We start from the raw sequence: 57,216 nt of genomic DNA on the forward strand, positions 1-57,216 counted from the left end.
CGCGGCCACATCGACTTCGGTCGGGTGTGGTCGAGTTCCTGTCTGGCCTGACCCGGCACCCACACCCGGACCCGACGCGCCGTACCGGCCGTCGAGGTGGGGCTCACCGCCGAGCTGACCGCCGCACCCCTTTCCCGACACCCGCCATCGGCCCGTGCCCCGTGCCCGGCCGGGTGTCGGCGTACCCGCTCCCGCCTGCCTGGACAGGAGACCCCGCCATGTCCGTCCGCCCGCTGCGGACCCTCGCCGTCGCCGCCGTGCTCGCCGTCGCCGCCGGCTGCGCCACCGCCACCACCCCGGCCGTCGAGGCCGCCGGACAACCCCGCTCCGGCGGTGCCCTCACCTGGGCCGTGGAGACCGAACCGATCACCCTCAACCCCCACCAGTACGCCCAGGCCAAGGCCCGGTTGCTGGTGTGGAACAGCTTCGAGGCGCTGCTCACCTACGATGCCCGGGGCGCACTGGTGCCCTGGCTGGCGACCGGCTGGCAGGTCACGCCCGACGGGCTGCGCTACACCCTGTCGCTGCGCGCCGCAGTGACCTTCACCGACGGCACCCCGTTCGACGCCGCCGCCGTCAAGGCCAACATCGACAAGCTCCGCGAACCCGGGTACGCACCCGCCGTCGCCGCCGTGCAACTACGCCACCTCAAGGCCGTCGAGGTCGTCGACCCGCGCACCGTACGGCTCACCCTGACCGCCCCCGACGTGCTCATCCTCGACTTCCTCGCCTCCCCGCAGGGCGCCCAGGTGTCCCCGAGGTCGCTGCGGGAGGCCAGGAACCTCAAGGCCGGCGGCGTCGACGTCGTCGGCACCGGACCGTTCGTGCTGGACCGCTACGTCCCCGGCCAGGAACTGCACTACCGGCGCAACCCCGGCTACGACTGGGCGCCGCCGACCGCCACCCACACCGGGCCGGCCCACCTCGACGAGATCACCTACCGGTTCCTCAAGGAGTCCGCGGTCCGGGTCGGCGCCCTCACCTCGCAGCAGGTGCAGCTCATCGAGGGGGTGCCCGCCACCGACCAGCCACTGATCACCGGCAACCCCCGGCTACGGCTGAGCCGTCAGCTGAACTCCGGCTCCGCCTACTCCTACTACCTCAACGTCTCCCACGCCCCCTTCGACGACCTGCGGGTCCGGCAGGCGTTCCGGGAGGCCGTCGACGTCGACACCGTGCTGGCCTCGGTCTACCGGGACACCGCCACCCGGGCGTGGAGCGTGGTCAGCCCGTCCAGCCCGCTGTACGACAAGCGGCTGGAGGGCAGCTACGGCGGTGACACCGCCAGGGCCAACCGCCTGCTCGACCAGGCCGGCTGGGCGACCCGCGACGCCGACGGCTACCGCACCAGGGCCGGCCGGCGGCTCACCGTACGGCTGGTGCAGGCCGCCCCGTACGTGCGGGACCGCCGCGACGTGCTCGCCCAGGCCGTCCAGGCGGCGGTGAAACAGAGCGCCGGTATCGACCTGAAGGTCTCCCTGGTCGACCAGGGCACCGCCCAACAGGCGTTCGCGCGCAACGAGTACGAGGTCTTCGACAACTCCCGCGCCGACACCGACGCCGCCGCGGCGCTGAACCTGCTGCTGCACTCCGGTGGCGGCATCAACCGCACCCGGATCAACGACCCGCAGCTCGACCGGCTCCTGGAAGCCGGGCAGGCCACCGCCGACCCGACCCGCCGGGCCGCCGGTTACGCCGACCTGCAACAGCGGGTCGTGGCCGACCAGGCGCTCGCCCTGCCGCTCTACGCCCCGGCCGACCAGATCGCCGCCAGCACCGCCGTGGGTGGGGTGCGGTTCGAGCCCACCGCCGGTGTGCCGGCCAGCGCGTACGACCTGTGGATCGCGCGATGAGCCTGCTGCGGGCGGTGGCCCGCCGGGTGGCCACCGGCCTCGTCGTGTGGTGGGCCGCCGCCACCGCGGCCTACCTGGCGCTGCTGGCCGCGCCCGGGGACACTGTGGACAGCATCGTGGGCGACGGCGCGGACACCCCGCAGATCCGGGCCCAGATCATCGCCGAGTGGGGTCTGGACCGGCCGGCGGTCGGCCAGTACCTCGACTACCTGTGGCGGCTGGCCGGGGGCGACCTGGGCCGCTCCTACCTGCGGCAACGCCCGGTCGCCGAGGTCATCGGCGAGCAGCTCGCGCCCACCGCGACACTCGCCGTCACCGCCGCCGGCCTGGGGGTGCTGCTGGCCGTCACGGTGGCGGTCGGCACCGCCGGCCGTCGCCGGCGGTGGCCGCGCCGGGTCAGCTCCGGGGTCGAACTGCTGCTGGTCTCCACCCCATCGTTCCTGATCGGCATCGTGCTGCTCAGCGTGCTGTCCTTCCGGTACGGGCTGTTCCCCGTCGCCGGCGACCAGGGGCCGGCCGCCCTGGTGCTGCCGGCGGTCACCCTCGCCCTGCCCATCGCCGGTCTGCTCGCCCAGGTGCTGCGCGACGGCCTGGACCGGGCGTGGGACGAGCCGTTCGTGCTGACCGCCCGGGCCCGGGGGGTGCGGGAGCGGACGGTGTTGTTGCGCCACGCCCTGCGGCACGCCCTGCTGCCGGCGGTCACCCTCGCCGGCTGGCTGTTCGGCATCCTGCTCGGCGGCGCGGTCATCGTCGAGCAGGTGTTCGGTCGCCCCGGCCTCGGTCAGGTCACCCTGAACGCGGTGACCAGCAAGGACATGCCGGTCGTGCTGGCCGTGGTGACGCTCTCCGCCGCCGGCTACGTGGTGGTCAACACCGCCGCCGACCTGACCTACCTGCTCGTCGACCCGCGCCTGCGAAGGAGCTGACGATGACCGTCACCCTGGGCACCACGCCCACCGCCGTCGTGGCGGCCACCCTCGTCACCGACCCGCCCGCACCGGCCCGCCGTCGGAGGGGCCGGCCACGGCCGGGACTGCTCGCCGCCGGGACGTACCTGATCCTGCTGGTCGTCGCGGCGGTCGTGCCGGCGCTGCTGGCCCCCGGCGACCCGCTCGCCGCCGACCCGCGTGCCGCGCTCACCGCCCCGGGCGCGGCGCACTGGCTCGGCACCGACCAGCTCGGCCGCGACGTCTGGACCCGGGTGGTGCACGGCGCGGGGCACTCGTTGACCATCGGGCTCGCCGCGACCGCGATCGCGGTCACCGGCGGGGTGCTGCTCGGGCTGCTCGCCGGGCTGGCCCACCGGTTCGCCGACGAGGCGCTCAGCCGCTCCTTCGACGCGCTGTCGGCGTTCCCGCTGCTGCTGCTGGCGCTGCTGCTGATCACGGTCGCCGGCCCCGGCACGGCCAGCCTGATCGTCGCCATCGGCATCGCCACCCTCCCGCACCACGCCCGGGTGGTACGCGCACAGACCCTCCTGGTCCGCCGGGCCGGCTACGTCGAACAGGCGGTCAGCTTCGGCCTGTCCCGGCCACGTCTGGTGCTGCGGCACGTGCTGCCCAACGTGATCGGGCCGGTCCCGGTGCTCGCCGTGATCGGGCTCGGCGAGGCGATCCTGGCCGCCGCCGGGCTCAGCTTCCTCGGCCTCGGCCCGCAACCGCCGTCACCCGAGTGGGGCGCGATGCTCTCCGAGGGTCGCAACTATCTCCAGGTGGCCTGGTGGATGACGGTGCTGCCGGGTGCGGCGGTCACCGCGACGGTGGTGGCGCTGACCGTCGTCGGCCGGCACTGGCAGGCCCGCTTCGACGGGCGGCAACACTGATGGCCCCGCTGCTCGCCGTCGAGGACCTGCACGTCACCTTCGACTCCCCGACCGGTGTGGTGGAGGCGGTCCGGGGCGTCAGCTTCACCGTCGGGGCCGGTGAGTGTGTCGCCGTCGTGGGGGAGTCCGGCTCGGGTAAGAGCGTCACCGCCCGTACCCTGGTCGGCCTCGCCGGTGCCGGTGCCCGGGTCCGCGCCGCCCGGCTCGACCTCGCCGACCGGGACGTGCGGAGCTACCGACCGCGGGACTGGCGGCGGGTGCGGGGTCGGCTCGCCGGGCTGGTGACGCAGGACGCGCTGGTCGCCCTGGACCCGCTGCGCACCGTCGGCGCGGAGGTCGGCGAGGTGCTCGCCGCACACGACATCGTCGGTCGGCGGGAACGCGCCGGCCGGGTCGTCCACCTGCTCGATGAGGTGCACGTGCCGGAACCCGGACGGCGGGCCCGGCAGTACCCGCACCAGCTCTCCGGCGGGCTGCGGCAGCGTGCCCTGATCGCCTCGGCGATCGCCGGGGAACCCGCCCTGCTCATCGCCGACGAGCCGACCACCGCGCTGGACGTCACCGTGCAGGCGCAGATCCTGCGGCTGCTCGCCGAACGGCGGGCCACCGGGGCGGGGCTGTTGCTGATCAGTCACGACCTGGCGGTGGTCGCCCAGGTGGCCGACCGGGTCCTGGTGATGCGGGACGGCCGGATCGTCGAGCAGGGTCCGACCGGCCGGCTGCTGCGGGCCCCGCAGCATCCGTACACCCGGCAGTTGCTCGCGGCGGTGCCGTCGGCCTCGTCGCGGGGGCGTCGACTCGGCGAACCGGCCCAGGTCCGCGACGGCTGCGCGGTGCCGGTGCTGAGGCGTACCCCACTGCCGGCGCGGCCCGTCGTCCGCCCGGACGACGCCGTGCTCGACGCGGTCGGCCTGACCCGGCGGTACGGCCCGCACACCGTCGTGCGGGACGTCTCGTTCCGGGTGGCCCGGGGCGAGACGCTGGGGCTGGTGGGCGAATCGGGCTCCGGCAAGAGCACGATCGCCCGGCTCGTCGCCGGCCTGCTCGCCGCCGACGCCGGCACCGTCACCTTCGAGTCGGCCCGGTGGTCCGGGGTGCCGGAGCGGACCCGCCGTCCGCTGCGCCGCCGGCTGCAACTGATCTGCCAGGACCCGCTGGGCTCCTTCGACCCCCGCTACACCGTCGGCCGGGTGGTCGCCGAGAACCTCGACCCGGGGCCGGACCGGACCGACCGGGTGCTCGCCCTGCTGCACCGGGTCGGCCTCGGTCCGGACCTGCTCCACCGGCATCCCCGGTCGCTGTCCGGCGGGCAACGTCAGCGCGTCGCCATCGCCCGTGCCATCGCCCCCCGACCCAGCCTGATCATCTGCGACGAGCCGGTCTCCGCCCTCGACGTCTCGATCCAGGCCCAGGTCCTCGACCTGCTGGGCGAGCTGCGCGCCGCCGACGGCACCGCCCTGCTGTTCATCTCCCACGACCTCGGCGTGGTGCACCATCTCGCCGACCGGGTGCTGGTCCTGCACGACGGCGTGGTGGTCGAGCAGGGCCCGGTCGGCGACGTCTTCAGCTACCCCCGGCACGACCACACCCGGTCCCTGCTCGACGCGTTGCCCACGCTCGTCACTGCCGGCTGACCGTAGGAGGAAACCCATGCCCGATCCCACCCTGCACCTGGCCGTGGCCCTCGACGGTCTCGGCTGGCACCCCGCCGCCTGGCGGCTGTCCCACGCCGACCCGGCCGCGCCGCTGTTTCCCCGCTGGTGGGCCGCCCTGGTCGGGCAGGCCGAACAGGCCGCCCTGGACCTGGTCACGATCGAGGACTCGCTCGACCTCCAGTCGTCGCTGCCCGACGGGCCGGACGGCCGGGTCGACCAGGTCCGGGGCCGGCTCGACGCGCTGCTGGTCGCCGCCCGGGTCGCCCCGTTGACCCGGCACATCGGGCTGGTCCCGACCACCAGCGTCACCCACACCGAGCCGTTCCACGTCTCCACCGCGGTGGCCACCCTCGACCACGTCAGCGGCGGCCGGGCCGGGTGGCGGCCCCGGGTCTCCGCCCGCCGCAGCGAGGCCGGGCACTTCGGCCGGCGGGACCTCCCGCCGCTGGACCCGACCCGGCTGGGGGAACCGCAGACCGCACGGCTCGTCGGTGACCTGTTCGCCGAGGCCGCCGACGCCGTCGAGGTGGTCCGCCGGCTCTGGGACAGCTGGCAGGACGACGCGGAGATCCGGGACGCCCCGACCGGCCGGTTCATCGACCGGGACCGGCTGCACCACACCGACTTCACCGGCCGGTGGTTCTCGGTCAAGGGGCCGTCGATCGTGCCCCGACCACCGCAGGGGCAGCCGGTGGTCGCCGTGCTGGTCCACTCGACGGTGCCGTACGCCTTCGCCGCCCGGCACGCCGACGTCGTCTTCGTCACCCCCACCGACGCCGCACACGCCGAGGCCGTCGTCGCCGAGGTGCGGGCGACGGAGGAGACGGTCGGCCGCACCGGGCCGCCCCTGCGGATCCTCGCCGACCTGGAGGTGCTGCTCGATGACACCCCGGACCAGGCCCGGCGTCGCCGCACCCGGCTCGACGAGTGGCACGGCGCGGAGTTCCACTCGGACGCGGCGAGCTTCACCGGCAGCCCCGCGCAGCTCGTCGACCTGCTCGCCGGCTGGCGGCGGGCCGGGGTGCAGGGGTTCCGGCTGCGCCCCGCCGTGCTGCCCGACGACCTCACCACGATCACCCGGGCGGTGGTGCCCGCGCTGCGGGACCGGGGCCTGTTCCGTGCCGGCTACCCCGGCGGCACGCTGCGCGACCTGCTCGGTCTGCCCCGACCGGCCAACCGGTACGCCGTCGCGGGCCCCCGCTGATCCCAGGAGACGACCCGTGCCCAAGCAGATCATCCTCGCCGCGCACTTCCCCGGCGTGAACAACACCAGCGTGTGGAGCGACCCGGCCTCCGGCAGCCACATCGACTTCGCCTCCTTCGTCCACCTGGCCCGCACCGCCGAACGGGGCAGGTTCGACTTCTTCTTCCTGGCCGAGGGGCTGCGGCTGCGTGAACAGCGCGGCCGGATCCACGACCTGGACGTGGTGGGCCGGCCGGACACCCTCACCGTGCTGGCCGCGCTCGCCGCCGTCACCACCCACCTGGGGCTGGCCGGCACCCTGAACACCACCTTCCGGGAGCCGTACGAGCTGGCCCGGCAGTTGGCCAGCCTGGACCACCTCTGCGCTGGCCGGGCCGCCTGGAACGTGGTCACCACCTCCGACGCGTTCACCGGAGAGAACTTCCGCCGGGGCGGCTACCTCGACCGGTCGTTGCGCTACGAACGGGCCGCCGAGTTCGTCCGGGTCGCCCGGCGGTTGTGGGAGTCGTGGCCGGCGGACGCGGTCGTCGGTGACCGCGACGGCGGCCGGTACGTCCGCGCGGCCGACCCGGGGGCCTTCGCCCACCACGGCGACCAGTTCGACATCGCCGGGCACTTCACCGTGCCGCGCAGCCCGCAACTGCACCCGGTGATCATCCAGGCCGGCGACTCGCCCGACGGGCGGGAGTTCGCCGCGTCCACCGCCGACGCGATCTTCTCCCGGCACGGCACCCTGGACGAGGGTCGGGAGTTCTACCGGGACGTGAAGGCCCGGCTGGCCCGGTACGGCCGTACCCCCGACGACCTGAAGATCATTCCGGGGGTGACCTTCGTGCTCGGCGACACCGACGCCGAGGCCCAGGAACGCGCCCACCACATCCGCCGCCAGCAGGTCAGCCCGCAGACCGCGATCCTGCTGCTGGAACAGCTGTGGAACCGGGACCTGTCCGGGTACGACCCGCACGGTCCGCTGCCGGCCGAGGACCCCGACGTGGACGCCGACGCGATCAGCCGGGGCCGGGCCGGCATGTACCCGGACCCGGTCGGCACCGCCCGGCAGTGGCGGGCGCTGGCGCAGGAGAAGGGACTCGGCATCCGCGACCTGATCATCGAGGTCACCGGCCGGCAGTCCTTCATCGGCACCCCGCAGCGGGTCGCCGAGCGGATGAACCACTTCGTGCAGTCCGACGCCGCCGACGGGTTCATCCTGGTGCCGCACCTGACCCCGGGTGGGCTCGACGAGTTCGTCGACCGGGTCGTCCCGCTGCTCCAGGAGCGCGGCGTGTTCCGTACCGAGTACACGACCACCACCCTGCGCGGGCACCTCGGCCTGCGGCCGGCCCGGCCGGCCACCCGGGCCGGTGTGGCATGACCGGCCCGGACGCGTCCACCCCGGTCACCGTCTGCCGGCTGCGCTGGGACGACCCCGACGCGGTGGCCCTGCGGGCGGCGATGACCGGGGAGCTGCGCCAGCGCTACGCCGACCGCCCGCACGACCCGATCCACCTGCCCCCGGCGCGGGTGCTCATCCCGGGCTCGGTGGCCTGGACCGGGGTGGCGTACACCGTCGACGCCACCCCGGTCGGGCACGCCGCGTTGCGCTGGCACGGCCCCGACCTGGAACTGAAACGGATGTACGTGGTGCCCGCCCACCGGGGGCGGGGCATCGCCGACCAACTCCTGGACGCCGCGCGGGAGGCGGCCGGGCAGTTCGGCGCGGGCCGGATCGTGCTCCAGACCGGCGACCGGCAGCCCGACGCGGTCCGTCGCTACGTTCGGGCCGGCTACCGGCCGGTCCCGGTCTTCCCGCCGTACGACACGTTGCCCTACTCCCGCTGCTACGCCCTGGTGATCCATCCCCGCGCTCCACGGAAGGCCCCGGTCCCGGCATGAAGTTCCTGCTGGTCACCCTGATCGCCCACCTGCCCGACCCGGTCACCGGCCGACTCCGCAGCACCACCGCACGCTTCCGGGACGTCGTCGACACCGCCGTGCTCGCCGAGGAACTCGGCTTCGACGGGTACGGCGTCGGCGAGCGCCACGAGCGGCCCTTCATCTCCTCCTCGCCACCGGTGGTGCTCAGCCACATCGCGGCGCGGACCCGCACCATCCGGCTCTTCACCGCCGTCACCACGCTGAGCCTACTCGACCCGGTCCGCGCCTACGAGGACTACGCCACCCTCGACCACCTCTCCGACGGCCGGCTGGAACTGATCATCGGCAAGGGCAACGGCACCGCGCAGGCCGAACTGTTCCACGTCACCGCCGAGGACCAGTGGGACCGCAACCGGGAGGGCTACGAGCTGTTCCGCCGGCTCTGGCGGGAGGACCGGGTCACCTGGTCGGGCCGGTACCGCCCGGCGCTGACCGAAGCCGAGACCTGGCCTCGTCCGCGGCAACAACCGATCCGGGTCTGGCACGGCAGCGCCACCAGCCGGGAGTCGGTCGACCTGGCGGCCCGGCACGGCGACCCGATCTTCTCCGCCAACGTCCTCAACCCCATCGAGCCGTACGCGGAGCTCGTGCGGCACTATCGGCAGCGGTGGGCGCACTACGGCCACGACCCGGCCGACGCCCTCGTCGGCGCGGGCACGGCCGGATTCCACGTCGCCCGCACCTCGCAGGAGGCCGTCGAGACGTACCGGCCGGTCTTCGCGGCCCGGCTCGCGGCGCTCCGCCAGCGCGGCGTGGAACCGGTCTTCCCCACCCTCGCCGACGCGGTCGCCCGCAGCTCCCTGCTGGTCGGCAGCCCGCAGCAGGTCATCGACAAGGTGCTGCGCCAGCACGAGCAGCTCGGCCATGAGGTCATCCACCTCCAGGCCGACCACGACGGGCTGACCGACGAGCAGCACCGGCAGAGCCTGGAGCTGTTCCAGGCCGAGGTGGCGCCGGTGCTGCGCCGGGAAATCCCCAGCCGTCCCTTCCGCCCGCCGGCGACCGCCGCCGCGCCGCTCTGACCAGAACGGGGAACCCCATGTCACCGACCGCGCTGTCCGTGCTCGACCTGTCCCCGGTGTCCGCCGGCGGCACCGTCACCGACGCCCTGCGGCACACCGTGGACCTGGCCCGCCGGGTCGAGCAGTTCGGCTACCGCCGCTACTGGCTGGCCGAGCACCATCTGGCCGCCGGGGTGGCCAGCTCCGCCCCGACCGTGCTCATCGGGCAGGTCGCCGCAGCCACCAGCGTGCTGCGGGTCGGCTCCGGCGCGGTGCAGGTCGGCCACCGCACCGCGCTGTCGGTGGTGGAGGAGTTCGGCACCCTCGCCGCCCTCCACCCGGGCCGCATCGACCTCGGCATCGGCCGGTCAGGTCAGCGACAGGCCGAGGCCGCCCGGGAACGCGCCGCACCCACCCCGGCACCGACCGGGGCCCGGGTGGTCGACGGGCTGCTGCTCCCCGCCCCGTTCTCCTACGCCCACCTCGTCGGCGCACCCCGGTACGCCCTCGCCACCGCGCTGCTGCACCAGGCCGGTGCGCAACCGCCCGCGTTCGCCGGGCAGCTCGACGACATCCTCGCGTTGCTGCGCGGCGACTACCGGGACGCCGACGGTCTCGACGCGCACGCCGTGCCGGGGGAGGGGGCGGACCTGCAGGTGTGGCTGTTGGGCAGCAGCGGCGGGGAGAGCGCCCGGCTGGCCGGGGCGCGGGGCCTGCCCTTCGCCGCCAACTACCACGTCAGCCCCGCGACGGTGCTCGACGCGGCCGAGGCGTACCGGGCCGCGTTCCGGCCGTCGGCGGCGCTGGCCGAGCCGTACCTGGTGGTCTCCGCCGACGTGCTGGTCGCCGACACCGACGCCGAGGCGCGTCGGCTGGGCAGCCCGTACGGGTCGTGGGTGCGCAGCATCCGTGGCGGTGACGGTGCGATCCCGTACCCGAGCCCCGAGCAGGCCGTCACCCTGCCGTGGACCGACGCCGACCGGCAGCTCGTCGCCGATCGGGTGGACACCCGGTTCGTCGGCGCACCGGAGACGGTCGCGGCACGGTTGCGCACCCTGCGGGACGTCACCGGCGCCGACGAGCTGCTGATCACCACGATCACCCACGACCACGCCGACCGGGTGCGGTCCTACCAGCTGCTGGCGAAGGAGTGGGCCCAGTCCGGCGACACCGGCCGGGTCCGATAGCACGACGGCGCGTTCACCCTGGCCCGGACGGGGACCACGGATCGGGGGTGTCCGGGTCGGGATGTCACGTCGTCGCGCCGAGCAGCCCGACCCGCGGGCACAGGTGCCGTCCCGGCCCAATGCACCGGAAGTCGGAACTCCGCCATCACCGTGGCGCGCCGGGCTATATTGACGCAAGTCACTTACTGCTCTGGAGGTGCCCGACGTGAGAGTCCGTTCGATGGTGGCGGCAGCGGTCGTGGCGGGGGTCGCGGCCACCGGTGCCGGCACCGCGACGCTCGCCGGCGCCGCGCCGGCCGATCCGGCCCCGGCCGCCACGACCCTGGCCGTCGGCGACTTCGACTTCACCCGTCCGCAGGTCGTGGCCACCGGCCTGACGGTCCCCTGGGGGATGGACTTCCTGCCCGACGGCAGCGCCCTGACGGCCCTGCGCAACTCCGGCCAGGTGGTGCGGGTCCGCCCCGGGCAGGCCCCGGCGCAGGTGGCCCAGATCTCCGGCGTGACCGCGACCGGCGAGGGCGGCCTGCTCGGCCTGGCGGTCTCCCCGGGGTACGCCCAGGACGGTTACGTCTACGTCTACCTGAGCACCGCCACGGACAACCGGATCGTCCGCTTCCGGCTCACCGCGCCCCAGAACCAGGAGCCGGTCCTCACCGGTCTGGCCCGCTCCACCATCCACAACGGCGGACGGATCGCCTTCGGCCCGGACGGGATGCTCTACGCCGGGGTCGGCGACGCGGGGCAGACGGCCAACGCGCAGAACCCGCAGAGCCGCAACGGCAAGATCCTCCGGATGCGGCCGGACGGATCGGTGCCGTCGGACAACCCGACGGCCGGTTCCCTGGTCTACAGCCTCGGGCACCGCAACGTGCAGGGCCTGACCTGGGACGCCCAGGGGCGGCTCTACGCCGCCGAGTTCGGGCAGAACACCTGGGACGAGGTCAACCTCATCGTGGCCGGTGGCAACTACGGCTGGCCGACGGTCGAGGGGCGGGCCAACGATCCCCGGTTCCGGGACCCGCTGCTGGTCTGGACGACCGCGGAGGCGTCCCCGAGCGGGGCGGCGGTCGCCGGCAACCGACTCTTCGTCGCCGCGTTGCGCGGCACCCGGCTGTGGAACGTGCCGCTCACCGGCACCGGCGGGGTCGGCACCCCGACGGCCGAGTTGACCGGAGCCTACGGACGCCTGCGCACCGTGGAGTACGGGCCGGACGGCTGGCTCTGGGTCACCACCAGCAACCGGGACGGGCGGGGCACCCCGGCGGCGACCGACGACCGCATCCTGCGTTTCCCGCCGAGGGACACCACCCCACCGCCGACCACCACCCCACCGCCGACGACGGTCCCGCCGACGACGCCCCCGCCCACCACCGCCCCGCCCACCACCGGGCCACCGTCCACGCCCCCGCCGGTGTCGTGCCGGGTCATCTGGCAGCCCAACCAGTGGACCGGTGGGTTCACCGCCGAAGTGTCGATCACCAATCTGGGCTTCTCGGTGACCAGTTGGACGTTGACCTGGACCTTCGGCGCCGACCAACGGGTCACCAACGCCTGGAACGCGCAGGTGACCCAGTCCGGGGCCACCGTCACCGCCCGTAACGCCGCCTGGAACGGCAACCTGCCGCAGAGCAGCACGGTCAGCTTCGGCCTCCAGGGCACCTTCGGCGCGAGCAACCCCCGCCCCGCCGCCTTCCAGTTCAACGGGGGCGTCTGCCTGGTCCAGTGACCCGCGCCGGGGCCGCCCGGAACACCACCGGTCGGCCGCCGTGCGCCGCGCCACCGCCCACCGGGACCAGGCGATCGTGCGGTCACCGTCGACGACGGCGGACCGGCGTCGGTCGAACCGGGGCAATATGCCCGATTCGCCGACGCCGGCCCCCGTTCCGGTGGAGCCTGCGAGGGACGCCATCGCGGACGGCCGTCGCGGCACGGGGGTGATCGTGAGTCGAAGGTTCGTCGGGCTGCTGGTGCTGACCGGCCTGATGCCGATGATCGAGGCCGTCGTGCTGGTCATCCTGGGATTCCGGGCCGCCGAGGGGGTGCCACCCCAGGTCACCGCCCTCTGGCCGTACGACACCTACCACGATCTGCGGTGGCTCTACGTCTACCACCGGTCGTGGTGGGAGTTCGCGCTCTGGCTGTGTTACATACTGGTCGCCCGGGGTCTGTTCACCACCGGCCTGGTGGTGCTGGCCTGGCCGGCCGAGGTGCGCCGGCCGTCGTTGGGGTGGCTGCTGCGGCGTAACGTCGTGCTCGGTGTGCTGGTCGGCGTGTTCGTCGCGCCCTGGGCGGCGATCTCGGTGGCGGCGTCGGTGGTGGCGCTGTCCTGGGTGCTGCTGGCGTCCCTGCTGCCGATGTTCCTGCTCGCGCCGTTCCTGCAACGGGTGGCCGTGGTGGAACACTGGTGGCGCGGACTGCCGTCGATCTCCCTGGTCGGTTGGTCGCTGCTGAACTTCGTGGTGCTCACGGTGGCCGGCGCGTTGTGCTGGGTCACGCCCGGCTGGTGGACGGTGCCGGTCGCCGGCGTGGCGGGGGTGCTCAACGGGCTGCTGTGGAACCGGACGGTCCGGGCGGCGCTGCTGCCGTCGCGGGTGCGCTGGGCCCGGGTGCCGGTGACGCCGCTGGCGGCGCTGCTGGCGGTCGCCGTACCGCTGGTCATCCCACCGGTGACGGACCTGGTCCCGGGGAACGAGCAGTGGATCAGGACGGCGGTGCTGGAACGACCGCTGCCGTCCGAGGTCACCCACGCGGTGATCGTGCTCACCGGCTACGGCTCGGACTACGGGGGTGAGCAGCCGGCCGACCCCCGGGTGCAACGGTTCTCCTACCGGGGGCTCGACCCCGACGGGAGACCGCTGGCGTACCGGTCGTCGGACACCACGAAGTCGATGGCGGACAGCGTGTCGCTGCTCGCCCGACAGGTGGAGCGGCTGCACCGGCGCACCGGGCGGCGGGTGGCGCTGATCGGCGAGAGCGAGGGGGCGTTGGTGGCCCGTACGTACCTCGCCCGACGCCCCGACCCGGTGGTCGACACCCTCGTCATGTTCAGCCCGCTGATCTACGCCGGCCGGGCCTACTACCCGCCGCCGCACCACGACCGGGGCTGGGGGGTGGCCACCGGCTGGCAGCTACGGGCCATCTTCGGGCTGGCCGACGTCGGCGGCGGTCCGGACGAGCCGTTCATCCGTTCGTTGCTCGACGACGCGCCGTTCTACCGCAACCAGCTGATGTGTCCCGTGCCGGGGGTGCGGATCGTGGCCTTCCTGCCCACCGCGACGGCCACCGAGGCGCCGCCGGGCGAGTACAGCCGGATTCCGGTGTTCCAGATCCCCGGGGTGCACGGCGGGCTGCTGGACCGCAGGCTGGTCCAGGATCGGCTGATCGACTTCCTCCTGGGCAGGCCGATCGCGCAGACCCGGGCCGAGTATCCGCTGCTCCAGAGCTTCGCGGCGGCCTGGCAGGCGCCACCGTTGCCGATCGAGGCGAATCCGGCCTGGGCGGGCAACCGGCAGCCCGATCCGGCGTTCACCGGCAAGGTCTGCCTGCCGGCGGGATGACCGTCCGGCCCGGCCGCGTCACGCCGTCCGCCGACCCGGACCCCGCGTCAACCCACAGCAGGTGGACGACGACCAGCACGGCGACCAGGTCCGGGCCGCGCAGCACCTGACGGACCAGGTCGACCGGCACCATCGCGAAGGGGGTGTTGACCATCGCCCCGCCGTAGCGCATCGGTGGGCGGGTGCCGGCCCAGAAGGCGGCCGTCACGATCCCGAGCAGCAGCACCGCGTCGAGCGGGCCGGGGACCGGCCGCAGGGCGGGCAGGGTGGCCAGGTACCAGAGGGTGGCGCCGACACCCGGCACGACGAGGTGCGCCAGCCGCAGCAGGGTGTCGTTGCCGCCGAGGGATCGCCGCAGGCCCGGTGAGCGGCTGACCGCGCGGAGCCCGCCGGTGAGCCGGCCGGTCGCCAGGTACGCCAGGACCACGTGCGCGGGACCCGCGATCGACGGCAGCGCGACCGCGACGGCGTACATGGTCAGCAGGGCCCCGGCCCAGCCGAGGAGAGCGCCCCGGTGCCGCGACAACCGGCGTACCTCGGCCTGGAGGAGCACCGGGAAGCGGCCGCCGGCGCGGAACCGTCGGCCGTGTACCAGTCCGATCGCGCGCCACCGGCGGCTCTCCACCAGCGCGGCGAGCAGCGACGGGTCCAGCAGTACGGCTGCGGTGGTGGCGGCGTTGGCGAACTGCGCCCCCGTGGTCAGCGCCGCCCGGTCCACCCGGGGGAGACGCCGGTGCGCGCGGACGGTCGACGCCACCGCGACGGGCAGCAACGCCAGGCCGACGCCGGCGGTGAGCGGCACCGGCGGCAGTGGGAGGGACCATCCGACGGCGTGCCCGAGCACCACCAGCACCGCGATCGCGGCACCGGCGGCGGGCAGACCGAGGGCGAGCAGCTCCGCCCAGCGGGGTGTGCTGCGGGCGCTCTGGGCGACGACGGCCCACCCGGTCGCGGTGGCCCCGCAGGTGAGGCCGGCCAACGCCGCCCAGCCCAGGTCGGCGGGCCGGTCGTGGCCACCGGCGAAGGCGGCGGCCACCGCCAGCAGGCCCGCCCCGGCGGTGACGCCGCCGACCAGCCCGCCGAACCGGGGGAGCAGCCACGCCCGGCGGTCCACCGGAGAGCTGACCAGCCAGGTCTGGGCGGCGGGGGTGACCAGCAGTGGCCCGATCAGCCGCAGGCCCCACCAGGCGAGCCCGGCCCCCGCCGTCACGGCGGCGACGGCGATCCAGTACCGGTCGCCCGGGTCGGTAAGGGCCACCTGCGGGGCCGCCAGGTGGTCGCGGATCGCGGCGACCGCGAACCAGCCGTACAGGGCGACGAACAGGACCAGGACGTAGGCGTCGGTGAGCACTTCGCCGACCGAACCGGGATGGTGCCGGCGACGGGTCTGTCGCAGCCGGGCCCGCAGCTGCCGGGGCGCGGGTCCGACCACCGGCGGCGGGGAAATCCTGGTCGACGTCACCTCAGCCGCCGATCTCGATCCGCCGGTCGGCGACCCTGTCGATCAGATCGGTGTCGTGGGACGCCATCAGCACCGCCGTGCCGGCCGCCTTCTCCCGCAGCAGCCGCTGCGCCAGCCAGGCCCGGCCCCGGACGTCGAGGCGCTGCTCCGGTTCGTCGAGGACGAGCAACCGGCGCGGGCGGACGAAGCAGGAGGCGAGGGCGAGGCGGCGGCGCTGGCCGCTGGACAGCGTCGCCGGGAGCTGGTCGCGGGCCGGTTGGAGACCGAGTTCGGTGAGCACCTCCTCGACCGGGTCGGCGGTGCCGCCGTGGGCGTAGGCGACCAGTTCGAGGTGTTCGACGACGGACAGGTCCGGAAAGAAGTCGATGTCGTCGAGGGCGGCGGCGACCGCCGCGCGGACCCGGGGGTCGGTCTCGTCGCAGCGTCGGCCGTCGAGCAGGACCTCACCCTCGTCGGGGCGGTCCGCCCCGACGACGCAGCGCAGCAGGGTGGTCTTGCCGGAGCCGTTCGGCCCGACGACGACGGCGACCTGCCCCGCGTCGAGCTGGAAGCGCACGTCGTCGAGGACGACCAGCGCGCCGAACCGGCGGGTCAGCCCGCGTACGGCAAGTGTGCTCACAACTGCCCACTGTCGCACGCGGGCCGGTGCGGCCGTCGACCCGGCTCGGCCCGGCGGGACGGTCAGCCCTTCACGGCACCGATCAGCACACCCTTGATGAAGTGCCGCTGGATGAACGGATAGACCGCGACGATCGGGGCGACGGTGAGCACGACCACCGCCATCTTGATCGCCTCGGTAGGCGGCATGGACACCCCGGTGCTGCCGCCGGAGGTGTGCGGGGCCTGGCCGGCCAGCAGGTAGCTCTGCAACACCCGCTGGATCGGGTACATGTCGTTACGGTCGATGAACAGCAGCGCGTCGAACCAGACGTTCCAGTAGCTCACCGCGTAGAACAGCCCCACCACGGCGATGACCGCCCGGGACAGCGGCAGCACGATCTGGGCCAGGGTACGGAAGTGACTGGCCCCGTCGACCCGGGCGCTGTCCATCAGTTCCTGCGGGATGGCCTGGAAGAAGCCGCGCACCACGACCAGGTTGAAGACGCTGATCGCCGGCGGCAGGATCAGCGCCCAGATGGTGTCCTTGAGGCCCAGCCCGGTCACCACCAGGTACTTCGGCACCAACGGCGGGTAGACCAGGAACGGGACCAGGAAGTAGATCAGCAGCCAGCGGTAGCCCACCGAACGCGGCTGGGACAACCCGTACGCGGCGAGGACGGTCACGGTCAACGCCAGCGCGCTGCCGATGACGGTGACCAGCGTGCTGATCCACAACGCCCGGGTGACCGCCCCACCGGCGAAGATCGTCTCGTAGGCCGAGGTGTCGATGCCCCGGGGGATGACGACGATGCCGCCGGCCTCGGCGAGGGTCTCCCGGGAGGACAGGCTGGTCACCAGGATCACCCAGAGCGGGAAGAGCACGCTGAGCACGAGCAGGGCCAGGAAGGCGGCCTTGAACCCCTGGCCGATGCGGGTCGGTGGCTCCTCCCAGATGGGCCGGCGGTCGCGCCCGGCGCGGGCCCGCAGTGCGACGGTCTCGGTCATTTCGAGTAGATCCCCCGTTCGCCGAGCAGGTGGGCGACCCGGTTGGCGGCCAGGATCAGGCCCAGCCCGATCGCGGCCTTGAACAGGCCGGCCGCCGCGCCGTAGCCGTAGTTCCCGGTGGCGATGGAGAAGTGGTAGACGAAGGTGTCGAGCACCTCGGCGGCCTGCCGGCCCACCGCGTCGCGTTGCAGCAGGAACTGTTCGAAGCCGACCGAGAGCGCGTCACCCAGCCGCAGGATGAGCAGCAGCACGATCACCGGGCGCAGGCCGGGCAGGGTGATGTGCCACAGCCGACGCCACCGGCCGGCGCCGTCGGCCGCCGCCGCCTCGTAGAGGCTGGTGTCGATGGTGGACAGCGCGGCGAGGAAGACGATGGTTCCCCAGCCGACGTCCTTCCAGACCGCCTCGGCGGTGACCAGGATGATGAACGTGTCCGGGTTGGTCATCACGTTCCACGGCTGCATGCCGGCCTCGCGCATGGTCTGCGCGAGCAGGCCGGCGCCGCCGAGCATGGCGACGAAGAAGCTGACCACCAGCACCCAGCTGAAGAAGTGCGGCAGGTAGACGACGGTCTGCACGAAGCCGCGCCACCGGCTGGAGAGCAGGTTGTGCAGCATGATCGCCAGGAAGATCGGCAGCGGGAAGAAGAAGACCAGCTGGAAGGCGGTGATCGCCAGGGTGTTGCGGAACGCCTCCCAGAAGGCCGAGTCCTCGAAGAGCAGCTGGAACTGGCCGAAGCCGATCCAGTTGCTGCGGGCGAACGCCTGCAGGGGATTGTCCCCGAGGTAGGGGTTGTAGTCCTGGAAGGCGATGACGTTGCCGAGGATCGGCAGGTAGCTGAAGACCAGCAGGATGAGGAAGCCGGGCGTCACCATGGCCAGCAGTTGCCAGTCCCGGGCGATCCGGGTACGCAGCGGCACCCGCCGCCGACGGGCGGAACGGCGGCTGCGCCCCGCTCTGGTGGGCCCGTCGGGCCGGGTCCGGTCGGACCCGGCCGCGACGGTGGTGTCGCGAGTGGTCATCGCCCGGCCTTGGGCAGCGACTTGGCGAGCAGTTCCCGCGCTTCCTCGCCCCCGTTGGCCTTCCACTCCTGCACGATGGCGTCGGTGTCGGAGAGCGGCCGGCGACCGCGCAGCATGTCGGTGAACTTGTCCTCGGTGGGCACCTGGTTGGCCTTGTACGCGGCCGGCATCTCCAGCTTCACCCCGTCCCAGGGGTCCTTCTCCAGGTACTTCACCATGGCGTTGGAGTAGGTCAGCATGTCCTGGACGTAGTTCGGGGTCTCCGGGTACGGCCCGATGGTGGGGTTGCGGCCGCTGATGAAGAAGTACTGGTTGGCGATCTCCTTGAACGCCAGGTCGGTCTTGACCGGCCCGTTCGGGGTGCTGTTGTGGTGCTTGCCCGCCACCCCGTAGTCGCGCAGCTGCGCCTCCTGCGAGCCCAGTGGTGCGGAGCACCAGTTCATGATCCGCAGCAGTTCCTCGACCCGCTCCTTGCCCAGTCCCTTCCTGACGAAGGTGAAGGAGATCGGCTCGTCGTCCCCCCAGACCAGCGGGTCACCGCCGGTGGCGGAGAAGATCGGCACCGGCTGGATGTTCAGCTTGGGGTTGACCTTCTGGTGCTCGGCCTGGGCGCCCTGCCAGAAGCCGAGACCGTTGCGGGTGAAGACGATCGCGCCGTTCTTGGCGAACAGCTGGGCGTTGTCCGCGCCCTTGCTGGCGACGATCTCGGGGTGGACCAGACCGTCCTTGTAGATCTTGGCCATCACTTCGAGGGCCTGCCGGTACTCCGGGGTCTCGTACTTGAACTCCGGGGTCCCGTCGGCCTTCAGCCGCCAGCCCTGCTTGGAGGCCGGCACCTTGTGGTACATCTGGATCATGTCGAAGACGTTGTCGAACGCCCACACCTTCTTGGCCGGGTCGGTGACCTGCTTGGCCGCGGTGAGCAGGTCGTCGAGCGACGCCGGCACCGCCAGCCCGCGCGCGTCGAGCAGGTCCTTGCGGGTGAACAGCGCCCAGGGGAACGGCCCGTCGGTGGGGTTGGGCACGGCCACCAGCCGCTCGTTCCACAGCGAGTTGCGCCAGGCGCCGGTCGGGAACGAGGCGAGCATCGGGTACGCGTTGGCCGCGTCGCCCTTGAGGTAGTCGGTGAGGTCCTCGAAGAGCACCTTGATCGCCTCGGAGAAGCGCGGGATTTTGTCCACTTCCCATTGGGGCACGCAGAGCAGCTCCGGGACGTCCCGGGCGCCGAGCATCGCGTTGAGCTTGTCGGCGTAGGTGTTGCCGTCCTGGATGGTGAAGTTGACCGGGGTGCCCAGCTCGGCGTTCACCGCCTGCAGGTAGGCGCTCTGGGTGACCCCGGGCGGGGCCGGACCCCACGCCGGGGTCATCGCGGTGACCTGCTTGCCGCTGGTGCCCGGCCGTTCGGTGATCGCGTCGACCAGCGAGCTGGGGTACTTCGTGTAGCCGTCGGGCACCGGGCGGGTGCCGATGATGTCGGGCTTGGTGCTCTGGGCGAGGTCCTTGTGCGTCGGCAGCAGGTCGGCGTAGGCGTCCAGGTTCTGCGCGCCGCCGGAGCCGGCCGGCTTCTCGGAGCACCCGGCGAGCAGGGGGCCGCCGGCGACGGCGGCCGTGCCGAGGCCGACCAGGCCGAGGAAGTGTCGGCGCGAAGCTGTCGAGCCGGGTTGCTGGGGTGTCATCGGTCCCCCTTCGAGAAGGGCTAGGTAGTGGGTTCGCAGGTTGGGGTGGAGCTAGTTGGTCTGGATGTTAAACAAACTAATGGACGGCGGGAGATTCCGACAAGAGGCATCGACGGCCGCCGTACCGGTGCCGGTGGCGCGCCCCGCCGTCGCGGCGGCGCACGGTCGGCGCACCCGCGGCCGGAACCCCGCCAGGGGACGACGAGCGGCCCCCGCACCGGCTGCGTAGGCTGCCCAAATGAGCGCACCGTCCCGCATCCTGGTCTACGGGGTGTACGGCGCGGGCAAGTCGACCCTCGCGGCGGTGCTGGCCGACCGGCTGCGGTTGCCGTGGCATCCGGTCGACGACCTGCTGTGGCAGCCCGGCTGGGTCGAGGTGCCGGTCGCCGAGCAGCGCAGCCGGATCATTGCGGTCTGCCGGGGCGACCGGTGGATCCTCGACGGGGCGTACCACGGGTGGCGGGACGTGCCCCTGGACCGCGCCGACCTGGTCGTCGCCCTGGACTACCCCCGCTGGCGTTCCTTCGGGCGGCTGCTGCGGCGTACCCTCCGCCGGCTGGTCACGGGGGAGGAGATCTGCAACGGCAACCGCGAGTCACTGGGCAGCGTGCTGTCCCGGGACTCGGTCCTGCTGTGGCACATCAGCGCATTCGGTCGGGCCCGGCGACGGATGCGGGCCTGGCAGGCCGACCCGTCGGGGCCGCCGGTGGTGCTGTTCCGCTCCCCGACGGAGCTTTCGCGCTGGCTGGCCGCCCTGCCCCGACGGTGAGCGGCCGGGACGCCCCCGCGCCCCGGCCCGTCACTGTTTGGGCGCGGCGCCGTTGTCGACGAACCGGAACACCGTTTCCAGGGGGGCGTCGCCGAGCTCCTCCAGGATCAGCCCGCGCTGGTCGGAGTACTGGAGGTACGCGGAGTTGTTGCTGAGGGCATAGGTCCGCTGGCCCCCCTCCGAGCCGTGCACCACGATCGAGAACAGTTGCCTCGGCTCGTCCGGCGAGCAGGCGGCCGCGACGACGGTGAGCGGGTCGGAACCCGCCGACCGGACCTGCCAGCAGTCCCGGTTACCGTCGGCGTTCGGTTCGGCGGTGCGGACCAGGTAGGTGCCGGACCCCTGAGGCACGAACACGAACAGGCGACGGCCCTCGTCGCCGTCGACCTCGCCGAGGCTGCCGTCGTCGAGCAGGGACACCACGGACTCCATCGCGGCCGGCCGCAGGAGGACGTACCGGCGCCCGCCGAGCCGCAGCGGATCGGTGGGCGCCGAACTCTTCGGCGCGTCGGGCGTGGCGCTGGGTGTGGCGCTGGGCGATCCGGACGTCGGTGCCGCGGTGCTCCGGGTCGGCCCCGCGGACGGGGTCTGCGGTGACGGACCCGGCGTCGTGCCGTTCGGGCTGGCGGGCAGGGTGGTGCGCGCAGGCCCGGCGAGGTGGACCACGGTGGCGCCGGCCCCCACCGCCCCCAGCAGGGCGACACCCAGCGCGGCGGTCGCGAGGTGCCGACGCCGACGCCTGCTGTCACCGCGTCGACGGACCTCGGCCACGGCGGTGAGCCGACCGGTCTGTCGGGCGTGTCGGGCCAGCCCGTGCAGGGCCTCGTCGAGCATGTCGTCAGGCCCCATGGCTCCTCCCGGCCGTCGTCTGATGTCCGTCACCGGTCAGGTATCTGGCCAGGCCCTGACGGCCCCGGGCCAACCGGGTCTTGACGGTGTTCGGATTCGCCCGGGTCTCCGCGGCGATCTCGGCCACGCTGAGGCCGACCAGATGGTGCAACACGATGGCCCGGCGCTGCTCGGTGGGGATGTGCCGTAGCGCGTCGACCAGCACCACGTGATCGACGGAGACCGGTTCCACCTCCTGCCCGGTCGCCTCCCGCCGGTGCGCCCTGACCCGGTTCACCGCCTTGCGCCACGCGCTCACCGCCACCCGGTAGGCGACCTTGCGTACCCACGCCTCGGGGCTGTCGCACTCCCGCACGGTCGACCACCGGCTCCAGGCCCGGGCGTACGCCTCGGCCACCGCGTCCTCGGCCTCGGTACGACTGCCGAGCATCGCGTACACCTGCCCCAGCACCCGTTGTGCCGACGAGGCGTAGAAGGCGTCGAACTCCTCGGCGTCACGCATCGGTCACGCTCTCCCAGCGCCCGGTCGGCGCTGATCCCGCCCCACCCGGCCCGGGGACCGCCCTGCCCCGCGCCGGCCCGGTCGGACCGGACGGGGTCGCTCTCCCGCCCGGTCCGACCGGCCTGCCGTCAGCGGTTGGCGGGCGCCGGTCCGTTGTCGTTGAACCGGAAGCTGCTCGTCGGCGGGGCGTCACCCAGCTCCTCGAGGATGAGGCCGGAGCGTGCGGAGTCCCGCAGGAACGCCCCGGCGTTGCTGATCAGGTAGGACGGCGTGGTGCTGGTCGCGGCGACGATCTCGAACTGCTGGCGGGGATCGTCGGTCTTGCAGGTGGCAGCCCGGACCTCCAGCGGTCGGGTGTCGCCCGGATTATGCACCCGCCAGCAGAGCGGGCCGGCACTGGCCCGCGAGTACGCCTTGATGAGGTACTTCCCCCCGCCCAGCGGGGTCGGCACGAAGAGCTGTCGGCCCTGGTCGTCGTCGACCTCGGCCAGCCGACCGGAGTCGGGCAGCGACAGGCCGCTCTCGAACGCGCCGACCCGGACGATCGTGTACTGACGGTTGCCCGGGAACCCTCTCGGGGCGCTGCTCGTCTTCGGAGGCGTGGCGGACAACCCCACCGGGACGCTGTCCGTGACGCCCGTCACGTCCTGCCCCGCCACGGCCGGCGGGGCGGCGTCGGCCCCGGGCCGGGTGTCCACCGCACAGGCCGCCAGTGCTCCGGTCAGTGCCAGCAACCCGGCACCCGCGAGCCATCGTTTCATCGACATTGTCCGCTCCTCCACCTCGGGACGTGGTCGGCAGGTCCGCCGTGGCACCGGCCCGGTGCCGACGTCGTTGCCCGACTCACCTCTCAGGACGTTCGGCGCGGCCGCCAGGTTTCAGCCCCACCCCACGATCTTTTCGGCACCGCCGACATCGTCCTGGCGGCGAAACCGCGACGCCGACCGCTGCACGTACCGCTGGATCGTCGAACACGAGCGGGTGCGCGGCGGGATCGCCCTGCGCCACGACCGCGACGAACACACGCAATGGGTCGGCCACCTCGGGTTCGGTATCCGCCCGTCGGCGCGACGCCGTGGGCTGGCCAGTTGGGCCCTGGGCCGGATGCTCGACGAGGCGCGCGCGCTCGGGCGGGACCGGTTGCTGGTCGTCTGCGCAACCGGCAACGTCGCCTCGGCACGGACGATCGAGCGGTGCGGCGGAGTCTTCGAGGGCATCGGGGAGACCCGGTTCGGTCCCACCCGACGCTACCGGATCACGCTGTACGGGTAGGGCCGGCGGCCTGCGGCGCGACACGCGGTGCCGGCCGACGGGCGGTGCCCGGCCGGCGACTTTGGGATGCTGTGACGGTCCAGCAGGTGATCCATCCGACTCGAAGGGACCTTTCCGATGGCAAAGGTCATCTCCACGCTCTTCATCTCGGCCGACGGTGTGGCCGAGATCGACCCCGACTGGCACTTCCCGTACTTCGACGACAACATGGGCCGGGCCGTCAGCGAGGACTACGACACCGCCGACGTGTTGCTCATCGGCCGGGAGACCTACGACAGCTTCGCCGGGGCGTGGCCCGGCCGGGAGAGCGCCGGCGGCGACGACGCGCCCTTCGCCAAGCAGCTCGGTGACCTGCGCAAGGTGGTCGTGTCGCGGCAGTCCCGGGAGTTCCCTTGGCGCAACTCCGAGCTGCTCGACGGCGATCTCCTCGAGGTCGTCGCCGCGTTCCGGAACGACACCGGCATCGGTGGCGTCCTCATCCCCGGGTCGATCTCCGTGGTGCAGCAGCTGCTCGCCGCCGGACTGGTCGACGAGCTGCGGCTGCTGGTGCACCCGGTGGCGGCGCGGAAGGGCCGCAAGCTGTTCGACGACGGTGACGCGCCCTACCACCTGCGGGTGACGACGACGGAGGTGTTCCCGACCGGGGTGATCCGGGTGGTCTACGCGCCGGTCGAGGCGCCCGCCACGGTCGGCTACGACGAGGTCAAGGAGCAACTGCCCGCAGGAGAGTAGCCGCGCCCCGCGCGGGCCGCCTCGGCCGTCGTCCCCGCAGGTGGCACACCGCGCCACCGTCGTCGAGTGGTGCCGGTCCGGCCGGTGGTCCGCGCGGCGACGCGGTCGGCGTACCGGCTAGGGGGTTGGTCCGGGCGGTTGCCGGTCCCGCTCGGCGGCGGTGACGCCGCCCCGCGCCCGCAACCAGACGACCAGCTCGGTGGCGCCGCGCCGGACGGCCGCGTCCAGGGCGGTGCGGTGCTCCCACGGCGGTATCCAGTTGAGCCGTGCGCCCCGCTCCCACAGGTACCCGGCGCAGGACTGCCGGCCGCCGTGGCAGGCGCCCCAGAACGCCGCGTCGATCTCGTCCGCCGACGGCGGGACGACGCCGGTGCAGGCCCGCTCCACCCGGTCGAGCAGGCCGAGCGTGGCCGCGTCGGTGAGGGTGGTGCGGGCCCCCCGGACGACGAGCCGGTACGCCGCCCGCCACTGGGCGAAGGCCCGCGCGTCGGCGAGCGGCGTACCGCCGGCGATCACGCCCCCGGCCGCCTCGATGTCGGCACCGGCGTCCAGCAGCGCGTCGACGACGTCCACGTCGTCGCAGCTGGCCGCCCAGTGCAGCGGGGTCTCCCGGTGCGGTCCGGCGAACCGGGCATCGACGTCGCCGCCGGCGGCGACCAGGGTGGCCACGGTGGCCGCCCCGTGCGGAAACCGGCCCGGCCAGTCGGTGACGACGTGCAGCAGCGTGCGGGACGTCGCACCGGGGGCCCCGCCGACGTGGTCGACGAGACGCGCGGTGGCCAGCCCCGGGTGTGCGGTGAGCAGCCGCCGCAGCGTGGTGAGGTCGCCGGTGCGGATCGCCCCGGTCACCGTGACCGCCAGCGGGTCGTCGACCGCGAGTAGCAGGAGGTCACCCGTCACCTCCGCGACCCTACCCGCCGCCGGGGAGCAGCCGGTCCAACGGTCGGGGGACGTGGTCCAGATCGAGGGCGTGCACCAGTGCGGCGGCGTACCTCGCCTTACGGCCGCTGGTGGTGCCCAGGAACCGGCGTAGCTGCCGCTCGACGGACCGACCGCGCTGGGCGGGCTGGTTCTGGAAGACCCGGAATCTGGGCAGGTCGCCCTCGGTGGCGAGGACGTCCTCGACACCGGAGGGACCCAGCGCGCGGATCAGCTCGTCCTCCAGGTCGGCGACGCACACCGGGAAGCCGAGCGCCTCCATCGCGGTCCGGCTCAGGTCGACACCGAGGCCGACCTGCTCCAGGCCGCGCCGGAACCAGCCCTCCTCGGCCTCGTCGCAGAGACCCCGGACGGTCAGGCCGAGACCCGGCGGGCCGAGCAGCCGCAGGAACCGGCCGGCGCTCATCGCGCCCCCGATCGACAGCACGCAGACGCCCTCGCCGGTCAGGTCGCGGCCACGCCGCACGGCCAACGCCTCGACCGCGCTCCGGTCGCTGACCCCCTCGACGAGCACGACCGTGGCCACCCCGTCACCGGCCAGGCGGCGGGCGGTCACCGCCGCCCCTGCGGCGTCCGCGCCGCCGGCCGCCCAGGTGCCGACGGCGGCGCGGAAACGGTCCGGCTCTCGCACAGGTGGCAGTCTCGCAACCACCGTCCCGGGCCGCCACCCGGATTCGCCAGGCGGTCGCCCGCCTGGCGGCACACCCCGACCAGGCAGGCGGACCGTGGCACCGGGAAAGGCGGCGGACTGCGCCACCGGGAATGGCGGCGGACTGCGCGGCACTGGGAATGGCGGCGGGCCAGTGGTGGGCGCGGCCCCCGGCCGAGCAGTTCCCGGAGCACGGCCGGGGACCGGCGGCCCGGGTGATCACCCTGGCGGCCGGCGTTCCGAACCCGATCCGACCTGCGGTGCGGTGAACTGGAGCTGCCACCGGGAGCCGTGCCGGCTGAGCCGTACCACCGCCAGCGGGGCGACGTCCAGTCGGGGCAACGCGGCCATCGGAAGCCGCAACGCGTGCACGATCGCCACCCGGACCACCATCGGATGGGTCACGGCAGCGATCCGGACGCCCGGGGCGAGTTGATCGTCGAGCCAGCCCCCGACCCGGTCGCGCAGCGCGGCGAGGGACTCCCCGCCGTGCGGCGCGGCCTCCGGCGTCCCCCACCACTGCCGTAACGCCTCGGGCTCCCGCGCCCCCACGTCCGCCAGGCTCCGCCCGGCCCAGCCGGCATAGTCGCAGTCGGCCAGCGCGGCCTCGACCGTGGGGCGCAGCCCGATGGCGTACGCGGTCTGCACCGCCGCCGGGGACGGGCTGGTCAGGCAGACGTCCACCCTGCCCAGGGTGGCGTGGCGGCCGGGGCCGACCAGGGCGAGAGCGGCCTGCCGGCCGCCCTCGTCCAGGTCGTCGTCACCCGCGCCGAACACCGCGCGCCGCAGGGCGGCGGTGTGCGCGTGGGCGACCAGCCGCAGGCTGGTCGCGGTCACAGGTGGGCCGGTGTTCCCTGACCGATCGCCGGCTCGCCGGAGCGGTCGTCCGCGTGCCGCGCGCTCTCCGGCCGTCCGCCGCCCCGACTCATCAGGGCGCTGAACAGCAGGCCGATCGCGGCCCAGAGCACCACCTGGGTGCCGAGGGAGGCCAACCGGAAATTCCACAGCAGGGTCGCCGGGAAGTCGTCCGGAACCTCCTGGAACGACGGCAGGACCACATAGCCGACGACGGTGACCAGGAGGAATCCGCCGATGCCGGCACCGAACCGTTGCCAGACCGGCGCGTCGGCGCGGACCGACCGGTAGCCGAGGGTGCCCGCCCAGACCGCCACCAGGCCGAGCACCACCAGCGCCAGGTAGGCGACGGTGCGCTGATCGATGGTGTCGGGATCGCCGACCGCCGGGGGATTGGCCGGGTACTTCAGGAACGGCACGAGCACCGCGCCGAGCAGGGTGCCGCCGGCGAGCAGCAGCGCCGACCGGCCGTCGTCCGTGGCACGCAGGCGACGGCGCAGCAGGACGTACGCGGTCGCCAACAGACCACCCATCGCGGTCCCGAACAGCCCGGTGGCCAGGAACAGGCCGGCCCGCTGACCGTCCCGACCGACCAGTTCGTCCTCGTGGTGGTCGTCGGCCACCGGACCGGTGTGGGTGGCCGCCTCCTCGATCGCGATGGCCGCCTCGATGCGCGGTTCTCCGACGAGATAGCCGAACGCCCCCGCGAGCAGGCCGGCCACGAGACCGGCGAGCAGACCGCGGAGCAGGACGGTGGCGAACGTGGGTGGGTTGTGGGTGGTGGTCAGTGGCACGGGACACCGAGCAGGTGCCGGCCGTCGTGCATGAGTTCGTGCAGGTACATGCCGCTGCGCGAGACCGCGCCCTGGTCGAAGGCGACCAGGTAGGTGAGCAGGAGGAGTACGCCGACGACGGCCAGAGCCGTCCCCCACACGCGGGCCGACCCGACGGGGTGGACCAGCGGCTGGGCGGGAGTGGAACTCGACATGGGACACGAACCTTCCCGGGGATGACGCGTCCCCATCGCAAGGCTGCGGACGACCGAGCGTCCTGGCTCGCGGACCCGTCGATGACGGGACCGCTCACAGTGGCGCGACCGCGCCGGAATCTCACCGGCTTACCTCGCGACGCCGCAGATAGTGGCTCGACCGTAGCGGCGCGACCCCCGGCCGGTCAATCGCCGTCCCCGCCGAATGTGAGACACCCGGCGGGGACGGCACGTCATCGACCGGCGGGCACCGGTGAGATGGGGGCGGCGGCGCGACGACGCCGTCGGGCCGCCGCCCCGACGACGGTGTCGATGGTGAGGAAGGCGAGGAGGGTGAGTCCGAACAGGGGTAGCGCCCAGCCGATCGCCGCGGTCAACGGCACGCCGACGAGCAGGACCCACCACGGTAGGGCGCGGATGCCGCCCCGGGCCGGTGGGGTGCCGGCGAGGGCGCGCCGGTCGGTGCGGGTGGGGCGGCGTTGCCACCACATGCGGTAGCCCCAGACGATGACGCAGAGCAGCCCGAGAGCCAGCGCGGCGAGCAGGAGTTGGTTGATCGGGCCGAAGAGCACACCCATGTGGGCCTGGATGCCGAGGCCGCTGAGCTTGGCCAGCAGCGGCCAGTCGGCGAAGTCGCTGCGGGCGGTGACCGTGGCCGTCGCGGGGTCGACGGCGACCCGGTCCTTCGCGACCGGCCAGGTGTTGTCGACCTGGGTGACCGTCCAGGCCGAGCCCGGCTCGGCGGGCGGGGCGATCTCGACCGGGCCGGCCAGTCCGGCCGTCCGGGCGGCGGTCAGCACCCGGTCGAAGGCGGCCGACTCGACCACCCCGCCCGCCCCGGACGCACCGTGATGGCCACCGCCGTCGGTGTCGGCCGGGCCGTTCGGCGTCGCGGTGAGGGCGGTGGACAACAGCGGGGCGCGGGCGTCGAGGGAGTCGAGGCCGGCGCCGAAGTTCGCGCCGGCGTACCGGGACCAGGTCAACCCGGTCGCGGAGAGGAACAACAGGCCGACGGTGAGCCAGACCCCGAGGGTGGCGTGCCAGCCCCGGGTCCGGCGGACACCCCGGGCGGCGGACAGGTCCGGCACGAGCAGATGCCGCACGGTGGCCCGGGAGGCCCGGGAGGCCCGGCGGCGTCGCCACCACAGCACGACCCCACCCAGCGCGATGATCCACAGCCAACTCGCGGCCAGCTCCGAGTAGTGCCGGCCGACCACCCCCAGGTGCAGGTTGCGGTGCAGGTCGTCCAGCCAGGTGGTGGCCGGCGTGGAGCCGAACCAGGTGGTCAGCTGCCCCTGCACCCGTGCCGTGTACGGGTCGACGTACACGGTGTGCTGCTTCTCCCCGTACTCCGGGGCCGCGAACACCACCCTCGTGGCCTGGTCGCCCGCTCCTGGCTGCACCGAGGCGACACTGCCCTCGGGGTGGGCGTTGCGGGCCGCCCCGACCTGGTCGGCCACCGGCAGCGGCCGCTCACCCACCTCGGCCACCGTCATCCGGTCGCCGTAGAGCACCCCGTCCACCTGCGGCGCGACCGTGTACGCCAACCCGGTCAGCGCGGCGACCACCAGGAACGGCGCGACCAGCACACCCGCGTAGAAGTGCAGCCGCAACAGCAACGCGCCGAAGGGGGAGCCGCCACGGGCCGGCCGGATGGGCGGGTCGGCGGGTGGCGCGGCTTCCGGCCTCGACGTGCCGGGCAACTCAGTGACAGACATACTCATCCGATCGGAATAGTCGGGATGTACCCGATGGTCGCCCCGTGCCTGCGGACGGGTCAGCCCGCGTTCGTGGTGCCGGCGTCGCCCGGTGAGATAGTCGGAGCGGACGCCCCTACGGTTCCCGGGAATGTCCCGACGGGACGCGACGCCGCAGGACCACCGTCGCCGCCGGTGCCGGAAACCCCTGCCGGCACCGGCACCGGCGGTGCCGGTGCCGGCCGACAGCGACCGGGGTCGACACTGGACGGTCCGTCGTCGTGCCGGCGGACGACCGGCCCTCGGTGGCGCAGCGACCGGCGTCGCGCTGGCCCGCGCTCAGCGGCGCAGCGACCGGCGTCGCCACCAGAGCGCGCCCACCGCCACCGCCAGGGCGACCACCGCGCTACCGGCCACGCCCAGGACGGTGCCCCGGCCGCCGCCGTCGTCCCCGGCCGTGGCGGCGGCCGGGGAAGCCGACGCGGTGGTGGGGGCGACGGTCGGCGCGGCGCGGTCGGCGGGGTCGGCCACGGTGAACGGGTACGACCCCTGCACCGGGTGCCCGTCGGCGGACACCACCCGGTACGCGACGGTGTACGTCCCGTTGGGCAGGGTGTCCGTCACCTGGACGGTGCTCTTCGTCCCGTCGACCACCGGATCGCCGGTGGGGACGCGCCGTTTCGTCCCGTCGGTGAGCACGATGGTGGTGAAGGCCGGGTCCAGCCGGGCCAGGAACTCGAGCGTGATCTCGGTGGGCGCGCGGGACAGGGTCGCCTCCCGAGCCGGGGAGGCCGAGCTGAGGCTGTTGTGCGCCCAGGCCGGCGTTGCGGCGACGAGCAGCGCCAGTCCGGTGGCCAGCAGTGCGGCGGCGAGCCGGACGACGGCGGGCCGGCAGGTCGAGGTGATCATGACGCTCCGCGGGACCGGCTCATCCGAGCACCTGCTGGCCGATCCAGCCGTCGGATGGGCAGCCGGGCGGGACGGCGAAGACGGCGGAGCCGATCGGGGTGGTCCATTCGTTGAGCAGGTCCCGGTCGGCGAGTCGTCGTTGGATGGGCAGGAACTGGGTGGTGATGTCGGCCTGGTAGGCGGCGAAGATCAGTCCACTGTCGGCGTGCCCCTGCGGGGTGGGTGTGCCGTCGTAGTTGTAGGGACGGCGCAGGATCTTCAGCCGGTCGTCGGTGACGTGCGCCCGGGTGAGGTGGGAGAAGTCCGGGATGACGGTGAGGCCGTCGTCGCCGGTGGCGGCGAAGTCGGGTTCGTCGTGTTCGGCGGTGCCGGTGAGCGGGGCGCCGGTGTCGAGGCGACGGCCGATGGCGAGTTCCCGGTCGGTGCGGCCGAGCAGGTCCCAGGTCTCCAGATTCATGCTGATCCGGCGGACCACCAGGGTGGTGCTGTCCTTGAGCCAGGCCGGGCCGTCGGGCACCCACACGGCGGTGTCCAGCGGGGGCCCGGGGCGGGGGTTGGCGGTGCCGTCGAGTTGACCGAACAGGTTGCGTTGGGTGTGACCGGCGGGCTCGACGCCGGGGCTGCGCCGGAAACCCTGCTGCACCCAACGGACGGTGGCGAAGGGCCGGCTGTCCTTGATCAGCACCCGTTGGGCGTGGGCGACGGTGACCGCGTCGTCGGCGCAGATCTGCACCAGCAGGTCACCACCGGACCAGGCCGGCTGGAGCCGGTCGACACGGAACGCCGGCAGGTCCACCACCGACGGCGGCCGGCGGTCGTCGACACCGGCGGCCCGGTAGAGGCCGGGGCCGAAACCGAAGGTCACGGTGAGTCGGGCGGGCAGCAACCCGAGTTCCGCCTCGGTGTCGGCCAACGCCGGCCGGCCCTGGGTGAGCCGGGCGGCGTCGTCGCTGAGCAGCCGCAGCAACCGGCCCAGCGCCGCCCGGTCGGTCCCCGGTCGCAGGGTGAACGCGACGAACGCTCCGTGCGCCTGTGGCTCGGTGGTGACCCCGGCCTGCCGGGGACCATGGAACGGCTCCACCAGCGCACCGACGGCCGCCACCGGGCTGGGCGCGGCCACCGCCGGCCGGCCACCGGCCTCCCGGTCACCGGTGGCGGCGGCGACCACCGCCCCACCGGTCACCGCCCCACCCGCAGCCAACGCCCCGCCGGCGAGCAGACCCCGCCGGCTCACCACCCGGGCGGTCGGGGTCGCGGTCACGACGCCGGACTCGCCGTCGGCTGCCCGCTCATGCCCGGCATGGGCGCGCCGTGGCCGGGGGCGTAGCTCTCCTGCGCCCCGGTGAACGGCTTCGCCACCGCGGTGAACTGCTGGGTCCGACCATCGCCGAAGGTGAGGGTCACGGTGAGGGCGTCACCGGCCTTCACCGGCTGACGCAGATCCATCAGCATCAGGTGGTCACCGCCGGGCTCCAGGACATGGGTGCCCTTCGCCTTGATCACGATGCCCCCCTCCTTCTGCCGCATGACCATCTTTCCGTCCTTCATGGTCATCTCGTGCAGCTCCATCGACGACACCGACGTCGTGGCGCCGGTCAGCGTCACGTCGGCGTCGCTGTCGTTGACCAGGGTCCCGAAGGCCGCCGTCATGCCCTTGTCGGCCGCCTTCATCCACGGGTCACGGATGTCGACCACCCCCCCGACCGCGCTTGCCGGGGCCGAAGCGCTCGACTGCGGAGCTGCGGCCGGATCGGCCGGGCCACAGCCGGCGATGCCGAGCGCCAGCAGCGCTGCGGCGGTGGCGAGGAGGACTGACGGGCGTCGATTCGAGCCGAGTGGACCGGTGGGGCGCATGGGTTCTTCCTCCGTTGTGCTGATGCTCTGTCCCGTTGGTCGGTCACCGGGCCCCGAAAGTTCCGGCCGGTCGGCATCGTCGTTTCGTGGTGGGTCAGGCCGCCGACCGGTCGCGGACCCGCGCCGAACCGGGGTGCGGCGGCACCAGGCGCAGCGTCGGCGTGGTGGTGGGCACGTCGTGCGCGGTCAGCCGCCACGCCGGACGGTCGCGCTGGCCACGCCCCGCCGGACCGTCCGGTCGCAGCCGGGGTCGGGACAGGGCGACCACGATCAGGTAACCGGTGAGCAGGAAACCGTGACTGACCAGCCGGGCCGGCTCCACCCGACCGGTGACCAGGTCGTTGGCCGAGAGCAGCACCAGCGCCCCGACGAAGGCGCTCAGAGTCGGCAGGAGCCCGCTGGTCGGGGTGCGCCGGGTCGCGACGAAGAGGAAACCGGCGCCGACGGCGATGTTCCAGGCTGCGGACTCGTGCCACAGGTGCCCGGACGCCAGCGTGTCGAGCGGGCCGTGGGCGTGGCCGGCCGCCGGGCCCCGCCCGACCTGCGCCAGCCCCAGCACCAGTTGCAGGGCGCCGATGAGGGCCAGCCCGGTGCGCAGGGTGAGCACGACCCGGTCCCGGATCCGGCGGGGTGCGGGGAGCGCGGCCAGGACGACGTCGGCGAGGTCGGGGCGGGGGTCGGGGCCGGGGACGGCCAGCGTGAGGCGCTGCCGGTCGGGACCGGGGGCGGAGAGGGTCAGGCGGCACCGTCTGGTCACCGTCGCGGCCCGGTCGCACCATTCCCGGCAGCCCGCGCACCCGTCCAGGTGGGCGTCGGCCGCGATCCGCTCGGCGGTGGTCTCCTCGCCGTCCAGCTGCGCCGACAGGACTTCACGCCACTGCTCACACCCCATGTAGCGGTAGTCGTACCGCAGGGCGTCATGGTTCCCGCAACTTTCCCCGGGCTGCCGTCGCGGCCCAGGTCAGCGGTCAGCCGGCGGCGCTTCCCGGCCTGCGTCGGATCGACCGGGGGTTGCCGTCGACCGCCACCACGAGATCCTCCCGGGCCCGCGCGACCCGGGACCGGATGGTGCCGACCGGGCAGCCGCACACCTCGGCCGCCTCGGCGTAGGACAGGCCGAGGACCTGGGTGGCGACGAACGCCTCCCGCCGGTCGGCGGGCAGGGACCGCAGCAGGTCGTTGAGGACCACCTCGCCGTCGAAGCCGCTGCCCCGGGGGTCCGGGGTGTCGTGCCACTCGGACAACGGCACCGTACGCGGCCTCGACGTGGCGGCCCGTACGTGGTCGACGGCGGTGCGGCGGGCGATGCCGAGCAGCCAGGTCCGGGCCGACGAACGGGCGGCGAACGACGGCAGCGACCGCATCGCCCGCAGGTAGGTCTCCTGGGTGAGGTCGTCGGCCTCGGCCGGGCTGATCAGGTGGGCGACGAACCGTCGTACGTGCTGCTGGGTCGCCCGGATGAACCGGGCCGCAGCCTCCCGGTCACCCCGACCCGCGGCCAACGCCCACGCGGTGACCTCCGCGTCGTCGTCGCTCACCTGCCCACCTCCGTGTCCGGTTCCGCCGCCCGTCAACGGTCACGACGGGGTGTAGTAGGTCCCGGGCGAGCGTACGGCATGCCCGGTGTCACCCTCGCCCACTGGTACGGGCGGAAACGGCCAGCGGATCACCGCATCCACGGCGGAGAGCATCCGCCCGGTCTCCGCCGGGTGCGGGGTCCGGAGCCGTGGGTGAGCTTTGAGCACATCGGCCTCATGTTGGGACGCTGTAGCCAAAACTTTTGCCATCTGCGTAAAAAGTTGGTGAACTATTGATCGAAGTCCGCTCTTCGTGAGGATGATCCGATGCGCTGTCCCCCTCCAGCCACCGGGCCCACCGGGCGTGCCCTCGCGGCCCTCCTCGCGTTCGTGCTCGCCTCGGCGGTCGTCCTGCTCCCCACCGCCCGCCCGGCGCAGGCGCACGGCACGCTGGCGATGTCCATCCCGGCGGCCAACGCCACGGTGACCGAGGCGCTGACGACGGTGGAGCTCTATTTCACCGAGCAGGTCGCCGCCAACGCCTACTTCACCGTCACCGGGCCCGGTGGTGGTCGGGTCGACAACGGCTGGCAGCAGGGCTCGCCCCGCCCCCTGGACAAGCCGGTACGGGAGTACCTGCTGGTCAACGGGAAGTTCGAGCCGAAGGAGTACAGCACCGGGTTCCCGGCGGTGGTGACGCTGGCCCACCTGCCGGCGGCGGGGCAGTACGCGGTGAGCTACCTGTCGGTGGCCTCCGACGGAGAACCGGTGCGGGGCACCATGAGCTTCCGGTACAGCGGACGGGCGACCGCCGCGCCGCAGGGCTGGCGGCCACCGGTCGACCAGCCGGACCCGGCACTGGTGGCCGCCGCCGAGCAGCACGCCACCTCCGGCCACTCCGGCGGCGCGGCACCGGGCGGGCCGACCGCCTCCGCCGTCCCGCTGGCCCCCTCGACGGCCGCCGCCGCGGCCTCCCCGTCGGCCGCCGCCCCCGGCGACGACGAGGGGGGACTCGGGTGGCTGGCCTGGACCGGCGGCGCGGTGCTGGTCGTGGCGGCGGTCGGCTTCGCGGCCTGGCGTCGTCGCCCCGTCCCGGCCGCCCGGCCCGTCGGTCGGCCCGCCGGCCGCGCCGGTGGCCGGCCTCGCGGCCAGGGGGCGGTCGCCCGGTCCGGCACCGGTGCCCGGGTCGGACGGTCGAAGTCGGCGGGCGGTCGCCAGGGGGTGACCCGTCCCGCCGCCGCCCCGCGTGCGGTGGTCACCGAACGGGTGGGGGTACCCGTCGCGACCGGGGCCGCACCCACCACGACCGGGACGACAGCCACCACGACCGGGACGACAGCCGCTGTGGCCGAGGTCGCGTCGGCCCGGGGGTCGCGGCTGGGCAACACGGGTCTCGCACTGCTCGTCGGAGGGCTGGTGGTGGCCCTGCTGGCGGGGTTCGGGCTCGGTCGGCTCGGCTCCGGCACCCGGCCCGTCGACCGCACCGCCGCAGCGCCGCCGGTCACCGGGGCGGCGGTGTCGGCGGGGGACGGGCACCAGCACGGGCCCGGCACCGGAGCGCACACCCATCCCGGTGACGGCGCGGCGCAGGTGACCGGGTTGTCGGTGAACGCCGGCGGTTACACCGTGCAGCCGGAGGCCAGGACCCAGCCGGCGGGCGTACGGGCGGACTACCGGTTCCGGATCGTGGGCACCGACGGGCAGCCGGCGACCCGCTTCGCCGTCGTCCACGACAAGCAACTGCACCTGGTGGTGGTGGGTCGCGACCTGAGCGGCTACCAGCACCTGCATCCCACCATGGCGGCGGACGGCACCTGGACCGTCCCACTGACACTGGCCCGGCCGGGCGGCTACCGCATCTATGCCGACTTCTCGGTGACCGCCGCCGACGGCAGCACGGTGCCGCTGGTCCTGGGCGTCGACCACCAGGTGCCCGGCGCGCACACCCCGGTCCCGCTGCCGCCGGCCGCACCCCGGTCCACGGCCGGGCCGTTCACGGTGACGATGACCGGTACGCCGACGGTGGGCGTGACGGTGCCACTGTCCTTCCGGCCCGACGGCGTCGAGCCGGCCCGGCTGGAGCGCTACCTGGGGGCGTACGGGCACCTGGTCGTGGTGCGGGAGGGCGACCTGGGCTACGTGCACGTGCACCCGGAGCAGGAGTTGGTGGACGGGACGGTCCGGTTCTGGCTGACCGCCCCGAGCACGGGCCGCTACCGCGCGTTCTTCGACTTCCAGGTCGACGGGAAGGTGCACACCGCGCAGTACACCCTCGACCTGTGACCTGTGACCTGTGACCTGGGTGCCGGTCCCGGTGACCCGTACCCGGCGATCCCGGGGGGACCCGTGCCCCCCGGCGGGCCCGCGTGCACCGGGGCCGCGCCGGGCGGGCTGGCGGAGGCGGGCCGGCGGGATGAACCAGCAGGGTCGGCAGGGTGAATCGGTGGGCCCGTACCCGGGGTGTCGGTGGGAGCGGCCATGATGGGCCGGTGAAGATCCTGTCCATCCAGTCCTCGGTCGCCTACGGCCACGTCGGCAACTCGGCGGCCGTGTTCCCCCTGCAGCGCCTCGGACACGAGGTCTGGCCGGTGCTCACCGTGCACTTCTCCAACCACACCGGGTACGGCGCGTGGCGTGGGCCGTTGCTGGCCCCGGCCGACGTGGCGGAGGTGATCGAGGGCATCGCCGACCGTGGGGTGCTCGGCACGGCCGACGCGGTGCTGTCGGGCTACCAGGGGGACCCGGCGATGGGCGCGGTGATCCTCGACGCGGTGGACCGGATCAGGGCGGCCAACCCGGACGCGGTGTACTGCTGCGACCCGGTGATGGGCGACACCGGTCGGGGGATGTTCGTCCGGCCCGGTATCCCGGAGTACCTGCGGGACGTGGTGGTCCCGCGCGCCGACATCATCACCCCGAACCACTTCGAGCTGGACTTCCTTGCCGGCCGGACGACCACCACGCTGACCGAGGTGCTGGACGCCGTCGACGTGGTACGCGCGACCGGGCCCCGCGACGTCCTGGTCACCAGCGTGCTGCACGGCGACGTGCCGGACGGCTCGCTGGAGGTGGTGGCCGTCTCGGACGGGGGTGCCTGGGCGGTGACCACGCCCCTGCTGCCGATCAGCCCCAACGGCGGTGGTGACGTCACCGCCGCGCTCTACCTCGCCCACCTGCGCACCACGGGCTCACCCGCGACGGCCCTGGAGCGGACCATCGCCTCGGTCTTCACCGTGCTGGAGCGGACCCTCGCGGCGGGCACCCGGGAGATCCAGTTGGTCGCCGCCCAGGACGCCATCGCCGACCCGCCGGCCCGGTTCACCGCCCGCAAGCTGCGCTGACGGGCCGGCAGGGGCGGGAGGCACCCAGTCGGCCGCCGGTCGTGGCGGGTGCAGGTCCTGCCACGACAGCGCCCGACGCCGGGCGCGGCGACCTGGCCGTCATCCTGGCCGGCAGGGCCGGCCCGCGTCGTCGCGGTGACCACCGCGCGGGCCGGTGTGCCCTCACCGGTCGGCGGTGACCGGCGTGCCGTCGCGCCCACCGGCCGGCAGGGCGCGGGCGAGCCGGCGGACGGCCTCGTCCATCAGGTCGGGCGGGGCGGACGCGTAGCTCAGGCGCAGGTGCGGGGCCGGGGGTTCGGCGGGGTACCAGGGGCGGCCGGGGAAGACGATGACGCCGGCGGCGGCTGCGGCGGCGGCCACCGCGACGTCGTCGGTCCCGTCCGGCAGGCGGACCCAGAGGTGCAGGCCGCCGCGCGGGACCGGCGGCCCGTCGAGCGCGGGCAGGTGCCGGCGCAGTGCGGTCAGCAGGGCCTCACGGCGGGCGCGCAGCGCGGTACGCAGGACACGTCGGTGCCGCTCCCAGGCGGGTGCGGTGACGAACTCCATGGTGGCCTGTTGCAGCGGCCCGGCGACGAAGAAGTCGTCGAGCAGCCGGGCCGCCCGCAGCCGGTGACCGGCCGGGCCACGGGCGCCGATCGCGGCCACCCGCAGCCCCGGGGCGGCGGATTTGGTCAGCGAACGCAGATAGACGACGTGTCCGTCGGGATCGTCGGCGGCCAACGGCGGTGGGGTCGGCCCGTCGATGGTGAGGTCACGGGCGTAGTCGTCCTCGATCAGGAACGCCCCGGCATCGCGTACCACCTCGGCCACCCGGGCCCGGCGGTGGGCCGCGAGCGTCGCGCCGTGCGGGTTGGCGTACAACGGCTGGCAGTAGAACAACCGCGCGCCGGTCCGGGCGAACGCGCCGGCGAGCTGGTCGGGGCGTACCCCGTCGGGGTCGGCGGGCACCGGGGCCACCCGCAGCCCGGCGGCCCGGGCGGCGGCCAACGCGCCCAGGTAGGTCGGCGACTCCACGAGCAGCGTGTCGCCGGGCGCGGCGAGGGCCCGCAGCGTGGACGACAGGGCGGCCTGCCCACCCGAGCAGATCACCATGTCCTCCGCGCGCAGCCCGCCCCCGGCCTCCCGGGCGAACCAGGCGCGCAGGTCCGCCCGACCGTGCGCCGGGCCGCGCTGCCAGGACGCGGGCTGCCGGGCGGCGCGGGTGAGCGCGGCGCCGAGCGCGGCGGCGGGCTGGAGGTCGGCGTCCAGGTAGCCACCGGAGAGCGCGATCGCCCCGGCGGGCGGCAGCGCCAGCAGCGCCTGCATCTCGTCCTCGCCGGGCTGTCCGGGGCCGAGCGCCACGGTCTGCCAGGACAGGTCGGCGACGTGTCGCTGCCGGGGCGGGGCGGCCACGAAGGTGCCCCGACCGGCGCGCGCCTCGATCAGGCCCTCGGCGACGAGGTGCCGGACGGCTGCGGCGACGGTGACCGGGGAGGCGTGGTGCCGGGCGGTCAGCTCCCGCACCGACGGCAGGCGCGCACCCGGATCGGCGGCGGCCACCAACCGGCGCAGATCTTGGATAACACGATCAGCTGCGTTACCGTCATCCATGAGAGACCACAGTAGCGCTACCGCGCCGACAGCGGTAACAGCCAACCGGTTGACCGGCCTCGCCCTCGGCGCGCTGGGCGTGCTCGCCTTCAGCATGTCGCTACCGGCCACCCGGGTCGCGGTGCAGCAGCTCGACCCGTGGTTCGTCGCCTTCGGCCGGGCCGTCGGCGCAGGGCTGCTGGCCTGGGCCTACCTACGGTTCACCGGCGCACCACGGCCCACCCGCGCCCAACGCCGGCGACTGGCGATCGTCGCCTTCGGCGTGGTGGTCGGCTTCCCGCTGTTCACCTCGCTGGCGCTGATCGACCGGACCGCCGCGCACGGGGCCGTCGTGATCACCGCGCTGCCCGCCGTGACGGCCGTGTTCGCGGTACTGCGCAGCGGCGAACGCCCGCCGCCGCTGTTCTGGATCGCCAGCGGCGGCGGACTGCTGGCGGTGCTGTTCTTCCTCGGAGTCGGCGGCGCGGTGCGCGGCGCGCTGGCCCCGTCGGACCTGTTCCTGCTCGTCGCGGTCCTGCTCTGCGGCCTGGGGTACGCCGAGGGCGGCGCGCTCGCCCGCGAGCTGGGCGGCGCCCGGACGATCTGCTGGGCGCTGCGCTACGCGTTGCCGGCCACCGGTGCGGCCACCCTCGTCGCCGCCGTGGCCCACCCGCCGCAGGCGGACGCCTCAGCCTGGTCGGCGTTCGGCTACCTGACCGTGGTCTCCATGTTCCTGGGTTTCTTCGCCTGGTACGCGGGCCTGGCCCGAGGCGGGGTCGCCCGGGTCGGCCAGCTCCAGCTCGCCCAGCCGGTGCTCACCCTGCTCTGGTCGGCGCTGCTGCTCGGCGAGCGCGTCCCGGCGGCCTCACTCGGCGCCGCCCTGCTGGTGCTGGTGCTGGTCGTGCTGATCCAGCGCACCCGCGACCGGACCCCGGCGTCGACCCCGCCCCCGGCCCGTGACCCCGTCCACGGGTAGCCCCGGTCAGGGTTCCGGTCGGTCGCCACCAGATCGTTGCGTGCCGGCGGGAACCGCGGGCCCGGCCCCTGCGGGGGGTTCCCGTGACGCTGGCTGTTCCGGCTCTCCCGGCCGTTCTCCTTCCCACGGCCGTTCCTGTCCCGGCGGTCGCGGTGGCTCCGGTGGTCGTGGTGGCTCCGGCGGTCGCGGTGGCGAGATCCAGGTGACCAGGACCACTGAAATGATCATGAGGAGGAACCATGAGGCGAGCTTCGTCGGCGACACCGGGTCCCAACCGGCCACCTGGCCCGGGTAGAGCCAGGCCTGTGACCAGGTGGCGATGTTCTCCGCCAGCCAGATGAAGAAGGCGACCAGGAGGAAGGCCAACAGCAGCGGCATCCGCAGCCGGAACCGGAAGACCCGGAAGTGCATCACGCAGCGGCCGAACACCATCGCGACGACGGCGATGAGCGGCCACCTGACGTCCGGAAGGTAGTGGTTGGTGAAGAAGTTGGCATAGATCGCGACCGCCACCAGGGCCGTCACCCCACGCCGGGGGTAGCGGGCGAAACGCAGGTCGAACAGTCGGTTGACCCGTACCAGATAGGAGCCGACCGCGGCGTACATGAAGCCACTGAACAGCGGCACCGCGCCCAGCCGGAGCATGCCGTCCGGGGCGTAGGACCATGAGCCGACGTGCGTCTTGAACAACTCCATGGCCGTCCCGACCAGGTGGAACAGGAGCACCACCCGCAGTTCCCGCAGGGTTTCCAGGCGTCCGGCCAGCATGGCCACCTGGATGGCGACCGCGGCGGCGGTCAGCAGGTCGTTGCGGGCGAGGGCGGCGTCCTGCGGATACCAGAGCCGGGCCGCCAGGATGACGGCCAGCATCGCCCCTCCGAACACACACGCCCAGGCCTGTTTGAGCCCGAAGACCAGGAACTCCACCAGCCAGCCGGCCGGTCCACGTCGGGGCAGCCGGGCCAGGACCGCGCGGAAGCGGGCATCGACCGCACGTTCCGTCGTGGTCAGACCGGCCGGTCCGGGCGCAGGAGGCATCGGTGGCGACGCTACCGGGTCCCGGCCGGGCGGGGGCCGACGGTCAGGGGGACGTCGAGAGCGCGGCGACGAGACCGAAGCCACCGCAGCAGAGCACCCCCAGCACGGCCAGCGTGACCAGCAGGATGCTGTAGTTCGACCACATGCCGAACTTCGTCACGTCGGTGCCCTGCCCGTCGTGGACCCGGTTGCGCCAGCCACCGAAGCGGAACGACAACGGGTACACCACCCCGGGCTGGGTGACCAGCGCGGTGGTGATGACGGGGATGCCCATGAAGTCGGTGTAGCGCACGTCGTGCGGCCCGGCCGGCACGGCCACGTACCAGGTGCCCTCGCCGGGGATCGCCACCAACCGACCGTCGACCTTGAACCGGCTGGTGGACGGGGCGGGCACCAGGTAGGGCCCCCGATTGACCGAGACGGTCAGCACCGCGTGCCCCGGGGGCGGCGGGATCGGGTGGGGGTAGGCGATCATCGGTGTGACGCCGCCGGGCGCGGCCGGGTACGAGGGCTGAGGGGGATACGACACCGCCACATCCTGGCATGGCCCCCGGACACGGTCCGCGCGGGCGACGTACGACCGACGGGGTGGGACGCCACCGCTGGACCACCCCGTCGCGCAGGCCGACTCCGCTCGGGTTGAACCGTCGGCACCCCGGTTCGTACAAGGGGGCCGGGACGGGAGGATGTCGGTGGGATCGAGGTGTGGAGAGCGATGGTGGGGATGCGGCGAGCCTAGTCGCGGTGCTGCTGGCCTGCGGCACGGTGCTGCTGGTCGGGATCGCGCTGGTGGTTCCGGCGGGGCCGGCGCGTGCGGTGCCCGCCGAGACCGGCCGGTACAACGTGGTGGGGCCACCCGTCGACGGGCAGCGGGATTACCTCTCCGTCATCCCGCTGCGTACCCTCGGTAACGGCAACCGTGCCGCACTGCCGGCGGCCCTGCCCCTGGTGCTGGGAACCGGGGACCCTGGCGGTTGCACGTCGACCTGGGCCAGGAGCCTCTGCCGCAACCCGTCGGCACCGGTGTGCCGCTGCGTCATCGAGGTGATGCGGCGGCACACCGGGCCGCAGGCGTACCGGCGGTGGGCGCACCCGGGCGACGCCCTGCCGGGCAGGCGGACCGGCCGGTCAGGCCTGCCTGCCCGGCAGGGTGAACCGCCAGCGGCGGGACCTCAGCACGGGCGCGACGCGGTCGACCGCGTCGACGGTCTGGCTGCGGTCCCCGCCGCCGTCGTGCAGCAGCACCACCGCGCCGGGGGTGACCCCGTCGAGCAGTCGACGGACGAGTTCGTCGGTGCCCGGCGGCTCCCAGTCCCCGACGGCCAGCCGCCAGCCGAGCGGCTGCATGCCCAGCGCGGCGGACACGGCGGGACTCGCCCCCCAGGCCCCGTAGGGCGCGCGGAAGTACCGGATCCGAGCCGCTGGTACGGCCCGCCGGATGGCCTCGTTGGTCGCCCGCAGATCCGCCTCGATCCGGTCGGGTGACCAGGAGGTCATGTCGTCGTGGTGCATGCTGTGGTTGCCCAGGTGGTGGCCGTCGGCCACGATTTTTCGTACCACCTCGGGGTGTGCGCTGACGTGGTCGCCCCACAGGAAGAACACGGCGGCGATCCGGTGCCGGCGTAGGACGGTGAGCAGCCGCAGCGTGTCGGTGGGATTGGGGCCGTCGTCGAAGGTGAAGCTGACCGTCCGTCCGCCGCCCCGGGCCGTGTCGACGATGTCGGCGCTCACCGCCGGCCTACCGGCGCGGCTTCGGCGTCGCCCGGGTCCGCACGTAGGGCGGGCCGGCGTAGATCAGGTCGGCCTTCATCAACTGGTACGACCGCTTGGGCTGGTAGTTCTCGTCGTAGATGGTGGCCAGGCCCTGCGGCGGGTCGTCGAAGGTGCCGGGCACCCAGGAGTGTCGGTCGGTGAAACCCCAGACGGTGAACGACAGGCAGCGCGGCTCGGCCAGGCAGGCCTGCAACAGCACGTGGAAGTTCGCGGCGGACGCCTGCAGCCGCGGGTTGATCTCCTCGGAGTCGCCGGCCTGCACCCCGTCGGTCAACCGGCTGCGCACGTCGACCTCGGTGAACGCGGTGGACAGCCCCAACCCGGCGAACCGGTGCAGCGCGTCGGCGACCTGGAGGGTGTCGTAGTTGCCGTACTGGGTGCCCAGGTGGCCCTGGCTGCCGACCCCGTCGATCGGCACGCCCCGGCCCAGCAGGCCCTTGACCATGTCGAAGACGAACTGGGTCTTGTCGTTGGCCGGGTCGCCGGAGCCGAACGCCTCGATGTTGTAGTCGTTGTAGAACAGCAGGGCGGTCGGGTCGGCGGCGCGGGCCCAGCGGAACGCGTCCGCCACGTAGCCCGGGCCGAGGTGCTCGGCCCAGAAACCCTTGTAGTGCAGGGTGGACGGGGTGTCCCAGGGGTCGCTGACCGCCTCGTTGACCACGTCCCACTGCCAGATCTTGCCCCGGTAGCGGCTGGCCACGGTGGTGATGTGCCGGCGCAGGATCGACCGCAGCTCGGCGTTGTCGATGGAGCCGTCGGCCACCCCGTCGGTCAGCCACTTCGGCAGTTGGCTGTGCCAGACCAGCACGTGACCCCGGACCTTCTGGCCGTTGCGTCGGGCGGTGGCGACGAGTTCGTCGGCCGCCGACCAGTCGTAGTTGCCCCGGGTGGGTTCCAGGGACTCCCACTTCATCACGTTCTCCGCGGTGACCGTGGAGAACTCATCGCGCACGATCTCCCGGTAGCGGGGTTCGGCGGGGTCGGCGAGGGCGGCCATGTCGACCGCGGTGCCGACGTACAGGCCGTGGCGCTGGCCCAGGGCGCGCAGGCTCTGCGCGGTCGGGTCGTACGGTCGCTGCGCCGTGGCCGGCACGGCGTTCAACACGCCGGCGGTCGCGACGGCGACCAACCCGGCAGCCATCCACCGTCTGAGCATCATCTGCGGTCCTTTCCCGAGGCGCGTCGACGGGTCGACGGCGGCGAGGGTGGGGGAGGGGCGCGGCACCGGCACCGTGGGGGTGGCCGGTCGCACCGGAGCGTCCGATAGTTGAACATCGATTTCCGGAAGCCGCCTGGAACGTTACGAGCGCGAGCCCCCCGGGTCAACCATCGAAACTTCCGGAACTCCTGGTCAACCCCCTTGGTCGATCATCGCAACAGTTTCGAGAATCGATCGGATGCTGCCCCCGGGCACGACCACGACCGGCTCCACCCGGAGCCGGTCGTGGTGGGTGTGGGACGGTCAGTGCTCCTGGTAGGTGGCCCGGTCGAAGTCGGCGTGGCCGCCGTCGCCGCCGAGGTCCTGGACCCAGAGCCCGAGGAACGCCCCGGTGAACCCCCAGGCCGCCGGCTCACCGTCGATGATCAGCGCGGCGTGTTCGTCGGACAGGATGGTCGCGTCCAGGTCGATCGGGAGCTGCTGCCAGCCCGCGCCCAGGTCGTAGCCGAAGCGGACCACTGGGCCGTCGAACTCCGCCCGCAGGCCGACCCGGGTGCCGCCGTCGGTGTCGACGGTCAGCTCCGGGTGGGCGGTGCGCCGGCCGTTGTCGGAGCTGAGCAGCTCCAGGACGGTGCGCCCGTCGTCCGTCCTGGTCAGGTAGAGGTGATGCCAGTTGAGGGTGTTGTAGTAGGCGGTGATCCCGGCCAACTGGCGGTGGTCGACCGGGTCGAACTCGACCACCGTGTCGAGGGCGCACCGCGTCGCGCCGACCCGCCGGGCGACCAGGCTGGGGGCCTGCCGGCCCACCGGGGACTGCCCACCGTGCACCCGCAGGTGCGACGGGCGGGACCGCAGGTCGATCCAGTCCGGGGTGGCCGGTCGGCGCAACGTCGACCAGGCCGGGCCCAGCTCGGCGGCGTCGAAGTCGTCGGTGGCGGGCTCCGCCGGCCACGGGTGCGCCGGCAGGTCGGGCGCGACGACCTCGTCCGCCGGCACTCCGCCGGGGATGCGGGGCCAACCGTCCGTCGGCCACTCGACGTGCTGGATGGCCGTCTCCCGGCCCAGCACGCAGCTGCCCAGCGGGGAGTAGGGGCGGCCGACCAGGTGGGCCAGATACCACCCGCCGTCCGGGGTGCGCACCAGGCTGCCGTGGCCGGCCTTCTGCAACCGCAGGTCGGGGCGACCCACGGAGGTGAGCAGCGGGCCGTCCGGGTCCACCTCGTACGGCCCGAACAGCTCCCGGGACCGGGCCACGGTGACCTGGTGCTCCCAGCTGGTGCCGCCCTCGGCGGTGATCAGCCAGTACCAGCCGTCGTGCCGGTAGAGGTGCGGACCCTCGGTGACCCCGACCGGGGTGCCGGTGAACAGGATGCGGGGCCGGCCGACGAGGCGGCGCGCGGCCCGGTCGTACTGCTGGATCTCGATGCCGCCGAAGCGGTCCCGGCCGGGTCGCCAGTCGGCGCTCATGGCGAGCAGCCAGCTGGTGCCGTCGTCGTCGTGGAACAGGGCGGCGTCGAAGCCGCGCCCGTGCAACTTCACCGGCTCGGACCAGGGGCCGGTGATGTCGGACGCGGTGATCAGGAAGTTCTGCGGGTCCCAGTAGCCGCTGGCGAAGCTGGCCACGTCGCTGTAGACGAGGTGGAACTGGCCGTCGTGGTAGGTCAGGTCGGGTGCCCAGACCCCGTTGGAGTCGCCGCAGCCGCGCAGGTCGAGCAGGCGGCGGTCGGTGATGATCCCGCCCAGCTGTCGCCAGTGCACGAGGTCGCGCGAGTGGTGCAGGCGCACCCCCGGGTACCACTCGAAGGTCGAGGTGGCCAGGTAGTAGTCGTCGCCGACGCGCAGGATCGACGGATCCGGGTGGAATCCGGCGAGGACAGGATTGCGGATCGACCGGGCAGCGGTCGCCACTTCAGCGGTGTCGGTCGACACGGGCACTCCTCGGGGCAGCTCTCGAAACTTTCGGAATCATGGCCATGGTCGGTGAAGCCCTGCACACGCTAGCCGTTTTCCTCGCGATAGGACAGAGGTCTTGACCCGCGCGGAAACAACTCGTAGCGTGCCCGCCATCGATCGGTAATACCGGCGACGCTCTGAAAGTTCCGGAGATACACGTTTCGAAATCGCCGGCTCGACCGGCACCCGAGCACCTCGTGAGTCCCCCGAAGGGATTGATCATGACCGCGCACCTCTCCCGCAGATCGCTGCTCGGCCTCGTCGGCGCCGGTGCCGGCGCGTACCTGCTCAGCGGTTGCAGCGACGACGCCTCCGACGACCCGGACGCCCCGCAGACCATCAACTGGTGGCACATCCAGAACACCGAGCCGATGCTGCCGGTCTGGGCGGCGGTCGCCCAGGAGTACCAGGGCGCACACAGCAACGTGAAGATCGAGATCCAGCCGCTGGAGAACGAGGCGTTCAAGGCCAAGCTGACCACCGCGACCCAGGCCGGCTCCCCGCCGGACCTCTTCCAGTCCTGGGGTGGTGGGGTGCTCAAGCAGCAGGTGGACGCGGGTCTGGTCAAGGACCTCACCGAGACGGTGGCCCCCTGGAAGGACAGCCTGCTGCCGCTGTCCCTGGAGCCCTACACCGTGGACGGCAAGATCTACGGGGTGCCGTTCGACATCGGCATGGTCGGCTTCTGGTACAACAAGGACCTCTTCGCCCAGGCCCAGATCACCGCGCCGCCGGCCACCTGGGCCGAGCTGCTCGACGTGGTCCGCAAGCTCAAGGCCGCCGGGATCACCCCGGTCGCGCTGGCCGGCAAGGACAAGTGGCCGGCCCACTTCTACTGGGCCTACCTGTCCATGCGCATCGGCGGGCTCGGCGCGCTCCAGCAGGCCGCCAAGGACAAGAACTTCGAGACCCCCGACTTCGTGGCCGCCGGTGAGCGGCTCAAGGAGCTGGTCGACCTCCAGCCGTTCCAGAAGGGCTTCCTGGGCGCGGAGTACGGCTCGCCGGACGGGCAGGCCGCGACGATGGGCAACGGCCGTGCCGCCCTGGAGCTGATGGGGCAGTGGGCCCCGTCGGTGCAGGCGTCCAGCTCCACCAGCAAGAAGGGGCTCGGCGACAAGCTCGGGTTCTTCCCGTTCCCGGCCGTCGACGGCGGCAAGGGCTCGGCCACCGAGGTGTTCGGTGGCGGCAACGGCTTCGCCGTCGGCAAGGACGCCCCGCCGGCCACCCTGGACTTCCTCAAGACCCTGCTCAGCGTCGACGTGCAGCGCCGGAGCACCAAGACCGGCGCGGTGCTGCCGACGGTCAAGGAAGCCACCGACGCCGTCGCCGACCCGAACAACAAGGTCGTCGCCCAGACGCTGGCCGCCGCCACCGGCTTCCAGCTCTACCTCGACCAGGCCTACCCGCCGGCCGTCGGCCAGCAGGTCAACGACAGCGTCGCCGCCCTGGTCGCCGGCAGCAAGTCACCGGCACAGATCCTCAAGGACATCACCCAGGTGGCGAAGACCCAGTAGTGACGTCCCCACCCCATCGATCACCAGCCGCCGGCGAGAACTGAGTGGAGCAGGCATGACCACGCCATCGACCGTGTCGAGTGCGGTACCCGGCGGCCGAGTGACCGACCCGTCGGAGCCGGGGCCGGGCGGCGTACGCCGTACCGGCCGCCGGCCCCGGCCGGGCCGACGCCGGGCCCTGGCCGTCTTCCTCACCCCGTCCCTGCTGCTGTTCCTGCTGCTGGTGCTGGCGCCCATCGTGGTGGCCAGCTACGCCAGCCTCTACAAGTGGAACGGCTTCGGCCTGCCCGAGAACTTCATCGGGCTGGACAACTACACCCGGGCCTTCGCCGACCCGGTGTTCCGGGGCGACCTGTGGCACGGGCTCGTGCTGATCGTGCTCTCCCTGGTGGTCCAGCTGCCGGTCGCGATGGGCCTGGCCATGCTGCTCAACCAGCCGCTGCGGGGACGCGCGATCTACCGGGTGATCTTCTTCGCCCCGTACGTGCTCTCCGAGGTCACCACCGCGGTCCTGTTCAACCTGGTGTTCTCGCCCAACCGGGGGTTGGGTGACGCGATCTCCCGGTTCCTGGGGGCCGATGCCGGCGCCGTCTTCGCCGACCCGGACACCGTCCTGTACGCCGTCTTCCTGGTGGTCTCCTGGAAGTACTTCGGCCTCTACATGATTCTCTTCCTGGCCGCCCGGCAGAACATCCCCAAGGAGCTCAACGAGGCGGCGGTCACCGACGGGGCCAACGCGTGGCAGGCGTTCCGGCTCGTCACCCTGCCGCTGCTCGGTCCGACCATCCGGATCAGCGTGTTCCTGTCGGTCATCGGCACCATCCAGTTGTTCGACATGGTCTGGGTGCTCACCGGCGGTGGCCCGATCCACGCCTCGGAGACCATGGCCGTGACGATGTTCCAGTTCGGCTTCCGCCGCTTCGAGGTCGGCTACGCCAGCGCGATCAGCATCATCATGTTCCTGCTGAGCCTCGTCTTCGCCCTCATCTACCAGCGCGTCGTCCTGCGTCGGGACACCGAGGGCGCTCTCACCGTCCAAGGAGACCAGCGATGACCAGCCCGGCGAACCCGGCCCAGCGGGCCCGCCGCCTCGTGTTGCACCTCGTCTGCATCGTCGTCGGCGCGCTCATCGTCGTGCCGGTCTGGTTCGGGGTGATCGGCGGGTTCAAGGACAACGGGCAGCTCTCCACCAACCCGCTCGGCCTGCCCGACCCCTGGGTGCCCGGCAACTACGTCGAGATCTTCACCGCCGAGGTGTTCTGGCGCAACGTGGGCAACAGCGTCCTGATCGCCGTGGCCAGCACGTTCGTCGTGGTCGCGGCGGCGGCGATGGCCGCGTACGTCTTCGCGCGGTTCGCCTTCCGGGGGCGGGAGTTCCTGGTCACCATCTTCGCGATCGGGCTGATGTTCCCGTTCGCGGTGGCGATCCTGCCGCTGTTCATCCTGCTGCGCGGGATGGGGCTGCTGGACAACCCGCTCGGGGTGATCCTGCCCCAGGCCGCCTTCGGTCTGCCGATCACCATCATCATCCTGCGGCAGTTCTTCCGGACCATTCCCGGCGAGGTCGAGGAGGCGGCGACCCTCGACGGCTGCGGTCCCTTCGGGTTCTTCTGGCGGGTCCTGCTGCCGATGGCCCGGCCCGCCCTGGCCACGGTCTCGGTGCTGGCCCTGGTGAGCAGCTGGAACAACTTCATGCTGCCGCTGGTGGTGTTCACCGACCAGAGCTGGTGGACGCTTCCGCTCGGGGTCCAGGCGTTCCAGGGCCAGTACTCCGACGACACCGCGAAGGTGCTCGCGTATGTCGTGCTGTCGATGATCCCGGCGCTGGGCTTCTATGCCATCGCCGAACGTCAGCTCATCGGTGGTCTGTCCGGCAGCGTGAAGGGGTGACGCCGACCTGCTGCGATAGCCTTCTGCGACCGTAGTTCCCCCCAGACGAAAGGGCGACCGTGGGCTCCGAGAACGGCAGAAACGTCACCATCGCGATGATCGCGCGGTTGGCGGGCGTCTCCGTGCCCACGGTCTCCCGGGTGATCAACGGCCGGTCCGACGTCGCCCCGCAGACCCGGGAACGGGTGGAGGAGTTGCTCACCCGGCACGGCTACCGGCCCCGCTCGGCGGCGCGACGGACCCAGTCCGCCCTGATCGACCTGGTCTTCAACGACCTGGACAGCCCCTGGGCCGTGGAGATCATCCGGGGGGTGGAGGACGTCGCGCAGGCCAGCGGGGCCGGCACGGTCGTCTCGGCCATCCACCGGCGCACCTCGTCGGCCAAGCAGTGGCTCGACAACATGCGCACCCGGTCCACCGAGGGCGTCATCTTCGTGACCTCGATGGTGGAGCCGCCGTTGCAGGCCGAGCTGCGCCGGCTGCGGCTACCGGTGGTCATCGTCGATCCCGCCGGGGTCGCCCCCCAGGAGGCCCCGACGATCGGGGCGACCAACTGGGCGGGCAGCCTGCGCGCCACCCAGTACCTGCTCGGCCTCGGCCACCGGCGGATCGGCTTCATCGCCGGCCCTCCGCAGTTGATGTGCAGCCGGGCCCGGATGGACGGCTACCGGGCCGCGCTCGACGCCGCCGGCCTCGCCGTCGACGACCGGCTGGTCCGGCCGGGCAACTTCTACCACGAGTCCGGCTACACCGCCGGCATGCACCTGCTGGGCCTGCCCGAGCCGCCCACCGCCATCTTCGCCTCCAGCGACCAGATGGCGCTCGGGGTCTACGAGGCGGTCCGCAAGCGTGGCCTGCGGGTGCCCGACGACGTCAGCGTGGTCGGGTTCGACGACCTGCCGGAGGTCCGGTGGTGCTCCCCGCCGCTGACCACGATCCGCCAACCGCTGGCCGAGATGGGCATGCTGGCCGCCCGTACGGTGCTGCGGCTGGCCCGCGGTGAGACGATCGAGAGCCCCCGCGTCGAGCTCGCCACCGATCTGGTCGTCCGCGACAGCGCCGCCGCACCGGGTAGCCGCTGATCCGATCCGACCCGACCCGGGTCTGCGGTCGGCCGATCGTCGCCGGGAGCGGTGCGTCGTGGCCGATCGGACGGGCCCGGGCGGCCCGATCGGACGGCATTGCATCGACAGTCATCGAATGCCAGACTGTTCTGGCGTCGTCACGCTCGGGAGCCAGCGTGACCACTCGTGCGCCGATCCGTCGGACACGCGAGGTGGCCGCGCCACCCCGCGCCGGGCAGTCCGCGACGGTGACCACCGGTTAGGGCCGCCGTCGGGCAGGTCGCCCTCGTCCATCGATCGTGGCCGGCCGTCGTCCGGCGTCCACCCGGTTACGACAGCCGACGGTCGCGCAGCACCTCACGACAGTCCCGAATCCGGCACCTCAAGCCTGTCCCGGCCGCCGGTGCCCCCGCAACCCCTCGGAGGTACGGATGCTCCGCACGTTCGGCGTGGTGCTGGCGACCACGACCCTGACCCTGGCCGGCTGGGCCGGCACGCTCACCGGCGCCCAGGCGCAACCGGCCCCGGCGGCCACCCCCACGCCCGGTCCCACCTACACGTGTCCCCCGGCGCTGCCGGTCTCCGGTCAGTTCCTGTCGGCCACCACCACGAGCATCACCATCCGGTACTCGATGCTCCTCAGCCCGCCGTGCGGATACGACCCGCCGATCACCGTCGTCCTCTTCGCGAGCCGGGAGGACGCCACGGCGTGGCGGAACCCGGTGGCCTCGGCGGTGTCCGGCCCGGAACGGTACGGGGACCTGACCGTTGGGGGACTGACCCCGGACAGCGAGTACTGGTTCCGGTTCAGCGCCGGGGACAAGCACGACCCGTACGTGGTCAGCGGGCCGGTACGGACCCTCGCCGTCTCGTCGGCGGCGTGTCAGGCGACGGTCACCATCGACAACCGGTGGACCGGCGGATACGCCGCCACCGTCAGCGTGCGCAACACGTCCCAGCAGACGCTCAACGGCTGGCAGGTCACCTGGCGGTGGTCCGGTGACGAACGCATCTCGGCGCTCTGGAACGGGGTGGCCAGCACCTCCGGTGCCGACGTCACGGTGCGCAACGCCTCCTACAACGGGACGCTGACGCCGGGTGGCGGCACGACGTTCGGCATGCTCGTCTGGACCAGCGCGGTGACCGGCGGGCTGACGCTGACCTGCGGCCGGTGACCGTCGGCTCCGACCGGCAGGTGGCGGACGTGCCGGTCGGAGCCGAACAGGCCGCAGCGGGGTCCGCACCGGCGTGCTGCCGTCCGCCGGGTGGCGGCACGCCGGTCGGTGGCCCGGGCGGCGCTGACCGTGCCGATCCCCGGTGATCCAGAAGGACCGGTCGACGAGGTGCGGCTACCGCGCGTCATGCGGGGAGCGACTCCGTGATCCGCGCGTACTCGGCGGCCATCTCCGGCGTGGCCAGGAAGTCGTCGAGCGCGGCCGGGACCCGGTAGTCGACCTCCTCGAGGGAGCGGATGGCGAGTTCGTACAGCTCGCCCCGCCGCTGCTCCTCCCGGTAGGTGGTCCAGTGTTCCAGCGCCGAGAGCACGATCAACAGTCCGGGGTCCATGTCGCCCCCGGCGAGGATGCCCTCGTCGATGCGGTTCAGGTGGGCGCGCAGTTCGGTCGCGTCGGCCGAGGCGATGTGCTCCCGGGCGGTGGTCAGCGCCGCCCAGGCGTCCTCGTCGAGGTCGTCCTCACCGGCCTCGACGAGCAGGTCGGCCCGAACCAGGCGGGTGATGGTCGACAACCCGAAGGTGCGCAGGGCGTCCTCGTCGGCCGCGTCGACCAACTCGCGGATGGCCGCCTCGCACTCGTGGTATCGCACCGCGCCAGGGTAGTGCCCGGCCCCGACGATCACCACGTCCGTCTCAGTGGGCACGTGCCACCCGGGGGGACGCCGAGGTGGCCGGTGCCGGCCGGGCCGGAGCGCCCCGGCCGGCGCCGGTGACGCCTACGGCCGCCAGCGGATGCTCGGGTTCACCCGACCGGTCCAGTTGAAGATGGCCATGTTGTCCCACTGGTTGCCGGTGCCGTTGATGTTCGCCGGGTCCCAGCCGTTGCCGGGCACCGCGTACCAGGTCGGCTCCCAGTAGAAGACCCCGATCGCGCCGGCGTTGCGGGCGGTGTCCTGCACCCAGGAGAACTCGGTGGCCTGGCCGCTCCAACTCGCCTGGTGGCCCGCGCAGGGCTCGCCACCGTTGATCGCGTTCGCCTCGTTGTCGGCGTTCGCCGCGGTGAACGGGTACGCCGTCTCGGTGAGCACGACGGGCTTGCCGTACCGGGAACGGACGTCGGTGATGACGTTGTAGAGGTTGGTCAGCGTGCCGTGCCACATGCAGTAGTAGGACAGCGCGGTCAGGTCCCACTGCACGCCCTTGGCGCGGATGCCGTCGTAGAACCAGCGGGCGTGGTCCATGCTGTCCGAGTTGGCGGTGTGGATGATCACCTGGGTGCCGCCGTTGCACTGCTTGGTGGCCTGGTAGCCGGCCTTGAGCAGCAGGCTGAGGTTGGTGAAGTCGTTGTTGACGACCTTGCCGTCGTTCCAGAGCATGCCGACGTTGATCTCGTTGCCGATCTGCACGCTGTCCGGTGTGGTGCCCTGGTTGCGCAGGCTGGTGCACACGTCGTAGGTGTAGTTGTAGACGTCGGTCTGGAGTTGGCCGATGCCGTGGTTGGCCCACGCCGCCGGCTTGTACTGCTTGCCGGGGTCGGCCCAGGTGTCGGAGTAGTGGAAGTCGATCATCAGCTTGAGGCCCTTGGCCTTGACCGTCTTCGCGTACGCCAGCACCTTCGCCTTGTTGTTCCAGCCGCTGGCCGGGTTGTTCCAGACCCGCAGCCGGACGTAGTTGACGCCGACGCCCTTGAGGATGTCGAGCGGGTCGCGGGCGGTGCCGCCGGCGTCGTAGTACCGCGCCCCGAGGTCCAGGCTGCGCTGCACGGAGGAGACGTCCGCGCCGAGCATGGTCAGGGTGTTCGCGGCCGCCGCCGGTGCCGGCGGGCCGAGCAGGGTGGCCGGCAGGGCGACCGCCGCGAGGAACGCGACGGCCCAGGCCCGCAGGCGGGAGCGGTACGGAGTCATCCGGACCTCCTCGGTGGTGGGGGTGGTGGTGGGGTGACCTGCCCGGCGTCACCGACGGCGGCACAAATCGACAACCATGACTATAGCGGGGTGCGGGGCGGTCGACTCCGTGCCGGCAACGCGAAGCGGGCCACCCGGGAACCCGGATGACCCGCCCGCTGTGTCACGGTCAGAGGTTCAGGCTCCAACTGTTGACGTAACCGGTGTCGAGGCTCGCCGTGTCCTGGACCCGCAGCCGCCAGCTTCCGTTCGCCGCCTCCGAGGAGAGGTTCACGGTGTACGTCTGGTCGATGTTGTCGGTGCTGCCACCGGAGCGGTTCTGCAGCGTGTACACGCTGCCGTCCGGGGCGACCAGGCTGACCACCAGGTCACCGATGTAGGTGTGCACGATGTGCACCTCGACCTTGCTCGCGGTCGACGGGGTCGCCGCGCAGCCGCTGATCACGATCGCGCTCTCCACCGTCGTATTGTCGGCGATCGTGACGTCGGTGCCGTTCGTGCCGGAGCAGCCCGGCAGCCCGTTCACCGTCAGGTTCAGGGTGGCCGTCCGGGCGATCGAGGGCGAGGTGCCCACCACCGTGATCGCCACCGTGCCGCTGCCGGCAGTGGCGGCGGCGCTGACCGTGACCGTGGTCGACCCACCCGCGGTGACCGACGTCGGGCTGAACGAGACGGTCACCCCGGCCGGCAGCGGGCCGGTCGAGAAGGTGACCGTCTCGGCGGTGCCCCGGACGACCGTGGTGGAGACCGTGGCGGTGCCCGAGGTACCCGGGTTGAGGGTGAGCGTCGTCGGGGCGACCGAGACGGAGAAGTCGTTGGCGGCGCAGGACTCGGTGCCGGTCACGTTCACCGCGGTCCAGGCGGCCATCACCGCCTTGTACTCGGTGGAGCACAGGCCGTAGAGGTCGGTGGCGGCCGACAGGGTGTGCAGCCGCGCGGTGTTGGTCGGCTGGGCGGTGTTCACGTAGCGGGTGTTGGAGACGAAGTACGCGTCCAGGGCGCGGAACCAGATCTTCTCCGCCTTCCCCCGGCCGATCCCGGTCACCGGCGGGGCCGAGCCGCACAGCGGTGAGGTGCCGTACGAGGTAGCCCCGGAGCCCTCGGCCAGGTTGAAGAAGAAGTGGTTGGCCACGCCGGACGAGTAGTGCACGTCGATGCTGTTGGTGCTGCTCGACCAGCAGCCGTGCGAGGAGCCGTCCAGCGTCGGGTTGTACATGTAGCGCAGCGGGGTGCCGTTGCCGTTGATGTTGATCTTTTCGCCGACCTGGTAGTCGCCCGGGTCGGCGGTGGTGTTGGCGTAGAACTCCACCATGTTGCCGAAGATGTCGCTGGTGGCCTCGTTCAGGCCGCCGGACTCGCCGGAGTAGGTCAGGCCGCCGGGCACCACGTTCTCGGTGACACCGTGGGACATCTCGTGGCCGGCCACGTCGAGCGAGACCAGCGGCTTGGCGTTGCCCGCGCCGTCGCCGTAGGTCATCTGCGCGCCGTCCCAGAAGGCGTTGACGTAGGCGTTGCCGTAGTGCACCCGGCTCGGCACGCCGGTGCCGTTGCCGAAGATGCCGTTACGGCCGTGCACGTTGGTGAAGTAGTCGAAGGTCGCCGCCGCGCCGAAGTGCGCGTCGACCGCGGCGGACTGCCGGTTCGAGGCTGCCCCGGTGCCCCACACGTTGTCGGCGTCGGTGAACGTGGTGCAGGTCGACGTGCCGTTGTTCATGTCGCAGGTCCGACCGTTGCCCCGGGCTGGGTCGATCATGCTGTAGGTCGAGCCGGACAGCGTGGTGTTGACCGCGACCGGGCCGGAGTAGACGCTGTTGCCGGTGCCGACGACGGACTCGATCTCGTCGTACGAGCCGATCCGGGCGCCGGTGAGCGCGTCGCTGATCACGTGCAGCTTGGAGGGGGTCTGCCCGTCCGGGGCCCAGCCGGTGACGACGGTCTCCCAGGCGAGTCGGCCGGTGCCGCTGCTGGCGTCGACGAACAGCTCCGCCGCCCCGGTGCCGGTGACCTTGCCGGAGAACGCGGCGGTCGCCGCCTTGCGCGCCTTCGCCGCGCTGACCTTCGGGGTGGTGGCGAGGGTCAACGGAGCGGCCAGGCCGACCGAACTGCCCGCGTAGTCGCCGTCGGCCTCGGTGCGGATCACGAAGTCCCCGCCGTAGACGCGCAGCCCGTCGTAGGTGCGGGTGTAGCGGACCGCGCCGCCGCCCTTGGCGTCCCGCCGGCTGCTGTGCACGGCGTAGCGGTCCTTCGCCGAGGACCTGACGGCGCCGGCGTGATCCTTGAGGGCGGTGTCGGCGGCGGCGACCAGCGCCGGCCCCGGGGTGGAGGGTGGGGCTGCGGACACACTCGTGGTGGTGACCACGAGACCGCTGCCGACCAGCATGGTGACGCCGGCCAGCGCTAGGGCTGATCTCAAACTGACCTCCCCGATCCGAGATGCTCTCGCATCCATCGATATGGAGATCATCGTCGGCTGTGGAGAGTCTGGGAAGACGGTTGTCGATGGCTATTCATACCGAGTTGCCCATCCGGGCGATGTTATGACCGACGAGTTGTGCCCGGGGTGTTCCATCCCTGTTACGGACGGAACACCCCGGCAACACCCGCTCGCGCCGTCAGCGCAATCCGGCGAACAGGTCGTCCTCGGGCAGCGCCGCCCCGGTGGTGTCGCGGACCCGGACGAAGGTCTCCCGACCCATCAGCTCGACGAACCGGTCCCGGCCCATCCGCAGGAAGAAGATGTTCTCGGTCTGGCTGGCGTGGGCGGCCAGCGCGTCGAACTTCTGCGTGCCGTAACTGCTGGTGTCCACCCAGGTGGTGATCTCGTCATCGGGCAGACCGAGCTGCGGCCCCGGTGCGTCCCCCGCGTCCGGCTCGGCCCACTCGACGCCGAGTTCCTTCATCACCCGGCCGAACTCGGCGAACGCGGTGTGCGGGATGGTGGTCCAGTAGACCTTCGCCGGGATGTCGGTCATCGCCACGGCGGCCATGGTGATCCGGTGGGCCTGGATGTGGTCGGGGTGGCCGTAGAAGCCGTTCTCGTCGTAGGTGACCACCACGTCCGGCCGGTAGCGGCGGATCAGCTCCGCGAGCCGGTCCGCCGCCTCCACCACCGGCGTGGTCCAGAACGCGCCGGGCAGCTCGTTGTTCGGCCAGCCCATCATCCCGGAGTCGGCGTAGCCGAGCGTCTCCAGGTGGCTGACCTTCAACGCCGCGCAGCTGGCCTCCAGCTCCTCCTGCCGCATCGCCACCACCGCCGCCGGGTCGTGCCCCGGCTCACCCGGCTTGACCCCGCCGGGACCGTCGCCGCACCGCCCGTCGGTGCAGGTCACCAGCACCGTGGTGATGCCCTCCGCCGCATACCGGGCCAGCACGCCACCGGTGCTCGTTGCCTCGTCGTCGGGGTGCGCATGCACCGCCATCAGGGTCAGACCTCGCTCAGCCATGTCCTCACCCTAGGCGTCCCGACCGACGACGGTCGGTACCGGCCCGGTGAGGGAGCGGGGCCTCGGCCGATCGTCGCCGCCCGGACAACCCGCCCCGGAGCGTCGGTGTCGTCGGCCGGTCCGGGTGCCCCACCGCTCGCGCACCGACGCACCCGGACGCACCGCCGGGACACGCGCGTCGGGGCGTGGGCAGATAATGGACGTCATGACCACCACCTGGAACGTCCCGGGTCTGCCGTTCGTCCTGTCACCGTCTCCCGAGGAGGCGTGGACGATCGCCGAGGCGGACGGTGTGGTGACCGGGTCGGCGGCCCCGCGCAGCGACATCTTCATCGACCCGGCGGCGGGCGACCCGCTCCACGCCGAGCCGACGCTCACCGCGGCGACCCTGCTCGGCCTCCCCCCGGACGGCGACTTCCAGTTCAGCGCCCGGGTCACCGTCGACTTCGCGGCGACCTACGACGCCGGGGTGCTGCTGCTCTGGGTCGACGAGCGGCACTGGGGCAAGCTCTGCTTCGAGTTCTCCCCCGACGGTGAGCCGATGATCGTCTCGGTGGTCGGCCGGGGTGTCGCCGACGACGCCAACGCCTTCGTCGTCGACGCCCGTACGGTGTGGCTGCGGGTGTCCCGGATCGACCACGCCTTCGCCTACCACGCCTCGGTCGACGGGCGGACCTGGCGGATGGTCAGGTACTTCACCGTCGACGGCGCGGCTACCGCCACCACGATCGGCTTCGAGGCGCAGTCGCCGACCGGGGAGGGCTGCCGGGTCACCTTCGACGACATCCACTTCACCCGCGACCGGCTGGCCGACCTGCGCGACGGCTCCTGACCCGCGCCCCGGCCGCCGCCGATCCTCCGGACGGGTGCGGACGTTCGACCCGGACGGCGTCGCCCCGGACGAGTT

53 protein-coding genes and 1 riboswitch (1 of these 54 running past the window's edge) are annotated in these 57,216 nt (G+C 73.0%); of the genes, 23 read left to right on the plus strand and 30 right to left on the minus strand.

Translation table 11 applies throughout. The annotated features are described in order from the left end of the window. Positions 1-218 precede the first annotated feature (218 nt). The 11 genes from GA0070216_RS04715 (at position 219) to GA0070216_RS04765 (ending at position 14,214) form a co-directional block, all read left to right on the plus strand. On the plus strand, positions 219-1,853 hold the full coding sequence (locus GA0070216_RS04715; protein WP_091239476.1) for an ABC transporter substrate-binding protein: 1,635 nt from the start codon (positions 219-221) through the stop codon (positions 1,851-1,853). After that, positions 1,850-2,779, plus strand: coding sequence for an ABC transporter permease (locus GA0070216_RS04720; protein ID WP_091239479.1), 930 nt, complete (start codon positions 1,850-1,852; stop codon positions 2,777-2,779). Before GA0070216_RS04715 ends, GA0070216_RS04720 begins: the two co-directional genes overlap by 4 nt. A gap of 2 nt (positions 2,780-2,781) precedes the next feature. Further along, the gene (locus GA0070216_RS04725) at positions 2,782-3,675 is read left to right on the plus strand and encodes an ABC transporter permease (protein WP_091239483.1); all 894 of its coding nucleotides are present in this window, start codon (positions 2,782-2,784) and stop codon (positions 3,673-3,675) included. Next, entirely contained in the window at positions 3,675-5,309 is a 1,635-nt protein-coding gene (locus tag GA0070216_RS04730; RefSeq protein WP_091239486.1) for a dipeptide ABC transporter ATP-binding protein, read from the plus strand. Before GA0070216_RS04725 ends, GA0070216_RS04730 begins: the two co-directional genes overlap by 1 nt. A 16-nt stretch (positions 5,310-5,325) precedes the next feature. Next, positions 5,326-6,534 (plus strand): LLM class flavin-dependent oxidoreductase, encoded by a 1,209-nt coding sequence (locus tag GA0070216_RS04735; protein WP_091239489.1) that lies wholly within the window; start codon positions 5,326-5,328, stop codon positions 6,532-6,534. A 16-nt stretch (positions 6,535-6,550) separates the two neighbouring features. Further along, positions 6,551-7,906 (plus strand): NtaA/DmoA family FMN-dependent monooxygenase, encoded by a 1,356-nt coding sequence (locus GA0070216_RS04740; protein WP_091239491.1) that lies wholly within the window; start codon positions 6,551-6,553, stop codon positions 7,904-7,906. After that, positions 7,903-8,427 carry a GNAT family N-acetyltransferase gene (locus tag GA0070216_RS04745; protein WP_091239494.1) on the plus strand — a complete coding sequence of 175 codons (525 nt, stop codon included), beginning with the start codon at positions 7,903-7,905 and terminating at the stop codon, positions 8,425-8,427. The genes GA0070216_RS04740 and GA0070216_RS04745 overlap by 4 nt, the downstream gene beginning before the upstream one ends. Continuing rightward, positions 8,424-9,491 carry an LLM class flavin-dependent oxidoreductase gene (locus GA0070216_RS04750; protein WP_091239498.1) on the plus strand — a complete coding sequence of 356 codons (1,068 nt, stop codon included), beginning with the start codon at positions 8,424-8,426 and terminating at the stop codon, positions 9,489-9,491. The genes GA0070216_RS04745 and GA0070216_RS04750 overlap by 4 nt, the downstream gene beginning before the upstream one ends. A gap of 17 nt (positions 9,492-9,508) precedes the next feature. Beyond that, on the plus strand, positions 9,509-10,657 hold the full coding sequence (locus GA0070216_RS04755; protein WP_091239502.1) for an LLM class flavin-dependent oxidoreductase: 1,149 nt from the start codon (positions 9,509-9,511) through the stop codon (positions 10,655-10,657). 205 nt (positions 10,658-10,862) lie between these two features. Continuing rightward, positions 10,863-12,383, plus strand: coding sequence for a PQQ-dependent sugar dehydrogenase (locus tag GA0070216_RS04760; protein WP_342670705.1), 1,521 nt, complete (start codon positions 10,863-10,865; stop codon positions 12,381-12,383). A 214-nt stretch (positions 12,384-12,597) separates the two neighbouring features. Next, positions 12,598-14,214 (plus strand): esterase/lipase family protein, encoded by a 1,617-nt coding sequence (locus GA0070216_RS04765; protein ID WP_091240830.1) that lies wholly within the window; start codon positions 12,598-12,600, stop codon positions 14,212-14,214. Here the strand turns inward: GA0070216_RS04765 and GA0070216_RS04770 are convergent. From GA0070216_RS04770 to GA0070216_RS04790, 5 genes are all read right to left on the minus strand, one after another. Continuing rightward, complete coding sequence (locus GA0070216_RS04770) at positions 14,183-15,646, minus strand: DUF6297 family protein (protein WP_091239508.1); 1,464 nt, start codon at positions 15,644-15,646, stop codon at positions 14,183-14,185. The genes GA0070216_RS04765 and GA0070216_RS04770 overlap by 32 nt on opposite strands. 31 nt (positions 15,647-15,677) lie before the next feature. Then, positions 15,678-16,295 carry an ABC transporter ATP-binding protein gene (locus tag GA0070216_RS04775; protein WP_091239510.1) on the minus strand — a complete coding sequence of 206 codons (618 nt, stop codon included), beginning with the start codon at positions 16,293-16,295 and terminating at the stop codon, positions 15,678-15,680. A gap of 62 nt (positions 16,296-16,357) precedes the next feature. Then, positions 16,358-17,281, minus strand: a complete 924-nt coding sequence (locus GA0070216_RS04780; RefSeq protein WP_091239518.1) for a carbohydrate ABC transporter permease — start codon at positions 17,279-17,281, stop codon at positions 16,358-16,360. Next, entirely contained in the window at positions 17,278-18,303 is a 1,026-nt protein-coding gene (locus tag GA0070216_RS04785; RefSeq protein WP_091239521.1) for an ABC transporter permease, read from the minus strand. The genes GA0070216_RS04780 and GA0070216_RS04785 overlap by 4 nt, the downstream gene beginning before the upstream one ends. Continuing rightward, on the minus strand, positions 18,300-19,979 hold the full coding sequence (locus GA0070216_RS04790; RefSeq protein ID WP_091239524.1) for an extracellular solute-binding protein: 1,680 nt from the start codon (positions 19,977-19,979) through the stop codon (positions 18,300-18,302). Before GA0070216_RS04790 ends, GA0070216_RS04785 begins: the two co-directional genes overlap by 4 nt. A gap of 238 nt (positions 19,980-20,217) precedes the next feature. On the opposite strand from GA0070216_RS04790, the gene GA0070216_RS04795 reads away from it, so the two are divergent. Continuing rightward, entirely contained in the window at positions 20,218-20,748 is a 531-nt protein-coding gene (locus GA0070216_RS04795; protein ID WP_091239529.1) for a P-loop NTPase family protein, read from the plus strand. 30 nt (positions 20,749-20,778) lie between these two features. Here GA0070216_RS04795 and GA0070216_RS04800 read toward each other — a convergent pair whose 3' ends face one another. The 3 genes from GA0070216_RS04800 to GA0070216_RS04810 form a co-directional block, all read right to left on the minus strand. After that, entirely contained in the window at positions 20,779-21,597 is an 819-nt protein-coding gene (locus GA0070216_RS04800; RefSeq protein WP_091239532.1) for a hypothetical protein, read from the minus strand. Then, positions 21,587-22,099, minus strand: coding sequence for an RNA polymerase sigma factor (locus GA0070216_RS04805; RefSeq protein ID WP_091239533.1), 513 nt, complete (start codon positions 22,097-22,099; stop codon positions 21,587-21,589). The genes GA0070216_RS04800 and GA0070216_RS04805 overlap by 11 nt, the downstream gene beginning before the upstream one ends. Before the next feature lie 128 nt (positions 22,100-22,227). Further along, entirely contained in the window at positions 22,228-22,866 is a 639-nt protein-coding gene (locus GA0070216_RS04810) for a hypothetical protein (RefSeq protein WP_091239535.1), read from the minus strand. A gap of 67 nt (positions 22,867-22,933) precedes the next feature. Here GA0070216_RS04810 and GA0070216_RS04815 point away from each other — a divergent pair, with 67 nt between their 5' ends. After that, positions 22,934-23,371 carry a GNAT family N-acetyltransferase gene (locus tag GA0070216_RS04815; RefSeq protein ID WP_245722303.1) on the plus strand — a complete coding sequence of 146 codons (438 nt, stop codon included), beginning with the start codon at positions 22,934-22,936 and terminating at the stop codon, positions 23,369-23,371. Positions 23,372-23,488: 117 nt separating this feature from the next. Next, complete coding sequence (locus GA0070216_RS04820; RefSeq protein WP_091239540.1) at positions 23,489-24,103, plus strand: dihydrofolate reductase family protein; 615 nt, start codon at positions 23,489-23,491, stop codon at positions 24,101-24,103. Between the two features lie 117 nt (positions 24,104-24,220). On the opposite strand, the gene GA0070216_RS04825 is transcribed toward GA0070216_RS04820, so the two are convergent. From GA0070216_RS04825 to GA0070216_RS04875, 11 genes are all read right to left on the minus strand, one after another. Then, positions 24,221-25,003 (minus strand): ankyrin repeat domain-containing protein, encoded by a 783-nt coding sequence (locus GA0070216_RS04825; protein WP_218108129.1) that lies wholly within the window; start codon positions 25,001-25,003, stop codon positions 24,221-24,223. Between the two features lie 10 nt (positions 25,004-25,013). Then, positions 25,014-25,673, minus strand: a complete 660-nt coding sequence (locus GA0070216_RS04830) for a TOPRIM nucleotidyl transferase/hydrolase domain-containing protein (RefSeq protein ID WP_091239542.1) — start codon at positions 25,671-25,673, stop codon at positions 25,014-25,016. Positions 25,674-25,910: 237 nt separating this feature from the next. After that, positions 25,911-26,528 (minus strand): histidine phosphatase family protein, encoded by a 618-nt coding sequence (locus GA0070216_RS04835; RefSeq protein ID WP_176738835.1) that lies wholly within the window; start codon positions 26,526-26,528, stop codon positions 25,911-25,913. After that, a complete protein-coding gene (locus tag GA0070216_RS04840; RefSeq protein WP_091239546.1) occupies positions 26,525-27,340 on the minus strand; it encodes a CbtA family protein in 816 nt (271 codons plus the stop codon). Before GA0070216_RS04840 ends, GA0070216_RS04835 begins: the two co-directional genes overlap by 4 nt. Beyond that, complete coding sequence (locus tag GA0070216_RS04845; protein WP_218108131.1) at positions 27,331-27,534, minus strand: CbtB domain-containing protein; 204 nt, start codon at positions 27,532-27,534, stop codon at positions 27,331-27,333. Before GA0070216_RS04845 ends, GA0070216_RS04840 begins: the two co-directional genes overlap by 10 nt. A 60-nt stretch (positions 27,535-27,594) precedes the next feature. Next, positions 27,595-27,663: riboswitch (cobalamin riboswitch) on the minus strand. Positions 27,664-27,767: 104 nt separating this feature from the next. Further along, positions 27,768-29,252, minus strand: a complete 1,485-nt coding sequence (locus tag GA0070216_RS04850; RefSeq protein ID WP_091239551.1) for a PepSY-associated TM helix domain-containing protein — start codon at positions 29,250-29,252, stop codon at positions 27,768-27,770. Between the two features lie 318 nt (positions 29,253-29,570). Beyond that, positions 29,571-30,140 (minus strand): copper resistance CopC family protein, encoded by a 570-nt coding sequence (locus tag GA0070216_RS04855; protein WP_091239554.1) that lies wholly within the window; start codon positions 30,138-30,140, stop codon positions 29,571-29,573. A gap of 19 nt (positions 30,141-30,159) precedes the next feature. Then, positions 30,160-31,374 carry a Dyp-type peroxidase gene (locus GA0070216_RS04860; protein WP_425413136.1) on the minus strand — a complete coding sequence of 405 codons (1,215 nt, stop codon included), beginning with the start codon at positions 31,372-31,374 and terminating at the stop codon, positions 30,160-30,162. Between the two features lie 23 nt (positions 31,375-31,397). Next, positions 31,398-31,994, minus strand: a complete 597-nt coding sequence (locus tag GA0070216_RS04865; protein WP_091239562.1) for a copper chaperone PCu(A)C — start codon at positions 31,992-31,994, stop codon at positions 31,398-31,400. A 94-nt stretch (positions 31,995-32,088) separates the two neighbouring features. Beyond that, a complete protein-coding gene (locus GA0070216_RS04870; RefSeq protein WP_091239564.1) occupies positions 32,089-32,886 on the minus strand; it encodes a zf-HC2 domain-containing protein in 798 nt (265 codons plus the stop codon). 76 nt (positions 32,887-32,962) lie between these two features. Then, on the minus strand, positions 32,963-33,532 hold the full coding sequence (locus GA0070216_RS04875) for a sigma-70 family RNA polymerase sigma factor (protein ID WP_091239567.1): 570 nt from the start codon (positions 33,530-33,532) through the stop codon (positions 32,963-32,965). Between the two features lie 306 nt (positions 33,533-33,838). On the opposite strand from GA0070216_RS04875, the gene GA0070216_RS04880 reads away from it, so the two are divergent. Both GA0070216_RS04880 and pdxY read left to right on the plus strand, forming a co-directional pair. Then, positions 33,839-35,794 carry a copper resistance CopC family protein gene (locus GA0070216_RS04880; RefSeq protein WP_091239570.1) on the plus strand — a complete coding sequence of 652 codons (1,956 nt, stop codon included), beginning with the start codon at positions 33,839-33,841 and terminating at the stop codon, positions 35,792-35,794. 206 nt (positions 35,795-36,000) lie between these two features. Then, a complete protein-coding gene (pdxY, locus tag GA0070216_RS04885; RefSeq protein ID WP_091239574.1) occupies positions 36,001-36,852 on the plus strand; it encodes a pyridoxal kinase PdxY in 852 nt (283 codons plus the stop codon). Between the two features lie 162 nt (positions 36,853-37,014). Here the strand turns inward: pdxY and GA0070216_RS04890 are convergent, their stop codons facing one another. Continuing rightward, entirely contained in the window at positions 37,015-38,442 is a 1,428-nt protein-coding gene (locus GA0070216_RS04890) for an aminotransferase-like domain-containing protein (protein WP_091239578.1), read from the minus strand. 49 nt (positions 38,443-38,491) lie between these two features. On the opposite strand from GA0070216_RS04890, the gene GA0070216_RS04895 reads away from it, so the two are divergent. Next, the gene (locus tag GA0070216_RS04895) at positions 38,492-39,397 is read left to right on the plus strand and encodes a DMT family transporter (protein WP_245722304.1); all 906 of its coding nucleotides are present in this window, start codon (positions 38,492-38,494) and stop codon (positions 39,395-39,397) included. 6 nt (positions 39,398-39,403) lie between these two features. Here the strand turns inward: GA0070216_RS04895 and GA0070216_RS04900 are convergent, their stop codons facing one another. The 5 genes from GA0070216_RS04900 to GA0070216_RS04920 form a co-directional block, all read right to left on the minus strand. Then, the gene (locus GA0070216_RS04900) at positions 39,404-40,435 is read right to left on the minus strand and encodes a DUF817 domain-containing protein (protein ID WP_091239583.1); all 1,032 of its coding nucleotides are present in this window, start codon (positions 40,433-40,435) and stop codon (positions 39,404-39,406) included. Between the two features lie 43 nt (positions 40,436-40,478). Then, positions 40,479-40,964: a hypothetical protein gene (locus tag GA0070216_RS04905; RefSeq protein WP_091240843.1), complete on the minus strand. Its 486-nt coding sequence runs from the start codon at positions 40,962-40,964 to the stop codon at positions 40,479-40,481. A 599-nt stretch (positions 40,965-41,563) separates the two neighbouring features. After that, on the minus strand, positions 41,564-42,166 hold the full coding sequence (locus GA0070216_RS04910; RefSeq protein ID WP_091239584.1) for a polysaccharide deacetylase family protein: 603 nt from the start codon (positions 42,164-42,166) through the stop codon (positions 41,564-41,566). A gap of 7 nt (positions 42,167-42,173) precedes the next feature. Next, the gene (locus tag GA0070216_RS04915) at positions 42,174-43,367 is read right to left on the minus strand and encodes an endo-1,4-beta-xylanase (protein ID WP_091239588.1); all 1,194 of its coding nucleotides are present in this window, start codon (positions 43,365-43,367) and stop codon (positions 42,174-42,176) included. Between the two features lie 303 nt (positions 43,368-43,670). After that, on the minus strand, positions 43,671-45,296 hold the full coding sequence (locus GA0070216_RS04920; protein WP_091239591.1) for a glycoside hydrolase family 43 protein: 1,626 nt from the start codon (positions 45,294-45,296) through the stop codon (positions 43,671-43,673). Between the two features lie 245 nt (positions 45,297-45,541). Between GA0070216_RS04920 and GA0070216_RS04925 the strand changes: the two genes are divergently transcribed. The 5 genes from GA0070216_RS04925 to GA0070216_RS04945 all read left to right on the plus strand — a co-directional run bounded on the left by GA0070216_RS04925 (position 45,542) and on the right by GA0070216_RS04945 (position 50,963). Further along, positions 45,542-46,834 carry an extracellular solute-binding protein gene (locus GA0070216_RS04925; RefSeq protein WP_091239593.1) on the plus strand — a complete coding sequence of 431 codons (1,293 nt, stop codon included), beginning with the start codon at positions 45,542-45,544 and terminating at the stop codon, positions 46,832-46,834. 55 nt (positions 46,835-46,889) lie between these two features. Next, entirely contained in the window at positions 46,890-47,888 is a 999-nt protein-coding gene (locus GA0070216_RS04930; RefSeq protein WP_091239598.1) for a carbohydrate ABC transporter permease, read from the plus strand. After that, the gene (locus GA0070216_RS04935) at positions 47,885-48,724 is read left to right on the plus strand and encodes a carbohydrate ABC transporter permease (RefSeq protein ID WP_091239601.1); all 840 of its coding nucleotides are present in this window, start codon (positions 47,885-47,887) and stop codon (positions 48,722-48,724) included. The genes GA0070216_RS04930 and GA0070216_RS04935 overlap by 4 nt, the downstream gene beginning before the upstream one ends. A gap of 95 nt (positions 48,725-48,819) precedes the next feature. Further along, a complete protein-coding gene (locus GA0070216_RS04940) occupies positions 48,820-49,806 on the plus strand; it encodes a LacI family DNA-binding transcriptional regulator (protein ID WP_245722305.1) in 987 nt (328 codons plus the stop codon). Positions 49,807-50,219: 413 nt separating this feature from the next. Beyond that, a complete protein-coding gene (locus GA0070216_RS04945) occupies positions 50,220-50,963 on the plus strand; it encodes a cellulose binding domain-containing protein (protein ID WP_091239606.1) in 744 nt (247 codons plus the stop codon). 184 nt (positions 50,964-51,147) lie between these two features. On the opposite strand, the gene GA0070216_RS04950 is transcribed toward GA0070216_RS04945, so the two are convergent. The 4 genes from GA0070216_RS04950 to GA0070216_RS04965 all read right to left on the minus strand — a co-directional run bounded on the left by GA0070216_RS04950 (position 51,148) and on the right by GA0070216_RS04965 (position 56,309). Next, a complete protein-coding gene (locus GA0070216_RS04950; RefSeq protein ID WP_245722306.1) occupies positions 51,148-51,666 on the minus strand; it encodes a hypothetical protein in 519 nt (172 codons plus the stop codon). A gap of 72 nt (positions 51,667-51,738) precedes the next feature. Continuing rightward, a complete protein-coding gene (locus tag GA0070216_RS04955; RefSeq protein ID WP_091239610.1) occupies positions 51,739-52,866 on the minus strand; it encodes a glycoside hydrolase family 53 protein in 1,128 nt (375 codons plus the stop codon). Positions 52,867-53,035: 169 nt separating this feature from the next. Further along, positions 53,036-55,279 carry a M4 family metallopeptidase gene (locus GA0070216_RS04960; RefSeq protein WP_176738836.1) on the minus strand — a complete coding sequence of 748 codons (2,244 nt, stop codon included), beginning with the start codon at positions 55,277-55,279 and terminating at the stop codon, positions 53,036-53,038. A 199-nt stretch (positions 55,280-55,478) separates the two neighbouring features. Continuing rightward, on the minus strand, positions 55,479-56,309 hold the full coding sequence (locus GA0070216_RS04965; protein ID WP_091239617.1) for a PIG-L family deacetylase: 831 nt from the start codon (positions 56,307-56,309) through the stop codon (positions 55,479-55,481). 205 nt (positions 56,310-56,514) lie between these two features. Between GA0070216_RS04965 and GA0070216_RS04970 the strand changes: the two genes are divergently transcribed. Continuing rightward, the gene (locus GA0070216_RS04970) at positions 56,515-57,141 is read left to right on the plus strand and encodes a DUF1349 domain-containing protein (RefSeq protein WP_091239621.1); all 627 of its coding nucleotides are present in this window, start codon (positions 56,515-56,517) and stop codon (positions 57,139-57,141) included. Here GA0070216_RS04970 and prfH read toward each other — a convergent pair. Beyond that, positions 57,101-57,216: the 3' end of a peptide chain release factor H gene (prfH, locus tag GA0070216_RS04975; protein WP_091239625.1), read on the minus strand. The gene runs 568 nt beyond the window's last position; 116 of the gene's 684 nt are visible here — the last part of the coding sequence; its start codon lies beyond the right edge, outside the window; its stop codon occupies positions 57,101-57,103. The two genes, GA0070216_RS04970 and prfH, sit on opposite strands and share 41 nt — an antisense overlap.

The sequence above is a fragment of the Micromonospora matsumotoense genome (assembly GCF_900091525.1).
Classification (GTDB): domain Bacteria; phylum Actinomycetota; class Actinomycetes; order Mycobacteriales; family Micromonosporaceae; genus Micromonospora; species Micromonospora matsumotoensis.

Coding starts and splice junctions, on each gene's coding strand:
- GA0070216_RS04715 (WP_091239476.1), top strand. CDS start 219: ATGTCCGTCCGCCCGCTGCGGACCCTCGCCGTCGCCGCCGTGCTCGCC.
- GA0070216_RS04720 (WP_091239479.1), top strand. CDS start 1,850: ATGAGCCTGCTGCGGGCGGTGGCCCGCCGGGTGGCCACCGGCCTCGTC.
- GA0070216_RS04725 (WP_091239483.1), top strand. CDS start 2,782: ATGACCGTCACCCTGGGCACCACGCCCACCGCCGTCGTGGCGGCCACC.
- GA0070216_RS04730 (WP_091239486.1), top strand. CDS start 3,675: ATGGCCCCGCTGCTCGCCGTCGAGGACCTGCACGTCACCTTCGACTCC.
- GA0070216_RS04735 (WP_091239489.1), top strand. CDS start 5,326: ATGCCCGATCCCACCCTGCACCTGGCCGTGGCCCTCGACGGTCTCGGC.
- GA0070216_RS04745 (WP_091239494.1), top strand. CDS start 7,903: ATGACCGGCCCGGACGCGTCCACCCCGGTCACCGTCTGCCGGCTGCGC.
- GA0070216_RS04750 (WP_091239498.1), top strand. CDS start 8,424: ATGAAGTTCCTGCTGGTCACCCTGATCGCCCACCTGCCCGACCCGGTC.
- GA0070216_RS04755 (WP_091239502.1), top strand. CDS start 9,509: ATGTCACCGACCGCGCTGTCCGTGCTCGACCTGTCCCCGGTGTCCGCC.
- GA0070216_RS04780 (WP_091239518.1), bottom strand. CDS start 17,281: ATGACCGAGACCGTCGCACTGCGGGCCCGCGCCGGGCGCGACCGCCGG.
- GA0070216_RS04785 (WP_091239521.1), bottom strand. CDS start 18,303: ATGACCACTCGCGACACCACCGTCGCGGCCGGGTCCGACCGGACCCGG.
- GA0070216_RS04790 (WP_091239524.1), bottom strand. CDS start 19,979: ATGACACCCCAGCAACCCGGCTCGACAGCTTCGCGCCGACACTTCCTC.
- GA0070216_RS04795 (WP_091239529.1), top strand. CDS start 20,218: ATGAGCGCACCGTCCCGCATCCTGGTCTACGGGGTGTACGGCGCGGGC.
- GA0070216_RS04800 (WP_091239532.1), bottom strand. CDS start 21,597: ATGGGGCCTGACGACATGCTCGACGAGGCCCTGCACGGGCTGGCCCGA.
- GA0070216_RS04805 (WP_091239533.1), bottom strand. CDS start 22,099: ATGCGTGACGCCGAGGAGTTCGACGCCTTCTACGCCTCGTCGGCACAA.
- GA0070216_RS04810 (WP_091239535.1), bottom strand. CDS start 22,866: ATGTCGATGAAACGATGGCTCGCGGGTGCCGGGTTGCTGGCACTGACC.
- GA0070216_RS04820 (WP_091239540.1), top strand. CDS start 23,489: ATGGCAAAGGTCATCTCCACGCTCTTCATCTCGGCCGACGGTGTGGCC.
- GA0070216_RS04845 (WP_218108131.1), bottom strand. CDS start 27,534: ATGTCGAGTTCCACTCCCGCCCAGCCGCTGGTCCACCCCGTCGGGTCG.
- GA0070216_RS04850 (WP_091239551.1), bottom strand. CDS start 29,252: ATGTCTGTCACTGAGTTGCCCGGCACGTCGAGGCCGGAAGCCGCGCCA.
- GA0070216_RS04855 (WP_091239554.1), bottom strand. CDS start 30,140: ATGATCACCTCGACCTGCCGGCCCGCCGTCGTCCGGCTCGCCGCCGCA.
- GA0070216_RS04865 (WP_091239562.1), bottom strand. CDS start 31,994: ATGCGCCCCACCGGTCCACTCGGCTCGAATCGACGCCCGTCAGTCCTC.
- GA0070216_RS04870 (WP_091239564.1), bottom strand. CDS start 32,886: ATGGGGTGTGAGCAGTGGCGTGAAGTCCTGTCGGCGCAGCTGGACGGC.
- GA0070216_RS04880 (WP_091239570.1), top strand. CDS start 33,839: ATGCGCTGTCCCCCTCCAGCCACCGGGCCCACCGGGCGTGCCCTCGCG.
- GA0070216_RS04890 (WP_091239578.1), bottom strand. CDS start 38,442: ATGGATGACGGTAACGCAGCTGATCGTGTTATCCAAGATCTGCGCCGG.
- GA0070216_RS04900 (WP_091239583.1), bottom strand. CDS start 40,435: ATGCCTCCTGCGCCCGGACCGGCCGGTCTGACCACGACGGAACGTGCG.
- GA0070216_RS04915 (WP_091239588.1), bottom strand. CDS start 43,367: ATGATGCTCAGACGGTGGATGGCTGCCGGGTTGGTCGCCGTCGCGACC.
- GA0070216_RS04925 (WP_091239593.1), top strand. CDS start 45,542: ATGACCGCGCACCTCTCCCGCAGATCGCTGCTCGGCCTCGTCGGCGCC.
- GA0070216_RS04930 (WP_091239598.1), top strand. CDS start 46,890: ATGACCACGCCATCGACCGTGTCGAGTGCGGTACCCGGCGGCCGAGTG.
- GA0070216_RS04935 (WP_091239601.1), top strand. CDS start 47,885: ATGACCAGCCCGGCGAACCCGGCCCAGCGGGCCCGCCGCCTCGTGTTG.
- GA0070216_RS04940 (WP_245722305.1), top strand. CDS start 48,820: ATGATCGCGCGGTTGGCGGGCGTCTCCGTGCCCACGGTCTCCCGGGTG.
- GA0070216_RS04945 (WP_091239606.1), top strand. CDS start 50,220: ATGCTCCGCACGTTCGGCGTGGTGCTGGCGACCACGACCCTGACCCTG.
- GA0070216_RS04955 (WP_091239610.1), bottom strand. CDS start 52,866: ATGACTCCGTACCGCTCCCGCCTGCGGGCCTGGGCCGTCGCGTTCCTC.
- GA0070216_RS04965 (WP_091239617.1), bottom strand. CDS start 56,309: ATGGCTGAGCGAGGTCTGACCCTGATGGCGGTGCATGCGCACCCCGAC.
- GA0070216_RS04970 (WP_091239621.1), top strand. CDS start 56,515: ATGACCACCACCTGGAACGTCCCGGGTCTGCCGTTCGTCCTGTCACCG.